The 56,056-nt window shown below is 71.6% G+C and carries 54 protein-coding genes and 3 pseudogenes (2 of these 57 running past the window's edge); 34 read left to right on the top strand and 23 right to left on the bottom strand.

Features of this window, described 5'->3' with window-relative positions:
- A protein-coding gene (locus ACFYZZ_RS36700) for an FdhF/YdeP family oxidoreductase (RefSeq protein ID WP_389185715.1) crosses the window boundary here: on the bottom strand, nt 1-32 show its start. It extends 2,311 nt beyond the left edge of the window; 32 of the gene's 2,343 nt are visible here — the first part of the coding sequence; it begins with the start codon at nt 30-32; the stop codon falls past the left edge of the window.
- 147 nt (nt 33-179) lie between these two features.
- Between ACFYZZ_RS36700 and polA the strand changes: the two genes are divergently transcribed.
- The gene (polA, locus tag ACFYZZ_RS36695; protein ID WP_389185713.1) at nt 180-2,906 is read left to right on the top strand and encodes a DNA polymerase I; all 2,727 of its coding nucleotides are present in this window, start codon (nt 180-182) and stop codon (nt 2,904-2,906) included.
- Between the two features lie 274 nt (nt 2,907-3,180).
- Entirely contained in the window at nt 3,181-3,588 is a 408-nt protein-coding gene (locus tag ACFYZZ_RS36690) for a hypothetical protein (protein ID WP_389185710.1), read from the top strand.
- On the opposite strand, the gene ACFYZZ_RS36685 is transcribed toward ACFYZZ_RS36690, so the two are convergent.
- Nucleotides 3,506-4,363, bottom strand: coding sequence for a DUF4184 family protein (locus ACFYZZ_RS36685; protein ID WP_389185707.1), 858 nt, complete (start codon nt 4,361-4,363; stop codon nt 3,506-3,508). The genes ACFYZZ_RS36690 and ACFYZZ_RS36685 overlap by 83 nt on opposite strands.
- Nucleotides 4,364-4,681: 318 nt before the next feature.
- Here ACFYZZ_RS36685 and ACFYZZ_RS36680 point away from each other — a divergent pair, with 318 nt between their 5' ends.
- The 3 genes from ACFYZZ_RS36680 (at nt 4,682) to ACFYZZ_RS36670 (ending at nt 7,683) form a co-directional block, all read left to right on the top strand.
- The gene (locus tag ACFYZZ_RS36680; protein WP_389185705.1) at nt 4,682-6,373 is read left to right on the top strand and encodes a lytic transglycosylase domain-containing protein; all 1,692 of its coding nucleotides are present in this window, start codon (nt 4,682-4,684) and stop codon (nt 6,371-6,373) included.
- A 155-nt stretch (nt 6,374-6,528) separates the two neighbouring features.
- Nucleotides 6,529-6,663, top strand: coding sequence for an SPW_0924 family protein (locus tag ACFYZZ_RS36675; RefSeq protein WP_389185702.1), 135 nt, complete (start codon nt 6,529-6,531; stop codon nt 6,661-6,663).
- A 27-nt stretch (nt 6,664-6,690) separates the two neighbouring features.
- Nucleotides 6,691-7,683 carry a DUF3068 domain-containing protein gene (locus ACFYZZ_RS36670; protein WP_389185699.1) on the top strand — a complete coding sequence of 331 codons (993 nt, stop codon included), beginning with the start codon at nt 6,691-6,693 and terminating at the stop codon, nt 7,681-7,683.
- Here the strand turns inward: ACFYZZ_RS36670 and hrpB are convergent.
- Both hrpB and ACFYZZ_RS36660 read right to left on the bottom strand, forming a co-directional pair.
- Nucleotides 7,673-10,198, bottom strand: a complete 2,526-nt coding sequence (gene hrpB, locus ACFYZZ_RS36665; protein WP_389185696.1) for an ATP-dependent helicase HrpB — start codon at nt 10,196-10,198, stop codon at nt 7,673-7,675. The genes ACFYZZ_RS36670 and hrpB overlap by 11 nt on opposite strands.
- Nucleotides 10,199-10,268: 70 nt before the next feature.
- Entirely contained in the window at nt 10,269-11,237 is a 969-nt protein-coding gene (locus ACFYZZ_RS36660) for a class I SAM-dependent methyltransferase (protein WP_389185694.1), read from the bottom strand.
- A gap of 227 nt (nt 11,238-11,464) precedes the next feature.
- Here ACFYZZ_RS36660 and rpsA point away from each other — a divergent pair, with 227 nt between their 5' ends.
- Nucleotides 11,465-12,958 (top strand): 30S ribosomal protein S1, encoded by a 1,494-nt coding sequence (gene rpsA / locus ACFYZZ_RS36655; protein WP_389185691.1) that lies wholly within the window; start codon nt 11,465-11,467, stop codon nt 12,956-12,958.
- Nucleotides 12,959-13,121: 163 nt separating this feature from the next.
- On the opposite strand, the gene ACFYZZ_RS36650 is transcribed toward rpsA, so the two are convergent.
- On the bottom strand, nt 13,122-14,081 hold the full coding sequence (locus ACFYZZ_RS36650) for a nitrous oxide reductase family maturation protein NosD (RefSeq protein ID WP_389185688.1): 960 nt from the start codon (nt 14,079-14,081) through the stop codon (nt 13,122-13,124).
- 220 nt (nt 14,082-14,301) lie between these two features.
- Between ACFYZZ_RS36650 and ACFYZZ_RS36645 the strand changes: the two genes are divergently transcribed.
- The 3 genes from ACFYZZ_RS36645 (at nt 14,302) to ACFYZZ_RS36635 (ending at nt 16,395) form a co-directional block, all read left to right on the top strand.
- Entirely contained in the window at nt 14,302-15,240 is a 939-nt protein-coding gene (locus tag ACFYZZ_RS36645) for a PAC2 family protein (protein ID WP_389185685.1), read from the top strand.
- Between the two features lie 77 nt (nt 15,241-15,317).
- Complete coding sequence (gene coaE, locus ACFYZZ_RS36640; RefSeq protein ID WP_389185682.1) at nt 15,318-15,965, top strand: dephospho-CoA kinase; 648 nt, start codon at nt 15,318-15,320, stop codon at nt 15,963-15,965.
- Nucleotides 15,966-16,014: 49 nt separating this feature from the next.
- Nucleotides 16,015-16,395 carry a tetratricopeptide repeat protein gene (locus ACFYZZ_RS36635; RefSeq protein WP_386574155.1) on the top strand — a complete coding sequence of 127 codons (381 nt, stop codon included), beginning with the start codon at nt 16,015-16,017 and terminating at the stop codon, nt 16,393-16,395.
- 208 nt (nt 16,396-16,603) lie between these two features.
- Here the strand turns inward: ACFYZZ_RS36635 and ACFYZZ_RS36630 are convergent, their stop codons facing one another.
- Nucleotides 16,604-16,918, bottom strand: coding sequence for a DUF6343 family protein (locus ACFYZZ_RS36630; protein ID WP_389185679.1), 315 nt, complete (start codon nt 16,916-16,918; stop codon nt 16,604-16,606).
- A gap of 76 nt (nt 16,919-16,994) precedes the next feature.
- Here ACFYZZ_RS36630 and ACFYZZ_RS36625 point away from each other — a divergent pair, with 76 nt between their 5' ends.
- The 3 genes from ACFYZZ_RS36625 to ACFYZZ_RS36615 all read left to right on the top strand — a co-directional run bounded on the left by ACFYZZ_RS36625 (nt 16,995) and on the right by ACFYZZ_RS36615 (nt 19,204).
- Nucleotides 16,995-17,921 (top strand): acyltransferase domain-containing protein, encoded by a 927-nt coding sequence (locus ACFYZZ_RS36625; protein WP_389185677.1) that lies wholly within the window; start codon nt 16,995-16,997, stop codon nt 17,919-17,921.
- A gap of 74 nt (nt 17,922-17,995) precedes the next feature.
- Nucleotides 17,996-18,676 (top strand): class I SAM-dependent methyltransferase, encoded by a 681-nt coding sequence (locus tag ACFYZZ_RS36620; protein ID WP_389185774.1) that lies wholly within the window; start codon nt 17,996-17,998, stop codon nt 18,674-18,676.
- 75 nt (nt 18,677-18,751) lie between these two features.
- Nucleotides 18,752-19,204 carry a DoxX family protein gene (locus ACFYZZ_RS36615; RefSeq protein ID WP_389185674.1) on the top strand — a complete coding sequence of 151 codons (453 nt, stop codon included), beginning with the start codon at nt 18,752-18,754 and terminating at the stop codon, nt 19,202-19,204.
- A gap of 145 nt (nt 19,205-19,349) precedes the next feature.
- Here the strand turns inward: ACFYZZ_RS36615 and ACFYZZ_RS36610 are convergent, their stop codons facing one another.
- Nucleotides 19,350-20,024 (bottom strand): RNA-binding S4 domain-containing protein, encoded by a 675-nt coding sequence (locus ACFYZZ_RS36610; RefSeq protein ID WP_389185671.1) that lies wholly within the window; start codon nt 20,022-20,024, stop codon nt 19,350-19,352.
- Nucleotides 20,025-20,315: 291 nt separating this feature from the next.
- Here ACFYZZ_RS36610 and ACFYZZ_RS36605 point away from each other — a divergent pair, with 291 nt between their 5' ends.
- Nucleotides 20,316-21,011, top strand: a complete 696-nt coding sequence (locus ACFYZZ_RS36605) for a uracil-DNA glycosylase (protein WP_389185668.1) — start codon at nt 20,316-20,318, stop codon at nt 21,009-21,011.
- Nucleotides 21,012-21,018: 7 nt separating this feature from the next.
- Here ACFYZZ_RS36605 and ACFYZZ_RS36600 read toward each other — a convergent pair whose 3' ends face one another.
- Nucleotides 21,019-21,693, bottom strand: coding sequence for a GntR family transcriptional regulator (locus tag ACFYZZ_RS36600; RefSeq protein WP_389185665.1), 675 nt, complete (start codon nt 21,691-21,693; stop codon nt 21,019-21,021).
- 201 nt (nt 21,694-21,894) lie between these two features.
- On the opposite strand from ACFYZZ_RS36600, the gene ACFYZZ_RS36595 reads away from it, so the two are divergent.
- Nucleotides 21,895-23,355 (top strand): NCS1 family nucleobase:cation symporter-1, encoded by a 1,461-nt coding sequence (locus ACFYZZ_RS36595; protein WP_389185662.1) that lies wholly within the window; start codon nt 21,895-21,897, stop codon nt 23,353-23,355.
- Between the two features lie 5 nt (nt 23,356-23,360).
- Nucleotides 23,361-24,086 carry an aspartate/glutamate racemase family protein gene (locus tag ACFYZZ_RS36590; protein ID WP_389185659.1) on the top strand — a complete coding sequence of 242 codons (726 nt, stop codon included), beginning with the start codon at nt 23,361-23,363 and terminating at the stop codon, nt 24,084-24,086.
- Nucleotides 24,087-24,126: 40 nt separating this feature from the next.
- Here ACFYZZ_RS36590 and ACFYZZ_RS36585 read toward each other — a convergent pair whose 3' ends face one another.
- Complete coding sequence (locus ACFYZZ_RS36585; RefSeq protein ID WP_389185771.1) at nt 24,127-24,552, bottom strand: GNAT family N-acetyltransferase; 426 nt, start codon at nt 24,550-24,552, stop codon at nt 24,127-24,129.
- 26 nt (nt 24,553-24,578) lie between these two features.
- Nucleotides 24,579-24,995: a RidA family protein gene (locus ACFYZZ_RS36580; protein ID WP_389185657.1), complete on the bottom strand. Its 417-nt coding sequence runs from the start codon at nt 24,993-24,995 to the stop codon at nt 24,579-24,581.
- Nucleotides 24,996-25,103: 108 nt separating this feature from the next.
- Here ACFYZZ_RS36580 and ACFYZZ_RS36575 point away from each other — a divergent pair, with 108 nt between their 5' ends.
- From ACFYZZ_RS36575 to ACFYZZ_RS36550, 6 genes and pseudogenes are all read left to right on the top strand, one after another.
- Nucleotides 25,104-25,268: a hypothetical protein gene (locus ACFYZZ_RS36575; protein WP_389185655.1), complete on the top strand. Its 165-nt coding sequence runs from the start codon at nt 25,104-25,106 to the stop codon at nt 25,266-25,268.
- A gap of 296 nt (nt 25,269-25,564) precedes the next feature.
- Nucleotides 25,565-26,077, top strand: a pseudogene (locus ACFYZZ_RS36570) (nucleotidyltransferase domain-containing protein); the annotation flags it as partial.
- A gap of 178 nt (nt 26,078-26,255) precedes the next feature.
- Nucleotides 26,256-28,118 (top strand): FUSC family protein, encoded by a 1,863-nt coding sequence (locus ACFYZZ_RS36565; protein WP_389185652.1) that lies wholly within the window; start codon nt 26,256-26,258, stop codon nt 28,116-28,118.
- A 56-nt stretch (nt 28,119-28,174) separates the two neighbouring features.
- Nucleotides 28,175-29,536, top strand: coding sequence for an amidohydrolase (locus tag ACFYZZ_RS36560; RefSeq protein WP_389185649.1), 1,362 nt, complete (start codon nt 28,175-28,177; stop codon nt 29,534-29,536).
- A 42-nt stretch (nt 29,537-29,578) separates the two neighbouring features.
- Nucleotides 29,579-29,864 (top strand): annotated as a pseudogene (locus ACFYZZ_RS36555) (DUF899 family protein); the annotation flags it as partial.
- Between the two features lie 174 nt (nt 29,865-30,038).
- Nucleotides 30,039-30,212: a hypothetical protein gene (locus tag ACFYZZ_RS36550; protein ID WP_386574138.1), complete on the top strand. Its 174-nt coding sequence runs from the start codon at nt 30,039-30,041 to the stop codon at nt 30,210-30,212.
- A 6-nt stretch (nt 30,213-30,218) separates the two neighbouring features.
- On the opposite strand, the gene ACFYZZ_RS36545 is transcribed toward ACFYZZ_RS36550, so the two are convergent.
- The 3 genes from ACFYZZ_RS36545 to ACFYZZ_RS36535 form a co-directional block, all read right to left on the bottom strand.
- A complete protein-coding gene (locus tag ACFYZZ_RS36545) occupies nt 30,219-32,081 on the bottom strand; it encodes an ABC transporter ATP-binding protein (protein WP_389185768.1) in 1,863 nt (620 codons plus the stop codon).
- A 511-nt stretch (nt 32,082-32,592) separates the two neighbouring features.
- Nucleotides 32,593-33,021 carry a hypothetical protein gene (locus tag ACFYZZ_RS36540; protein WP_389185646.1) on the bottom strand — a complete coding sequence of 143 codons (429 nt, stop codon included), beginning with the start codon at nt 33,019-33,021 and terminating at the stop codon, nt 32,593-32,595.
- Nucleotides 33,018-33,683 carry an ATP-binding protein gene (locus tag ACFYZZ_RS36535; protein ID WP_389185644.1) on the bottom strand — a complete coding sequence of 222 codons (666 nt, stop codon included), beginning with the start codon at nt 33,681-33,683 and terminating at the stop codon, nt 33,018-33,020. Before ACFYZZ_RS36535 ends, ACFYZZ_RS36540 begins: the two co-directional genes overlap by 4 nt.
- Before the next feature lie 194 nt (nt 33,684-33,877).
- Here ACFYZZ_RS36535 and ACFYZZ_RS36530 point away from each other — a divergent pair, with 194 nt between their 5' ends.
- Both ACFYZZ_RS36530 and ACFYZZ_RS36525 read left to right on the top strand, forming a co-directional pair.
- Nucleotides 33,878-34,738, top strand: coding sequence for a helix-turn-helix domain-containing protein (locus ACFYZZ_RS36530; RefSeq protein ID WP_389185641.1), 861 nt, complete (start codon nt 33,878-33,880; stop codon nt 34,736-34,738).
- A complete protein-coding gene (locus ACFYZZ_RS36525) occupies nt 34,739-34,993 on the top strand; it encodes a DUF397 domain-containing protein (protein ID WP_145875008.1) in 255 nt (84 codons plus the stop codon).
- A gap of 172 nt (nt 34,994-35,165) precedes the next feature.
- Here the strand turns inward: ACFYZZ_RS36525 and ACFYZZ_RS36520 are convergent, their stop codons facing one another.
- The 3 genes from ACFYZZ_RS36520 to ACFYZZ_RS36510 all read right to left on the bottom strand — a co-directional run bounded on the left by ACFYZZ_RS36520 (nt 35,166) and on the right by ACFYZZ_RS36510 (nt 38,168).
- Nucleotides 35,166-36,653 (bottom strand): glutamate synthase subunit beta, encoded by a 1,488-nt coding sequence (locus tag ACFYZZ_RS36520; RefSeq protein ID WP_389185638.1) that lies wholly within the window; start codon nt 36,651-36,653, stop codon nt 35,166-35,168.
- Nucleotides 36,654-36,838: 185 nt separating this feature from the next.
- Entirely contained in the window at nt 36,839-37,318 is a 480-nt protein-coding gene (locus ACFYZZ_RS36515) for a DUF1772 domain-containing protein (protein WP_389185765.1), read from the bottom strand.
- 157 nt (nt 37,319-37,475) lie between these two features.
- Nucleotides 37,476-38,168 (bottom strand): DUF2293 domain-containing protein, encoded by a 693-nt coding sequence (locus ACFYZZ_RS36510; protein ID WP_389185763.1) that lies wholly within the window; start codon nt 38,166-38,168, stop codon nt 37,476-37,478.
- A gap of 631 nt (nt 38,169-38,799) precedes the next feature.
- On the opposite strand from ACFYZZ_RS36510, the gene ACFYZZ_RS36505 reads away from it, so the two are divergent.
- A complete protein-coding gene (locus ACFYZZ_RS36505; RefSeq protein ID WP_389185635.1) occupies nt 38,800-39,432 on the top strand; it encodes a uridine kinase in 633 nt (210 codons plus the stop codon).
- A 57-nt stretch (nt 39,433-39,489) separates the two neighbouring features.
- Nucleotides 39,490-39,903, top strand: coding sequence for a PPOX class F420-dependent oxidoreductase (locus ACFYZZ_RS36500; protein WP_389185632.1), 414 nt, complete (start codon nt 39,490-39,492; stop codon nt 39,901-39,903).
- Nucleotides 39,904-39,907: 4 nt separating this feature from the next.
- Here the strand turns inward: ACFYZZ_RS36500 and corA are convergent, their stop codons facing one another.
- Nucleotides 39,908-41,035, bottom strand: a complete 1,128-nt coding sequence (corA, locus tag ACFYZZ_RS36495) for a magnesium/cobalt transporter CorA (RefSeq protein WP_389185629.1) — start codon at nt 41,033-41,035, stop codon at nt 39,908-39,910.
- A 203-nt stretch (nt 41,036-41,238) separates the two neighbouring features.
- Between corA and ACFYZZ_RS36490 the strand changes: the two genes are divergently transcribed.
- A complete protein-coding gene (locus ACFYZZ_RS36490; protein ID WP_389185626.1) occupies nt 41,239-42,033 on the top strand; it encodes a methyltransferase domain-containing protein in 795 nt (264 codons plus the stop codon).
- A 156-nt stretch (nt 42,034-42,189) separates the two neighbouring features.
- Here ACFYZZ_RS36490 and ACFYZZ_RS36485 read toward each other — a convergent pair whose 3' ends face one another.
- A complete protein-coding gene (locus tag ACFYZZ_RS36485; RefSeq protein ID WP_389185624.1) occupies nt 42,190-43,113 on the bottom strand; it encodes a carbohydrate kinase family protein in 924 nt (307 codons plus the stop codon).
- Entirely contained in the window at nt 43,113-44,018 is a 906-nt protein-coding gene (locus ACFYZZ_RS36480) for a pseudouridine-5'-phosphate glycosidase (RefSeq protein WP_389185621.1), read from the bottom strand. Before ACFYZZ_RS36480 ends, ACFYZZ_RS36485 begins: the two co-directional genes overlap by 1 nt.
- Before the next feature lie 99 nt (nt 44,019-44,117).
- On the opposite strand from ACFYZZ_RS36480, the gene ACFYZZ_RS36475 reads away from it, so the two are divergent.
- A complete protein-coding gene (locus ACFYZZ_RS36475; protein WP_389185619.1) occupies nt 44,118-44,546 on the top strand; it encodes a VOC family protein in 429 nt (142 codons plus the stop codon).
- Nucleotides 44,547-44,576: 30 nt separating this feature from the next.
- Here the strand turns inward: ACFYZZ_RS36475 and ACFYZZ_RS36470 are convergent, their stop codons facing one another.
- The gene (locus ACFYZZ_RS36470; protein WP_389185616.1) at nt 44,577-45,131 is read right to left on the bottom strand and encodes a methylated-DNA--[protein]-cysteine S-methyltransferase; all 555 of its coding nucleotides are present in this window, start codon (nt 45,129-45,131) and stop codon (nt 44,577-44,579) included.
- 53 nt (nt 45,132-45,184) lie between these two features.
- Nucleotides 45,185-46,054: a glycerophosphodiester phosphodiesterase gene (locus ACFYZZ_RS36465; protein ID WP_389185613.1), complete on the bottom strand. Its 870-nt coding sequence runs from the start codon at nt 46,052-46,054 to the stop codon at nt 45,185-45,187.
- 279 nt (nt 46,055-46,333) lie between these two features.
- On the opposite strand from ACFYZZ_RS36465, the gene ACFYZZ_RS36460 reads away from it, so the two are divergent.
- The 6 genes and pseudogenes from ACFYZZ_RS36460 to ACFYZZ_RS36435 form a co-directional block, all read left to right on the top strand.
- A complete protein-coding gene (locus tag ACFYZZ_RS36460; RefSeq protein WP_389185611.1) occupies nt 46,334-47,212 on the top strand; it encodes an MHYT domain-containing protein in 879 nt (292 codons plus the stop codon).
- Nucleotides 47,213-47,252: 40 nt separating this feature from the next.
- Nucleotides 47,253-49,400 carry an excinuclease ABC subunit UvrB gene (gene uvrB / locus ACFYZZ_RS36455; protein ID WP_389185609.1) on the top strand — a complete coding sequence of 716 codons (2,148 nt, stop codon included), beginning with the start codon at nt 47,253-47,255 and terminating at the stop codon, nt 49,398-49,400.
- A 157-nt stretch (nt 49,401-49,557) separates the two neighbouring features.
- Nucleotides 49,558-50,136, top strand: coding sequence for a TerD family protein (locus ACFYZZ_RS36450; RefSeq protein ID WP_389185606.1), 579 nt, complete (start codon nt 49,558-49,560; stop codon nt 50,134-50,136).
- Nucleotides 50,137-50,186: 50 nt separating this feature from the next.
- Entirely contained in the window at nt 50,187-52,088 is a 1,902-nt protein-coding gene (locus ACFYZZ_RS36445; RefSeq protein WP_389185603.1) for a TerD family protein, read from the top strand.
- A 224-nt stretch (nt 52,089-52,312) separates the two neighbouring features.
- Complete coding sequence (locus ACFYZZ_RS36440; protein ID WP_389185600.1) at nt 52,313-53,314, top strand: TerC/Alx family metal homeostasis membrane protein; 1,002 nt, start codon at nt 52,313-52,315, stop codon at nt 53,312-53,314.
- A 5-nt stretch (nt 53,315-53,319) separates the two neighbouring features.
- Nucleotides 53,320-53,532 (top strand): annotated as a pseudogene (locus tag ACFYZZ_RS36435) (ionic transporter y4hA); the annotation flags it as partial.
- A 17-nt stretch (nt 53,533-53,549) separates the two neighbouring features.
- On the opposite strand, the gene ACFYZZ_RS36430 reads toward ACFYZZ_RS36435, so the two are convergent.
- Nucleotides 53,550-54,821, bottom strand: a complete 1,272-nt coding sequence (locus ACFYZZ_RS36430) for an MFS transporter (RefSeq protein WP_389185597.1) — start codon at nt 54,819-54,821, stop codon at nt 53,550-53,552.
- Nucleotides 54,822-55,029: 208 nt separating this feature from the next.
- Between ACFYZZ_RS36430 and aroQ the strand changes: the two genes are divergently transcribed.
- A complete protein-coding gene (aroQ, locus tag ACFYZZ_RS36425; RefSeq protein WP_389185594.1) occupies nt 55,030-55,503 on the top strand; it encodes a type II 3-dehydroquinate dehydratase in 474 nt (157 codons plus the stop codon).
- Nucleotides 55,504-55,515: 12 nt separating this feature from the next.
- Here aroQ and ACFYZZ_RS36420 read toward each other — a convergent pair whose 3' ends face one another.
- Nucleotides 55,516-56,056 carry the 3' portion of an amino acid ABC transporter ATP-binding protein gene (locus ACFYZZ_RS36420; RefSeq protein WP_389185591.1) on the bottom strand. It continues 227 nt past the right edge of the window, so 541 of the gene's 768 nt are visible here — the last part of the coding sequence; the start codon falls outside the window, past its right edge — the gene reads right to left on this strand; its stop codon occupies nt 55,516-55,518.

Here is a 56,056-nt window from a genome sequence, read left to right as displayed (position 1 = left end):
ACCGGATCACCCTTGGGCGGCTTGGTCGCCATCGCACGGTCCCCTTCGACTGCGTGTGAGAAGTACGCCTCCGATCCTCCCACGGGGCACCGACAGCGGTGAGCCCCGGTCCTGCCGGGCGACGGGCGCCGTGCATGCGCCGGCCCGGAGTGTCAGTGGGGCGTGGCAGGATCGGGGGCGTGGCAGAGACAGCATCGAAGAAGACCGACAAGAACCCCGGCGGCACCCGTCCCCGGCTGATGCTCATGGACGGGCACTCGCTGGCCTACCGCGCGTTCTTCGCGCTGCCCGCGGAGAACTTCACGACCGCGACGGGCCAGCCGACGAACGCGATCTACGGCTTCGCGTCGATGCTGGCCAACACCCTGCGTGACGAGGCCCCCACGCACTTCGCGGTGGCCTTCGACGTCTCCCGCAAGACCTGGCGCTCCGAGCAGTTCACCGAGTACAAGGCGAACCGTTCCAAGACCCCGGACGAGTTCAAGGGCCAGGTCGAGCTGATCGGCGAGCTGCTCGACGCCATGCACGCGCCGCGCTTCGCCGTCGAGGGCTTCGAGGCCGACGACGTCATCGCCACCCTCGCCACCCAGGCCGAGGCCGAGGGCTTCGAGGTGCTGATCGTCACCGGCGACCGCGACTCCTTCCAGCTGGTCACCGAGAACACGACCGTGCTGTACCCGACGAAGGGTGTCTCGGAGCTGACCCGCTTCACCCCGGAGAAGGTCTTCGAGAAGTACGGGTTGACGCCCGCCCAGTACCCCGACTTCGCGGCCCTGCGCGGCGACCCGTCGGACAACCTCCCCGGCATCCCCGGGGTCGGCGAGAAGACCGCCGCGAAGTGGATCAACCAGTTCGGCTCGTTCGCGGAGCTGGTCGAGCGCGTCGAAGAGGTCAAGGGCAAGGCCGGGCAGAACCTCCGCGACCACCTGGAGGCGGTCAAGCTCAACCGCCGCCTCACCGAGCTGGAGCGCCAGGTTGAGCTGCCCAAGACGGTCACCGACCTGGAGCGGAGCCCGTACGACCGCAAGACCGTCGCGATGGTCCTGGACACCCTGGAGATCCGCAACCCCTCCCTGCGCGAGCGTCTCTTCGCCGTCGACCCGGGTGCCGAGGAGGCCGAGACCACCCCGGTCGCGGTGGACGGCGTGGAACTGGACGGCAAGATCCTCGGCGTCGGCGAGCTGGCCCCCTGGCTGGCCGAGCACGGCACCGGGACCCTCGGCGTCGCCACGGTCGGCACCTGGGCCCTGGGCACCGGCTCGGTCGCCGAGATCGCCCTGGCAGCGGCCGGGGGAGCGGCCGCCTGGTTCGACCCCGCCGAGCTGGACGAGACCGACGAGAACGCGTTCGCGGCCTGGCTGGCCGACGCCGGCCGCGCCAAGGTGTTCCACAACGCCAAGGGCGCGATGCGCGTCTTCGCCGAGCACGGCTGGAGCGTTGAGGGCGTCGCCATGGACACCGCCCTCGCCGCCTACCTGGTCAAGCCGGGCCGCCGCTCCTTCGACCTGGACGCGCTGTCCCTGGAGTACCTGCACCGCGAGCTGGCCCCCGCCGCCGCGGCCGACGGCCAGCTGGCCTTCGGTGCGGACGACGGCGCCGAGGCCGAGGCGCTGATGATCCAGGCCCGCGCCGTCCTTGACCTGGGTGAGGCCTTCGAGGCCCGCCTCCAGGAGGTCGGTGCCGCCGACCTCCTGAGGGACATGGAGCTGCCCACCTCCGCCCTGCTCGCCCGCATGGAGCGCCACGGCATCGCCGCCGACCGCGCGCACCTGGAGGCGATGGAGCAGATGTTCGCGGGTGCCGTGCAGCAGGCCGTGAAGGAGGCGCACGCGGCCGCCGGCCACGAGTTCAACCTGGGCTCCCCCAAGCAGCTCCAGGAAGTCCTCTTCGGCGAGCTGGCCCTGCCCAGGACGAAGAAGACCAAGACCGGCTACACCACCGACGCCGACGCCCTCGCCTGGCTCGCCGGCCAGACCGACAACGAACTGCCGGTGATCATGCTCCGGCACCGCGAGCAGGCGAAGCTGCGCGTCACGGTCGAGGGCCTGATCAAGACCGTCGCCGGCGACGGCCGTATCCACACCACCTTCAACCAGACGGTGGCCGCGACCGGCCGGCTGTCCTCCACGGACCCGAACCTGCAGAACATCCCGGTCCGCACCGACGAGGGCCGGGCGATCCGCCGCGGCTTCGTGGTCGGCGAGGGCTTCGAGTCCCTGATGACCGCCGACTACAGCCAGATCGAGCTGCGCGTGATGGCCCACCTCTCCGAGGACGAGGGCCTGATCGAGGCGTTCACCTCCGGCGAGGACCTGCACACCACGGTCGCCTCCCAGGTCTTCTCGGTCGAGCGGGACGCGGTGGACGCGGAGATGCGGCGCAAGATCAAGGCGATGTCGTACGGCCTGGCGTACGGCCTCTCCGCCTTCGGCCTCTCCCAGCAGCTGAACATCGAGGCGGGCGAGGCGCGCGCCCTGATGGACACCTACTTCGAGCGCTTCGGCGGCGTCCGGGACTATCTGCGCCGGGCGGTCGACGAGGCGCGGGCGACGGGCTACACGGCGACGCTGTTCGGGCGCCGCCGCTACCTCCCCGACCTCAACAGCGACAACCGCCAGCGCCGCGAGGCGGCCGAGCGCATGGCCCTGAACGCGCCGATCCAGGGCACGGCGGCCGACATCGTCAAGATCGCCATGCTCAACGTCGACCGGGCCCTGCGCGAGGCGGACCTCAAGTCCCGCATGCTCCTCCAGGTCCACGACGAAATCGTCCTGGAGATCGCCCCCGGCGAGCGCAGGGCCACCGAGGAGATCGTCCGCCACGAGATGGCGAACGCGGTCCACCTGAGGGCTCCGCTCGACGTCTCGGTGGGCGTGGGCCCGGACTGGGAGTCGGCGGCCCACTAGCCTTCGGCGATTCGGCGGAGGGGCGTTTTCAGCCAAGGGCTGGACCACGCCCCTCCGTCGCCCGACGGTCGCTTCTTCCACGCCGGACGCCAAAATCTTCTCCGCCGCAACGGCGATCAGCCCCCCGGCGCACCCCAGCGGTGCCGAACCCACCGCACCCCCCACGGCCATCCCACCCACCCGCACCAGTCCCGGCCGAGCCCCCGGAGGGCGTTTCACTCACGTGGCCCCCGCCAAAACGCCCCCCGAGCCCCGCAGCCGCAACACTGCGAGCATGGGTATACGCATGCTCCACCGCCGGACGCCCGAGGCGCAGGGCGCCACCCCGGCCCCGGCGGACACCGCCTCGGACCGGGCCACGCCCGCCTCGCCGGTCCCGGCCCTCGCGGCCGACGCAAGCACCGCCCGCATCCCCGCCGACCTGGCCACGACCGTACGCAGGGCCGCGGCGGACCTCCGGCGCCGACTGGCCGCCCGCACCCGCCACGCCCCCGACTGGCGCGCCTGGCCCGATCTCGCCCGCGGCTACCTCGCGCTGCTGCTCACCCTGATCCCGGCAGCACGGCCCCGGCGCACCCTCACCGTGTTCGTGGCCCCCGTCATCGAGCGGCCGACCGGTCCCGGCGGGCACCGACCGCCGCTGCGGGACCGCCCGGAACCGGGGCCGGGCGCCACACCCTGACCCCGGCCGCGTACACCAGCACCCCGAGGACCAGCCCGGAGCCCACACCGAAGCACAGGGTGGGCACCAGGTCCCAGGGCTGCGCGTTCGCACCCCAGTACTCCCACCACCGCGTCGCCCGCTGCACGGCTCCTGCCAGGGCACAGCCGCCGAGCACGGCGGCCGCCCACCAGCGGTCACGTACGGACAGAGCGGGCACCCCCACCGGCTCGCCGGCCGGCGCCCGCCGAAGCGCGCGTACCAGGAACACGGCGATCACCACGGCGGCCACCGCGGACGTGCCGTACTGCAGCCACGAGTAGAGCGGCATGCCCGCCAGGCCCCGCCCGAGGGCCGGAACCAGCCGGGACCCCCACCGATCGTGATGCGTGAACGCGTCCCACACGACATGCGTCAGCGCGCCGAGCACCGCGGAGACGTACCACCACAGCACCGAAACGGCCCGCACGCGCGCGCGTGGCGCACCGCAGCGCAGCAGAGCGGCCGGCCGCCCCTGCCGGGCCCGGGGCAGCAGGGCCACCAGCGGTTCCCGGACGAGCAGCCACAGCCCCACCAGCGCCCAGGAGATGGGCACGTCAACGCCGGCCACACCGGCGAAGGAGTGCGTGACCGCCCCGAACTCCATGCCGCCCGGCAGGACGCTCGCGGCGTAGTAGGTCATGTCGGGCGCGAAGGAGCCCGCGACGAGCACCGACGGCACCAGCCGGCCCCGGCCGCCGCCGTCCCGGCGGATGGCGGGCAGCACGGCCGCCGCATGGCTGAGCGTGAACGGCAACAGAGCCCCCTGGAGCGGTCGTCGGCCGTGGTACCGGAACCGGTGATCATGCCCGTCCAGTATGCGTGAGTACCGTCCGACACCCGCCACACCAACGGAAGTTGGCCAACCGGTGAAAAACGGGCGCGAACCCGTGCCCGCTTCAAGGAAGCTGTCGTAGGGTCACCTGGGTCGCAGTGCCGGGCGCACGTTCGAACGTACGTCACGCGGATGGAAAGACGGAACAGGGGCAACCAGAGCACCGGGTCAACCGTCAGACCAGAGCGAGGCACACGGACGGAGACGGACGCAGGGGCGTCCATAGGAGGGGTTCACTCTATGGCGGCGCACATCGGCAGGCGGCTGCGCAAGGGAGCGGCGACCACCGCCGTGGCCGCGGCAGCGGTCGCGGCTCTGTCCGCGTCCCAGGCTCCGGGAGCCCCCGGCGAGGACCACGGCAGACAGGCCGCGGCCGGCGCCAGCGCCCCGGTACCGGACGTGGCCGCCGACGGCAACGCCACCGGCAACTCGCCGTACTACACGGACCTGCCGCCGCTCAACAGCCCCAACCCCAGCCCGTCGTCCACCATCGGCACGCCCGTCTCCCGGGGCCCGGCCGAGGCCGGTATCCCCGCGACGGTCCTCGACGCCTACAAGAAGGCCGAGGCCGAGCTGCGCAGCTCCAAGCCGGGCTGCAACCTGCCCTGGCAACTCCTGGCCGCCATCGGCAAGGTCGAGTCGGGCCACGCCCGCGGCGGCCGCGTCGACGCCGACGGCACCACGCTGAGCCCGATCCTCGGCCCGCAGCTCGACGGCAACGGCTTCGCGCTCATCAAGGACACCGACCACGGCGAGTACGACGGCAACAGCGCCTACGACCAGGCCGTCGGCCCGATGCAGTTCATCCCGTCCACCTGGGCCTGGGCCGGCCGCGACGGCAACGGCGACGGCAAGGCGGACCCCAACAACGTCTACGACGCCGCACTCGCCGCTGGCCACTACCTGTGCCGCAACGACTGGGACCTGTCCGGCGACGCCGGCCTGCACAGCGCGATCCTCAGCTACAACAACTCGCAGGACTACCTGAACCTGGTCCTGAGCTGGCTGGAGTACTACCGCAAGGGCAGCCACTCCGTGCCCGACGGCTCCGGCGGCGTGCCCTCCCACCGCAGTGACGACGGCTCGAAGCACACCACGAAGCCCTCCGACCCGCCGAAGACCAAGCCGGGCAAGCCCGGCGGCGACAAGGGGAACCACGACCCGAAGCCGCCGACGCCGCCGAAGCCGCCCACCCCCTCCGACACCGTGGACCACCTGGAGGACGCGAGCACCGGCACCGCGAAGCTCACCGCGATGGCCGGCGACGCGTTCGCCCAGCGGATCAGCACCCGCGCCGAGACCAAGGCCGGGTCGGCCGTCGGCAAGGTCCGGATCCGGTTCACCATCACCGGCGACACCGACGCCACCTTCGCCGGCGGCGAGACCGTGGCCACGATCGCCACCGATGCCAAGGGCGTGGCCCTGGCACCGGTGCTGGAGGCGGGCGAGAAGACGGGCACCTTCAAGATCACCACCGCTGTCGTCGGCCACAAGGCCAAGGGCGTCGACTACCCGGCCACCGTCACCGCACGCGCCGCCGACACCCTCGCCCGCACCAGCGACACCCCGCTGACCTGCACCCCGGGCGGCGAGTTCGCCGACCAGGTCCAGGTGAAGGCGACGTACAAGGGCACCGCCGCCGACAAGGTCGCGGCCACCGCCACCCTGATCAAGTCGGCCGACGACACCACCGAGAACGACAAGGGCCCCTACTTCAAGGACGCCGACGGCAAGGCCGTACGCACCCTCACCGGCCTCCAGACGGACGACAAGGGCCTGCTCACACTGCCGAAGCTGTACGCGGACGACGTCACCGGCACCTTCCTGCTCCGCATCACCACCACCGGCGGCGCGACCCTCACCGTCGAGCTGAACGTCGCCGCGGCCGACGCCTCGGCGAGCCCCTCGCCGAGCCCGTCCGCGACCTCCTGACGGCACCGGATCAACTCAGGGCAACAGGGCGCCTCTTCCGCCACGGCGGAGGGGGCGCCCTTGTCTGTGTGCGCGACGTGTTCTCATCTCGCGCGCGCGTTGCTACGGTGCCGCACCTGACGATCCATCAGGAACCGTCCGTCGGGAGGCCCCGCATGCGCGCCCTGATCGCCACCGCGACCGGTCTCGCCCTCGCGCTCGCCCTGGTCCTCGCGATCACCGCCATGGGCGCGCCGACGGGCCGGACGTCCCCCAAACCGCTGCTGACGACGGTGCCTTCGCACCCTTAGCAGCGCCCGTCCGGGAGGGAGGCCGGAATGCGCCGCAAGGCAAGCCTGGTCCTGCTCGCCTGTGCCGTGTTCTTCGCGGCGCTGTCCCCGCTGCTGCGCTGGTACGCCTTCCCGCGCCTGGCCAGGATCCCCGCGAACCAGTACCAGGACATGGTCCTGGAGGCCAAGGACGCGACCCTCCTCGACTACGGCTCCATGCGCGCGAAGAAGGTCTCCAAGGTGACCATCGTGCAGACCCTCAAGGGCAACGTGGAGGCCGCCGAGCGGATCGAGAAGACAGCCGGGCGGCCCGTCGTCGTCTGGGACGGGCTGTCCTACGTCCAGGGCCCCGACGGCAAGATGGTCTCCCGCATCCCGGAGCGCTACATCTTCGACGCCCACAGCCAGGACCCCGTCCACGCCACCGGCGAGTCGGTCGACGGGGACCCGGTCAAGCGGGACGGCATCGAGTTCAAGTGGCCCTTCCTGACCCAGAAGCGCGACTACGAGTACTTCGACGCGCAGACCCGCACCACCAGCCCCATCCACTACAAGGGCACCCTGACCTTCCGTGGCCTGAAGGTCTACTACTTCGAACAGACCATCCCCTGGACCAAGGTCGCCATGCCCAAGACCATGCCGGTCCAGGGCATCACCCCCGAGTCGGTGGCCAAGACCGGCACCACCCGCTGGTACAGCACGGTCCGGAAGTTCTGGGTCGAGCCCGTCACCGGAGCGCCCGTCTACGGCGAGGAGCTCCACAAGGAGGAGCTGCGCGGCGGCACTCTGCTCGGCGGTCGCGCCAAGGTGACGGCGTTCGCCGGGGACGTGAAGATGCGCGAGGACTACATCGAGCACACCGTCGCCCTGGTCGAGCACAACCGCACCCTGGTCCTGCTGATGACCTCCTACCTGCCCTGGGGCTTCCTGAGCCTCGGCCTGCTGCTCCTCGCGCTCTCCCTCTACCTGGAGGCACGCGGCCGCCGCCCCGAGGACCCGGCACCCACGCGGGCGACGGAACCCGAACCGGTCAGCGCCTGAGCCGCGCGTTGGTGTGCCGGGTGGGCTCGGCGGTCGCCGGGTCCTCGGGCCACGGATGCTTCGGATAGCGCCCGCGCAGCTCCGCGCGCACGCCCTTGTAGCCGTCCTTCCAGAAGGAGGCGAGGTCGGCCGTGACGGCGGCGGGCCGTCCGGCTGGGGAGAGGAGATGGACGAGCACCGGCACCCCGGCCACCGTCGGGGTCTCCTGCAGCCCGAACATCTCCTGCAGCTTCACCGCGAGGACGGGTCGCTCCGGGTCCCCGTAGTCGATCCGGATTCTGGACCCACTGGGTACGGCGATCCGTTCGGGCGCCAGCTCGTCCAGCCGGGCAGCCTCCCCGCTCGCCCAGGGCAGCAGCCGCGCGAGCGCCTGTCCGGCGTCGATCCGCCCGAGATCGGCCCGCCTTCGGGCCCGGCCCAGCTCCGGCTCCAACCACTCGTCCACGCGCGCGTGCAGCGCTTCGTCCGACACGTCCGGCCACGGCTCCCCCAGGTGCGCACGCAGAAACGTCAGCCGCTGCCTCAGCACCTCCGCCTCCGGGGACCACCGCAACAGCCCGAACCCCTCCTGCCGGAGCCCTTCGAGCAGAGCACCGCGCACCAGCCCGGGATCGACGTCCTTCAGCGGCCGTACGGCCAACTCGATGGCCCCGAGCCGTTCGACACGCCGGGCCACGACATCCCCGTCGGCCCAGTGCACCTCGTCCCGCTCCTCCAGCAGTGCCCCGGCCGCCTTCCGCGCCACGTCCTCGTGCACGCCGGCTCCGAGCCGCACGCGCGCGTGCCCCTTTCCGCCGGGCCGGTCGGCGACGGCGACGACGATCCAGGGGGCGTCGCGCAGCGCCGACCCTTCGGACAGCTCGGCCCGGGTCCCGGAAGCCATCAGATACGAACCGCCGTCGAGCTTGGCGACCCGCTCGGGGAAGGCCAGGGCGGCGACGAGGCCGGCGATCCTGTCGTCACCGGTGCCGGGTCCGGCCTGGACGTCCACGTGTGACGGACGGTCATGGGCGACCGGGTGGGAAAACTCCTCCGACAGGGCCCGCAACCGCCGTACTTCACGAGTCCACCGCCCCCCATAGGCGTCATCCCCACGCCGAGCACGCCGCAACGCACCGGCAAGGTCATCCCCGTAATCCCGCGGGACCTCTTCAGAGAGCAGAGCGACAACGGAGGCACCCCCACCGGACGTGTCCAGCAAAGCCCGCCCCAGCCGAGGGTGAACCCCCAGCCGCCCCAACCGCACACCGACCTCAGTGGCCCGACCGACCGAGTCCACCGCCCCCACTGCCGTCAGCGTGGAGCGCGCCGCAGCCATGGCCCCACCCGGCGGCGGATCCAGCAACGCCAGTCCGGAGGCGTCCGGATCGCCCCAGCAGGCCGCCTGAAGGGCGAACGCGGTCAGGTCGGCCACCTTGATCTCCGGCGCCGGAAAAGCCGGCAGACGGACGTCCTCCGCCTCCGTCCAGCACCGGTACACCACACCCGCCGCCTCACGTCCGGCCCGCCCCGCCCGCTGCCGCCCGGCCGCCCGCGACGCCCGTACCGTCGCCAGCCCGCTCAACCCGCGCGCGTGGTCCACGCGCGGCTCCCGCGCCAGCCCCGAGTCGACCACCACCCGCACCCCGGGCACCGTCAGCGACGACTCCGCCACGGACGTGGCCAGCACCACCCGGCGCCGCTCCCCGGGGGCCAGCACCGCGTCCTGCACGGCCGCCGGCGCCCGCCCGTGCACCTGCAGCACCTCGACCTCACCCGGATGGCCCAGCTGCCCGGCCACACGCGCGATCTCGCCCACGCCCGGCAGGAAACACAGCACGTCCCCCTCCCGCTCGGCCAGCGCCCGCCGCACCACCGACGCCACATGCCCCAGCAGCGCCGGATCGACCCACATGCCGTGCGGCGGCCGTACCGCACGCGCGGGCGGCGCCCAGACGACGTCCACGGGATGCGAGACCCCCTCGGCCTCCACCACCGGAGCATCGCCGAGCAGCCGCGCCCAGCCCTGTGCGTCCGTGGTCGCCGACGCGGCCACCAGCCGCAGCTCCGGCCGCAGCGTCTGCCGTACGTCCCACAGGAAGGCGGCCACCGTGTCGGCGTCCAGATGCCGCTCGTGGCACTCGTCGAGCACCACCACGTCGACGCCGGCCAGCTCCGGATCGCGTTGCAGCCGCTGCAACAGCACACCGGTCGTCACGACCTCCACACGCGCGCGGCGCCCCACGACCCGCTCGCCGCGCACCGTGAAGCCGACGCTCTCGCCGGGCTTCTCGCCCAGCAGCCACGCCATCCGCCGGGCCGCCGCCCGCGCCGCGATCCGCCGCGGCTCGGCCACCACGACCCGCCGCGTCGGACCGCCGCCGACCAGCCCCGCCAGGACGAGCGGCACCAGCGTCGTCTTGCCGGTGCCGGGCGGCGCCACGAGCACGGCGGTGCCGTGCCCCTCCAGGGCGTCGCTCAGGGCGGGCAGGGCGGCACGGACGGGCAGCGCGTCCAGGGCGTCGTAACGGATCACGCCCCTAGTGTCGTACGGCGCCGAAAACGCCCCGCACGCGTGCGTGCGGGGCGTCGGTGAGCGAGGTTGCTCAGTCCCGTTCGCAGACGAAGATCGCCGTACCCGGGATCAGGTTCCCGCGCAGGGGAGACCAGCCGCCCCACTCCGCGGTGTTCCAGGCCGGCCACTCCGGCTCCACCAGGTCCACGAGCCGGAAGCCCGAGGCCGCGATGTCCCGGACCCGGTCGCCGAGCGTCCTGTGGTGCTCGACGTACACCGCGCGGCCCTCCTCGTCCTGCTCCACGTAGGGCGTGCGGTCGAAGTAGGACGCGGACACCGACAGGCCCTCGGGACCGGGCTCGTCCGGGAAGGCCCAGCGGATCGGGTGCGTCACCGAGAAGACGAACCGGCCACCCGGGCGCAGTACCCGCCGCACCTCGCGCAGCACCAGCCGCGGGTCGGCCACGAACGGCAGCGCCCCGTACGCGGAGCACGCCAGGTCGAAGGAGCCGTCCGCGAAGGGCAGCGCGCCGGCGTCGGCGCAGATCAGGGGAAACGATCCGCCGATGCGCAGGGCGTGCTGGAGCTGACGGTGCGAGAGGTCCAGGGCCACCGGGTGGGCGCCCTGGGCGGCCAGCCAGCGCGCGCACTGCGCCGCGCCCGCGCCTATCTCCAGGACCTTCTTGCCCTTCAGGTCCTCCGGGGCGCCGAGCAGCTCGGCCTCCACCTCGTCCAGGCCCTCCGGACCCCAGACGAAACGGTCGTCGCCGAGGAACGTGCCGTGCTCGACCTGGTACTCGTCGGCGTTGCGGTCCCACCAGCCGCGGTTGGCCCGGGTGCTCTCCGCGACCCCCGCGTCACGTCGGGTGGCTTCCGGCTCGAACCCCTCAGGGTCGAGCGCTTCGGACTCTTGGATGATCGGCTCCCTCGTCGTACTCTTCCGTGCAACCCGCCCGGGCGAGTGCGTCACAGAAGGGGTCCCACGGCCCTGCGTGGCTTCCTGGGACGTTTCTTGTGCCGGGTATGCGGTGAACCGCCCCGGGTGTGCGCCTTCGCGCATTGACCATGTCCGGCTGCCCCCGTATGCTACAAGTTGCGCTGCGGGCCTGCGCACCTCAGACGTAGCAGGCTGCGCTCGCATCTGTTGTATGTCCCCTCGGTTGTCGAGGCGCCATCACCAGTTTCTGGTGAGGCGCTTCCTTGGCTGTCCGGCTTCTTCAGAGCGATACGGGCTCCCGGCGTAGCAGTACCTACGACTTCAATGTCCGTACCGGAGCCCTTTCCCACATGACGAGCAGCACCGAGACCACCGCCACCACCCCGCAGGTTGCGGTCAACGACATCGGTAACGAGGAAGCCTTCCTCGCCGCGATCGACGAGACGATCAAGTACTTCAACGACGGCGACATCGTCGACGGCGTCATCGTGAAGGTCGACCGGGACGAGGTCCTGCTCGACATCGGTTACAAGACCGAAGGTGTCATCCCGAGCCGCGAGCTCTCGATCAAGCACGACGTCGACCCGAACGAGGTCGTCGCCGTCGGTGACGAGATCGAGGCCCTGGTCCTCCAGAAGGAGGACAAGGAAGGCCGCCTGATCCTCTCGAAGAAGCGCGCCCAGTACGAGCGTGCCTGGGGCACCATCGAGAAGATCAAGGAAGAGGACGGCATCGTCACCGGTACCGTCATCGAGGTCGTCAAGGGTGGTCTCATCCTCGACATCGGCCTCCGTGGCTTCCTCCCGGCCTCCCTGGTCGAGATGCGCCGCGTTCGCGACCTCCAGCCGTACGTCGGCAAGGAGCTCGAGGCCAAGATCATCGAGCTGGACAAGAACCGCAACAACGTGGTCCTGTCCCGCCGTGCCTGGCTCGAGCAGACCCAGTCCGAGGTCCGCCAGACGTTCCTCACGACCCTCCAGAAGGGTCAGGTCCGCTCCGGCGTCGTCTCCTCGATCGTCAACTTCGGTGCCTTCGTGGACCTGGGTGGCGTCGACGGTCTGGTCCACGTCTCCGAGCTGTCCTGGAAGCACATCGACCACCCGTCCGAGGTTGTCGAGGTCGGCCAGGAGGTCACCGTCGAGGTTCTCGACGTCGACATGGACCGCGAGCGCGTCTCCCTGTCGCTGAAGGCGACCCAGGAAGACCCGTGGCAGCAGTTCGCCCGGACCCACCAGATCGGTCAGGTCGTCCCGGGTAAGGTCACCAAGCTGGTTCCGTTCGGTGCGTTCGTCCGCGTGGACGAGGGCATCGAGGGTCTGGTCCACATCTCCGAGCTGGCCGAGCGCCACGTGGAGATCCCGGAGCAGGTCGTCCAGGTCAACGACGAGATCTTCGTCAAGGTCATCGACATCGACCTCGAGCGTCGCCGCATCAGCCTCTCGCTGAAGCAGGCCAACGAGTCCTTCGGTGCCCACCCGGAGGAGGTCGAGTTCGACCCGACCCTCTACGGCATGGCCGCGTCCTACGACGACCAGGGCAACTACATCTACCCCGAGGGCTTCGACCCCGAGACCAACGACTGGCTCGAGGGCTACGAGAAGCAGCGCGAGGAGTGGGAGCGCCAGTACGCCGAGGCGCAGCAGCGCTTCGAGCAGCACCAGCAGCAGGTCATCAAGTCCCGCGAGGCGGACGCTGCCGCTGCCGCCGAGGGTGGCGGCGAGGCTGCCGCTCCGGCCGCGACCGGCGGTTCGTACTCCTCCGAGGGCGCGGACACCTCTGGTGCCCTGGCCTCGGACGAGGCGCTGGCCGCGCTTCGCGAGAAGCTGGCCGGTGGCCAGAGCTGAACGCTGCCGCTGAGGCTTAGCCGATAGCTGGCTGAGGGGCCGCACCTTTCGAGGTGCGGCCCCTCAGTCGTCTCTTGGGGGCCTTCGATTGCTCGACGTGTGCGGGCAGGCCGTGGCTGGGCGCGCAGTTGCCCGCGCCCCTAGGGAATCGCCGCGCCCCCGCTCAAGAAGTCACCGGGACATTGGTCAGGCCCTTGCCGCCCGTCGCCGTGTTGCTGCTGTACACCGTCGTCCTGCAGGCCGTGCTGTAGTTCGTCACGTTGATCGCCAGCTGGGTCGAGCCGGTGGTGCCGGTCAGTGTCGACTTGTTGTTCTTGAAGACCGTGCCGCAGCCCCAGCCGGACTGCTGGGTGTGGGTCTGGTAGCCGTCGTTGCTGGTGTTCCGGCCGGTGTTGTCCTGGACGAGGACGTTGTCGCCCTTCACGTCGACCCAGGAGTCGTCGTAGTTGGCGCCGGTCAGCCCGCTGCCGTCGAACGTGTTGCCGACGATCTGCGCGCCCGTCGTGCCCTCCTTGATGTCGACGTTCTCGCCGCCGACGTGGGGGCCGATCGTGTTGTTGAGGATCTGGATGCGGTCGCTCTTGTCGGAGAGCGTGTTCGCGGTCCCCACGTAGACGCCCTCGCCCATGCCCCGGCCGTCGTTCCCGGTGTCGTAGATTCTCGAATTCCTGATCACGCCGTCCGTGCTGGAGTTGCGGAAGTGCACGCCCTCCATGTCGAGCCCATGCACGGTGACGCCGTCCACCACCACACCCTTGGCCGAGTCGATCATGATGCCCTTCTGGCCGCCGGTCACGGTCAGCCCGCTGACCGTCCAGTAGGACGCGCCGTTCAGGTGCAGCCCGTAGCCGCCGCTCGCGGTGAGTACGGCCCTGGGGGAGCCGGTGAGGGTGATGCGGGCCGTGGCGCCGGCCGGTGAGGCCGCCTTGAAGTTGCCGGTGTACGTGCCGTCCGCGAGATGGATCGTGTCGCCCGGCTTCGCGCTGCTGAGCGCGGTCTTGAGCTGGGCCGCGGTGCCGACCTCGATGGTCGGGGCGGCCGGGGCCGGACTCGCGGAGAGGAGCAGGCCGCCGGTGGCGGTGGTCGCGGCGAGCAGGGAGGTGAGCAGCGTGCGCGTGCGCATGGGGGTGCCTTCCTGTCGTACGGACACAGATCTCATACAGGTCACAGATCTCATACATGAATTCTGTGCGTGAATGTGAACTCCGGTCTTCGTGAAGGTACGGACCAGTTGACGGGGCGTCAAGGTGTGCGGAGCGGGGCGCCTGATCAGCGGCCCGACGCGGGAATGCCCACGCCCCAGGGGACGTTGTCGAAGAGGAACACGAGGAGGAGCGGTCACAGTGCTTGATCCGCAGGGTTTGTACGCATGGGAGCCGAAGGGCCTGGCCGTCGTCGACATGGCGCTCGCCCAGGAGTCGGCCGGACTTGTCATGCTCTACCACTTCGACGGATACATCGACGCGGGTGAGACCGGCGACCAGATCGTCGACCGGCTGCTCGACTCGCTGCCTCACCAGGTCGTGGCCCGCTTCGACCACGACCGGCTCGTGGACTACCGGGCCCGCCGCCCGCTGCTGACCTTCAAGCGGGACAGCTGGACCGACTACGAGGTGCCCGCCATCGAGGTCCACCTCGTCCAGGACGCCACCGGCGCCCCCTTCCTGCTGCTGTCCGGGCCCGAACCGGACGTGGAGTGGGAGCGGTTCGCGGCCGCCGTACGGCAGATCGTGGAGCGGCTCGGCGTCCGCCTGTCCGTGAACTTCCACGGCATCCCCATGGGCGTCCCGCACACCCGCCCCGTGGGCCTCACCCCGCACGGCAACCGCACCGACCTGGTCCCGGGCCACCGCAGCCCCTTCGAGGAGGCCCAGGTGCCCGGCAGCGCCGAGTCGCTGCTGGAGTACCGCCTCATGGAGGCCGGACACGACGTCCTCGGTGTCGCCGCGCACGTCCCGCACTACATCGCCCGCTCGCCGTACCCGGACGCCGCGCTGAGCGTCCTGGAGGCCGTCACCGCAGCTACAGGGCTGGTGCTGCCGGGTATCGCGCACTCCCTGCGCACGGAGGCGCACCGCACGCAGACCGAGATCGACCGGCAGATCCAGGAGGGCGACGAGGAGCTGACCTCGCTCGTCCAGGGCCTGGAGCACCAGTACGACGCGGCCGCGGGCGCCGAGACCCGGGGCAACATGCTCGCCGAGCCGGTCGAGATTCCGTCCGCCGACGAGATCGGGCGGGAGTTCGAGCGGTTCCTGGCGGAGCGCGAGGGCGAGAGCTAGGCACGGTCGGGCCCGGCCCGGCCGCGGGGTCGACGCCGGGGGTCGCCCTGTCAGCGGCAGGGCCTAAGCTTCCGCTCATGCTGAAAGTGGGCCTGACCGGCGGCATCGGTGCCGGCAAGAGCGAGGTGTCGCGGCTGCTCGTGGAGCACGGGGCCGTGCTGATCGACGCCGACCGCATCGCGCGTGAGGTCGTGGCGCCCGGGACGCCCGGGCTCGCGGCCGTGGTGGAGGTCTTCGGCGAGGGGATCCTCGCCTCGGACGGCAGCCTGGACCGGCCCGCACTCGGCTCCATCGTCTTCGCCGATCCCGAGAAGCTGGCCGTCCTCAACTCGATCGTGCATCCCCTGGTGGGCGCCCGCTCCCTCGAACTGGAGAGCGCCGCGGCCGAGGACGCCGTCGTGATCCACGACGTGCCGCTCCTCACCGAGAACGGCCTGGCGCCGCTGTACGACCTGGTGGTCGTCGTCGACGCGAGCCCCGAGACCCAGCTCGACAGGCTCGTCCGGCTGCGCGGGATGGCCGAGGACGACGCACGCGCGCGTATGGCCGCGCAGGCCACTCGTGAGCAGCGCCGGGAGATCGCGGACATCGTGATCGACAACGACGTACCCCTGGACGCGCTGCGCAAGCGCGTGGCGGAGGTCTGGGACGACCTCGTGTGCCGGGCGCGCGAGCCGCGTGCGGCATCCGGGGGCGGGGGGCCGCGCGGCGGTGGCGCGGAATAGCCGTTCGCGTCAGGGCGTTGAACCGCCGCAGTGAGGGAAGGACTTTGCCGTGCCCGAGACCAGCGGTTCGACCGGACGCACTCCGGAGACGCATGTCATAGACTTCCGTGCCGCCGAGCAGCTGCTCAATGCGCGGGATCCGCGGGGTGCGGTGAAGCTGCTGGACGGAGTCATCGCCGCACATCCCGAGAACACCGCGGCCCGGCTGCTGCGTGCGCGTGCCTTCTTCGCGGCCGCGCAACTGCGGCCCGCCGAACTCGAGTTCACCATCGTGCTGGAGCGGGAGCCGGACAACGCGTTCGCGCACTTCGCGCTCGCCCGCACCTACGAACGCCAGGGCCGCGCCGACCAGGCCAAGCGTCACTTCCGGCTGGCCGCGGCGCTCGACCCCAACCCGGAGTACGTGAAGGCGGCCGGCTTCGAGTCCTGACCACCGGCGGGGCCGCGGCGGGGATTCCGTGCTGACGGGTCCGTGCCGGGGGGCGTCGGGGGCTCCGTGCTGACGGGTTCGTGCTGGGTCCGCGCCGGGCGCGCGCTGAGGAGTCCGCGCTGACGGATCAGCGCCGAGAAGGCCGTGCCCGACGGGTCCGTGCTGGGGCGCGCCGAGGAGTCCGCGCCGAGGTGTCCTCAGGCCGCCGTCACGGGTGCCGGGGCCGATGCGGGCGCGTGTAGGGCCGGCTGCTCGGCCGCGGGTAGGTCGGGTCCACCGGCTGGTACGGCGGTACGTCCCTGCCCGGCTGGTAGTGCGGGCCCTGCCGGATGTGCCTGAGGATCATGGTCATGTCGACGGTGGCCACCAGCCACAGCACCCCGCAGGCGGCCGCCCAGCCGGGGCGCCCGACGAGCGCGAACACCGCGGTTCCGAAGATCGCCCAGACCAGCCCCCACACGCTCAGCCAGAAGCGCGCTCGCAGCGCACTGCGCGCGGTCGCCGGCTCACTGCCCGTACGCATCGGATCACCACTCCTCCTTGCAACGTACTCTTCGGCGGGGACGTTCATCAACGACATTCGTCGAAGGGGATGCGCCGTGCTGCCGGACGCCGACGACCTGCCCGAAGTCCTCCTCGACCTGGCCGTGCCGCACGAGGAGATCAACGAACTGGTCGCGCTGCGCCGCACGGTGACGGGCGACCCGGGCACGCGGCGCCTCCTCGAACAGGGCGTCGAAGAGCTGCTCCGGGACCCCGGCGAGACGGGCCGCACACCCGACCTCGCCGAGCTGCTCGCATCCGCTCCGCCCGCGCTGCACGGCACCTTCGCCGTGTACGTCTTCGTCGCCGCGCTCCCGTACACCCTCGCCCACCACCGGGAACGCGGCATCCCGGCCGAGATCTCCCGGCGGACCCTGGCCGACCTGGGCCGTCACCTGGCCGTGCACCGCAGACGGCACGGCAGGGCCGGGGTGCAGTCGCCGCGCTGGCTCGCCCGTCACTTCCGCGGGGAGCTGTACCAGCTGGGGCGGCTGCAGTTCGAGCGGGCGCGACTCGGGCAGCACACCGCGCCGGTGATCGCGGCGGCCGGTCTGGACGCGGCCCCCGGCGCACCCTGCCTGAACCTGCACATACCCGACTTCCACGGCCCGCTGACGCCGTCCGCCTGCGACCGTTCCCTGGCGCAGGCCCGGGAGTTCTTCGCCCTGCACTTCCCCGAGGAGCGCCCCGAGGCCGTACTGTGCCATTCCTGGCTGCTCGACCCCCAGCTGAAGCGGTACCTGCCCGCACAGTCCAACATCGTCCGCTTCCAGGAACGCTTCCGCATCGCCCGTGGGGACACGGAACCGGCCGACACCGAGCCCGTCCAGTTCGTCTTCGGGGACCCGGACCTGCCGGTCGCCCAGCTGCCGCGGCGCACGTCCGTGGAGCGGGCGGTCGGCGACCATCTGCGGGCCGGAGGGCACTGGTACATCGGGCACGGCTGGTTTCCGCTTCAGGAGTTCCCGCTGCGCGGTGAATGACTCGAAGGAGTGAACCGGGGCTGGGCGGGAACGGGCGTGCGGAGGCTGCCCGTTGTTCGGGCATGACAGTCGAAATGCGTGAGGGATACGAGGGAACCGGACCCGGTGCGATCACTCCGGACGGCTGCGCGGTCGAGTTGTACACGCGGCTGCCGGTGGGCGACGAGCCGGACGTCATCGCCGCGGCGGTGCCCGCAGGGGCGCACATCCTGGAATTGGGCAGCGGAGCGGGTCGGATGACCCACCCCCTGCTGGAGCGCGGCTTCACGGTCACGGCGGTGGACGAGTCCGCCGAGATGCTCGCCCACGTCCGAGGGGCACGCACGATATGCGCCCCGATCGAGAAGCTGGACCTGGACGAGAGATTCGACGTGGTGATGCTCGCGTCGTTCCTCGTGCACAGCGGTGACGTCGAGGTGAGGCGGGGCATACTGCGCGCCTGCGCCCGGCATGTGGCGGAGGGCGGCTGCGTGCTCATCCAGCGGGAGGGCGCGGACTACCACACGAACGTGCCGAGGGAGCGGGACGACCCGAGCGGTTTCACCGTGCGGATCGCGTCCTCGGAACCGGTCGGCGACGGGGTGAACTCGGTGCGCGCCGAGTACGTGTTCCCGGACGCGGTCTGGACCCAGACCTTCCTGGCCCGGCCCCTGACGAAGGAGCAGTTCGAGGAGGCGCTGGCCGAGGCGGGGCTGGAGGTGGACGCCTATCTGACTCCCGACGGGATGTGGGTCAGGGCGGTACCGGCCGCGTAGGAGCGATGAGTTTTCGGACTGCGGGCGGTCTACCTCGGTGACAGCAATCGGAACCGCCTCACCCGGGAGACCCTCATGTCCGAGACCACCGCCTCCGCCCCTTCCGCTCCTTCCGCCGCTTCCGTGACCACGCGCGGTCGCCGCGCCCGGATCGCCTTGCGCGCGGTGCAGGTGCTGCTGGCGCTCTTCTTCGGCATCGCGAGCGCCCTGCCCAAGCTGATCGCGCACCCGTCGGCCGTCGAGTCCTTCGACAAGATGGGCTGGGGCAGTGTGGGCATGTACACCATCGGCGCGCTCGAACTGGCCGGCGCGGTCGCGCTGTTGGTGCCGGTGCTGCAGTCGGTGGCGGCGATCGCGCTGAGCGCGCTGATGGTGGGTGCGTTCGTCGTCCAGCTCACCGTCTTCGACGGTCAGTACGCGGCGACCCCGCTGATCCTGATCGTGCCGCTCGTCCTGATCGCCTGGTCCCGGCGCGGGCACAACGCGGACCTGCTGCGGCTGCTGCAGCGGACAGGCCGACGGGCGTGACCGTGCCGGACAGCGCAGGTGACGTCGGCCGGGGCACGGGGGCCTGGCCGGCGTCACCGTGTGCGGACACAGTCACTGGTGTGCCGGGAAGATGTGCCGGGACGGTGCGCTGGGACATGGGGAAGATGCACACGCGGGCGGTGACTCACCGACCTCGGGGCCGCCCGCCCCTCCCGCCCCGCCCGCCGGGCCCTTGCGCCCTGTCCGACCCGCCTGACCCGCCCGGGCCAGCCATCCCGCTCGGTCCGCTCTGTCCGCCTGGCCCACTCGGCCCGCCGAGTCCAGCCATGCCGCCCAACCCGCGCAGTCGTTCCATCTCGCGGCGGTCCCGCTTGGTGGGGCGGCCGGCACCGCGGTCGCGGAGGCCGACGGGGGCCACGACCTCGCGGGGCGGGGGAGGAGGGGAGTTGTCGATGTAGCACTGGGCGGCCACCGGGGCGCCGACGCGCTTGCGGATCAGCCGCTTGACGATCACGACCCGCTCCCGGCCCTCGTTCCGCAGGCGCACCTCGTCGCCGACGCGCACCGAGTAGGCGGGCTTCACCCGCTCGCCGTTGACGTGGACGTGCCCGCCACGGCAGGCGGTGGCGCCCAGCGAGCGGGTCTTGATCAGGCGGACGGCCCAGATCCAGCTGTCGATCCGTACGGTCTCGCCGCTCGCCGGCCCGGCGGCCTCGGCGGCAGCCACCGCGGCGGCGATCTTCGGGTCGACCGGCTGGGCACCGGCGGCTCCAGAACCCTCGGCGCCCTGGGCGGGGGCCGCGTCGCCCGTTCCGCCGGAGTCACGCTGCACGTTCTCGTCCGCATCCTCGGAAGCCATGTCCTGACCTTAACGCGGTGGGCTGGGCGACCCGGAGGCGTTTTCCGGGGAGCGCCCGTCTCCAGGGGAGTGCCGAAGCGCGCCACCTGAACCCGGCGGGCCGGGTGAGTCGGGGTGCTCTGCGAGCCGGGCCCAGCGGGTGCCGAAGGACGCCGGCCCCCGAGACCTCGTGGGCCGGGAAGCTCCCGTCCCCTGATGGCCTGCCCCCGGCAGGCGGCCCCACCCGGGATGCTCGGCCTCACGTTCCGGGCGAGCTGCAGGCGCTGTCCGCGCCAGGCATACGGTGGCCGTATGGACGACAGCTGTGCCCTTGCTCGGCTCGACCGGCGCGTCGCGGAGTGCCGGGCCTGTCCACGGCTGGTCGAGTGGCGTGAGGAGGTGGCTCGGACCAAGCGGGCCGCGTTCGCCGACTGGACCTACTGGGGGCGGCCGGTGCCCGGCTTCGGGCCGGCCGACGCCCGCCTCGTGATCATCGGGCTGGCCCCCGCCGCGCACGGGGGCAACCGCACGGGGCGCATGTTCACCGGGGACCGCTCGGGAGACGTGCTGTACCAGGCACTGTATGACGTGGGGCTCGCCACGCAGCCCACCTCCGTGCGTGCCGACGACGGCCTGGAGCTGTACGGCGTGCGCGTCACCGCGCCCGTGCACTGCGCCCCGCCCGCCAACAAGCCCACCCCCGAGGAACGCGACACCTGCCGCCCCTGGCTCGTTCAGGAGCTGAAGCTGCTGCGCCCGACGCTCAGGGCCGCCGTGGTGCTCGGCGCCTTCGGCTGGCAGGCGGCGCTGCCCGCGTTCGACGAGGCGGGCTGGCCCGTGCCCCGGCCCCGCCCGGTCTTCGCCCACGGCACCCGGGTCGCCCTCGGCGGACTGGACGTCTTCGGCTGCTTCCATGTCAGCCAGCGCAACACCTTCACCGGCCGGCTCACCCCCGAGATGCTGCGCGAGGTGCTGCGCACGGCGGCCGACGCGGCCGGGCTGCCGTAGTGAAGCCTCAGCCGGCTTCGTCGGGCTCGGTTCCGAATAGGTGCCGTACCGTCGAGCGGTAGTTGGCGCGGACGTGGCCGAGTGCGTGGGCGCGGGCCCGGTCCGGGTCACCGGAGGCGATGGCCTCGTACAACTCGCGGTGTTCGTCGAGCAGTTGGGGCCACTCCTCGTTCTGCCGGGTGAGCCAGCGCAGTCGGCCGTCGACCGGCTCCATGACAGAGATCAGCAGGCTGTTGCCGGCCATGGCCAGGATGCGGTCGTGGAAGCGGGTGTTGATGTCCGTGATCGCCTCGCCGTCCCCGTCCTTCGTCGCCGTCGCGGCCTCGGTCAGCAGCCCCCGCAGCTCCGCCAGCGCCTCGGGCGTCACCCGTGCCGCGGCCAGTCCCGCCGCGTACACCTCCAACGCCTCGCGCAGCTCGAAGAGTTCCTTCACATCGGTCGGGGTCAGCCGGCGTACGACCGTACGGCGTGCCGACTCGAACAGGACGAAGCCCTCGGCGACCAGGGCGCGGATCGCCTCCCGCACCGGCACCCGCGAGACGCCGAACCGTTCGGCCAGCTCCCGCTCGACGAGCCGTTCGCCGGGTCCGAGACGCCCCGCGATGATGTCCTGCCGCAGGGTCGCGAGGACCCGTTCGCGCACCGCGCCCAGGGGTTCGGTCTTCGTCGTGGTGGGGCTCATGGGGCCATCTTCGCCGACCCGGCGGTGCTTTTACGGAGAAGTAACAGCGACGACATCGGTCCGAACGCTTGACGGCGGGACCATGAGGCAGTTTGGTATACCAAACGAATCGCTCGGCACCCCCCACAGTCCGGCCCCCCCGCAGTCCGGTACTCCGCATGAACAGCCGTCCTCCTCCGTCCCCTCGCCCATGGAGGCCCCGTGTCCCTCGCCGACCGCGCCGAAGCCACCGGCGCCCCAGCGTTCGTCCCCGATCCCCGCCTCATCAACGAGGACCTCGCCCCCGCCGAGCAGCGGAACTGGAAGGTCTTCGATCTGTTCGCCATGTGGATGTCCGACGTCCACAACCTCGGCAACTACACCTTCGCCGCCGGCCTGCTGGTCCTCGGCATGAACGTCTGGCAGGTCTTCACCTCCCTGCTCGTCGGCTTCGTGCTCATCTACGTCGGCATGAACTGGATGGGGAGGGTCGGCCAGCGCCACGGCGTCCCCTTCCCCGTCGTCAGCCGCATCAGCTTCGGCGTCTGGGGTGCGAACATCCCGGCTCTGATCCGGGCCGTGATCGCCATCATGTGGTACGGCATCCAGACGTATCTGGCCTCCGTCGCCGTCAACGTGATGCTGCTGGCGGCCTGGCCGGGCCTGGAGTCCCTCACCCACAGCTCCTTCCTCGGCCTGGACGCCCTCGGCTGGATCTCCTTCGTCTCCCTCTGGCTGATCCAGGCGCTGATCATCAGTCAGGGCATGGAATCGGTGCGAAAGTTCCAGGACTTCTGCGGTCCGGCGATCTGGCTGGTGATGATCGCGCTGGCGGTCTGGGTCCTGGCCAAGGCCCACTGGAGCATCTCGCTCACCTCCACCCCGCACCCGGTCTCCGCCGGCGAGCAGTGGCGGCAGTGGTTCGGCGCGATCGGCTTGATCCTCGCCACCTACGGCACGCTGATGCTCAACTTCTGCGACTTCTCCCGCTTCGCACCCGACTACAGGACGGTCCGGCGCGGCAACTTCTGGGGCCTGCCCATCAACTCCACCGCCTTCGTCGTCGTCTCCGTCATCGTCACCGCGGGCTCGCTGGAGGTCTGGGGCGAGGCCATCACGGACCCGGCGGAGCTGGTCGCCAAGGTCGGCAACACATGGGTGCTGGTGCTGGCCGCGCTGACGTTCGCCATCGCCACCATGGGCGTCAACATCGTCGCCAACTTCGTCTCACCGGCGTACGACCTGGCCAACGTCTGGCCGCAGAAGATCACCTTCAAGGTCGGCGGCATGATCAGCACGGTGGCCGCCCTGGTCGTCACCCCCTGGAACCTCTTCTCCAACCCGACCGTGGTCAACTACTTCCTCGGCGGCCTCGGTGCCTTCCTGGGACCGCTGTTCGGCGTGATCATGGTCGACTACTACGCGGTCAAGCGCGGCCGGGTCGATGTGAACCAGCTCTTCGACGCCACACCCGGATCCCGCTACTACTACCGCAAGGGCGTCAACCCGAAGGCCCTGTGGGCGTTCCTGCCCTCGGCCGCGGTCGCCGCGGTGCTGGCGCTGGTCAAGGCCTTCAGCGACGTGGCGCCGTACTCCTGGTTCATCGGCACGGCGCTGGCCGCCGGGCTGTACGCGGTGCTGTGCCGCGGCGAGCGGGCCCGGACGGCCGGGGCGGAGGTCTGACGGACGTGCGGATCGTCGTCACCAACTGCAACACCACGCAGGAGATGACCGAGGAGATCGTCCGAGGTGCCCGGGCCGCCGCAGGCCCGGGCACCATCGTGACCGGGCTGACCCCCGCGTGGGGTCCGGCATCGGCCGAGGGCTGGCTCGACAGCTACCTCTCGGCCGCGGCCGTCCTCGACGCACTGCGCACCTATGACGGCCCGTCGTACGACGCCGTCGTGCTGGCCGGGTTCGGGGAGCACGGCCGGGAGGGCGTACGGGAGCTGGCGGACGGGCCCGTCGTGGACATCACCGAGGCCGCGGCCCACCTGGCCTGCCTCCTCGGGCGGCGGTACGGCGTCGTCACCACCCTCGAGCGGTCCCGCGGCCAGATCGAGGACAGCCTGGAGACCGCCGGCGTGGCCCGCAACTGCGCCGCCGTGATCGGCACGGGCCTCGGCGTCCTCGACCTCGCCGACGACCCGGCCCGCACCGAGGCCGCCTTCCTCGCCGCGGCCGAACGGGTCCGCGAGGCCGGCGCCGAGGTCCTGGTCCTGGGCTGCGCCGGGATGACGGGACTGCAGCGGGCGGTGGGGGAGAAGCTCGGGCTCCCGGTGGTCGACGGGGTCGGAGCGGCCGTGAAGCTGGCGGAGTCGCTGGTGTCGCTGGGGCTGACGACCAGCCGGGCGGGCACCTATGCGAAGCCACTGCCGAAGGGGAGGACATGGGGAGCACGCCCGAGGAGGTGAGGGCCGCCCACTACGGGGAAGTCCTTCACGTGGACGTCCTTCACGGCCGCCACACGTACCGCACGTCCGGCTCCCGCTCCTCGTTGCCGCTGCCGTCCGTGTACTCGACGGCGACGAATCCGTGCCGCTCGTAGAAGCGGTGGGCGGGCTTGTTGACCTGGAAGGTCCACAGGCCGAGCCCGCCCGGACTGCGCTCCTTGGCCAGCGCGACGAACCGGTCGCCGATGCCCCGGCCGCGCCAGTCGGGGTCGAGGTACAGCTGGGACAGCTCGTCCCCGGCGAGCACCATCATGCCCACGATCTCGCCGCCCCCCGTCGCGGCGACCCAGGTCTCCCGCGACGGCACCACGACCTCCCGGATGTAGTCGCGCACCTCGTCGTCGGAGCGCGGCCGCACGACTGAGGGCAACGCGGCGGTGTAGGACCGCAGCCACACGTCGGCGACGGCACGGGCGTCCGGCGCCATCGCCCGGCGAAGGACGATCTCGGCCGTCACCGGCACTCCTCCCGCTCCGGCACCACGGCCGTCGCCGTGATCTCCACCAGCTGCCCGGTGTACCCGAGGCAGGCGACACCGAGCAGCGTGGACGAGTGCGGCCCCCGGCTCAGCCCCGAGGCCTCGACGACCTCCCACACCGCGGACAGCACCGACGGCTCGCCGCTCACGACGTACACGTCGGTCGAGACGACATGCTCCAAGTCGCTGCCCACCGCACGCAGTTGCTCCCGAAGATTGGCGACCACCTGCTCCGCCTGCCGTACGGGATCCCCGGCTCCCACCACCTCCCCCTTCGCGTCGAGCGGCACGGCTCCCGCGAGGAACGCCAGCTTCGTCCCGGCCTCGACGACGGAGGCGTGCGCATAGGTGGGCGGCGGGAAGAGCCCCGGTACGGTCACTCGGCGAATCATGGCGGCCCCTGGGGTGGTGGGTGGACAACCTCCTGATCATCCGGCGCTCGCCCGGGCCTCCGCACCCGAATTTCCGGCTCGGCAACGGCCCCGGACGGCCGGTCCGACGTGCCGTCGCCCGCCTCCCGTCGTGCCACCGCGACCCTCGCCGACACCTCCCGCCGCCTGCGCCGTACGGCGGCCCTCGCCGCGATGGACCGCCGTACCGCGGCCGTCGCCACGGCCCTGAACTCGGCGCTCTGCTCCGCCGCTTCGACCCGTTCGACGTGGTAGAGCCGGGTCCGCGGGGCCGACGCCGAGTACGGATTGACGCGCAGCAGATCGGGCTCGCCCAGCAACCGGTGCACCAGCTCGGCCGTCCACCCGCGAGCCCGCAGCCCGGCGACCGACACATGACCGCGCCGCACCCTCGCACCGCTCTCCCCAGCCGTCACCATGACCTCCCCCGCCGTGACAATGAGTGACGACTTCCTTGATAACGCGCCCCACTGACAATCGGGTCGCCGCGCACCCGGCCCCCGCCCTACGCTCCCCGCACCGAACCCTCACACCAGCTGGAGCCCCCACCCATCGACGGGCGCCGGGTCGACGTGCACTACCGGGACCTGGACATGGTCGAGCACGAGCTGGCGGAGGCGGAGGCGGGACGGTTCCGGGTGGAGCCGCTGCTGTTCCATCTGGCGGGGATCCCCAGCTACTTGATCGTGGCCGAACTGGCCGTCAACCGGGTACTGCGCGGCGAACTGCCGCACCCGGCCGGCTACCCGGAGAAACTGCGCCGGACCGCGGCGGAGCGCTGGTCCGGCACCGCCCGCGCGACCCTGGACTACGCCAGGGCCAATCACGCCCCGCACGCCCGCCTCACCGAGGTCGCCGGCGCGCTGGCCACCGCCGCCGTACAGGCCGGCCACGCGGTGCTGGCGGCACGCGGGGAGTGGGTGACGAACGAGAAGCGGCTGCTGGAGCGGGCCGGGCTGCGGCGGATCGAGGAGGTGGTGGGCGCGTTGCGGGCGGAGCCGGAGGTGCTGACGCGTGCGATCGGACAGGCCGAGGTGATCCTCGGACTCGGCCCCGAGAGATGAGGGGCAGCCGTGGCGCCAGGTCCCCGGGCGCATTGCGTTCATAAAGAAACCCCCCACCCCGCCACCTTTCACCTCCCCGAAACGTGATCGTCCCGTTTGCTCGGCGAACGCGATCTACCGTGGGAAACACCCCCAGCAGCCCGGCCGCCGTCGTCCGAAGGCCCACCCCCGCCCTCGAATGAACAGGAGCCCCGTGCCGCGCCCCGCCGTACTGTCCCTGCCCCCTTGGCTCGCCCATGCGTTCCGCACCCAGCGCGGGCCCGTCCCCTGGAGCGCGGTGACCCGGGGTGCGCTCGCCGCCGGGCCGCTGTTGCTCGCCGGTGTCGTCGCGGGGCGTGTCTCCGACGGGGTCGTCGCCGCCATCGCCGCGATGCTCGCCGGCATCAACGACCGGCCCGGCAGCAGGCGGGCCTCCGTCCGGCGGCTCGGGGTGCCCGCGCTGGCCGGCGCCCTCGGGCTGCTCGTGGGGACGTACACCGGGCAGCTGCTGTCCGCCGTACCGCTGACCCTCTTCCTCACCCTCCTCGGGCTGGCCGCCGGAGGCATGAGTGCCGTCGGGCCCGTCGCCTCCGCCGCCGGTACCCAGCTGCTCGTCGCCGCCGCCATCGGCGCGGGGATGCCGGCGGCCGAGAGTGGCTGGCAGCGGGCCCTCGCCTTTCTCGTCGGCGCGGGCTGGCTGCTCCTGCTGCGGCTGGCGCTGCCCACGCCCGGTTCGCTCGCCGGGGACTTCCGGTTCGACGGCGAACGGGAGGCGGTCGCCGATGTGTACGACGCCGTCGCCGCGCTGCTCGACGCCGTGGGCGGCGACACCGCCACCACCCGCCGGGCCGCGCTCACCGCCGCCCTCGACCACGCCCAGGACGCCCTCGCCGGACCCCGGCTGCGCCGGTACGCCGGCTCCGCCGCCGAGCGCAGGCTGCACGCCCAGTACGCCGCAGCGCTGCCCTTGGCCGAGGCTGCCACGGCCCTCGCCTGGGCGGGCGAGCCCCTCTCCGCGCGCGCAGCGGAAGGGCCCCGGCGGCTCGCCGCAGCCGTCCGCGGCAACACCGGCACCGGCCCGCTGCCCGCCCCCAGCAGGTCCGCGCCCGCCCTGCGCGCCCTCGACGACGCCCTGCTGCACGCCGCGGAGACCTTCGACCGGACCGCGGGCCGCGCACACCGGCCGCTCGCCCGGCGACGCGGTGCCCAGAACGCCGTCCGGGCCGCGCTCGGCACCGGCGGGCGGGAGTACGGGCTGCGCGTCGCCCTCTGCTTCGGGGCCAGCGCCGCCGTCGCCCAGGCCCTGCACCACACCCGCTGGTACGGGCAGCACCAGCACTGGTACTGGCTGCCCGCCACCGCCGTCTTCCTCGTCAAGCCCGACCTCGGGCCGCTCGCCTCCCGGGTGCTGAGCCGGGCCGCCGGGACCGTGCTCGGTGCCCTGGTGTTCGCCGGGCTGGCCGCGCTGCTGCCGCGCCCGGAGGGGCTGATCGTGCTGGTGGCGGTGTGCGGGGCGCTCGTCCCCGTCGCCACCCGGAACTTCGGCGCCCTCACCGCTGTCGTCACCGTCCTCGTCCTGGCCCTGGTGATGGTCGGCGGCGAGCCGCAGGCCTCCGTCAGCCGGATCGGCGAGACCCTGCTGGCCTGCGTGATCGTGCTGATCGTCGGGCATCTGCCGATGCCGGGGGAGCGGGGCGGCGGGGTACGGGCCCGGCTCGCCGCCGCCGCGAGCGCCGCGCACGCCTATCTCGTGCACGTCCTGAGCGAGTCCGGCGACCGCACCGAACGGTGGGCGCTGCGCCGCGAGGCCTACCGCACCCTCGCCGAGGCCCGTACCGCGATCGCGCTCGCCGCCGCCGAACTGCCCGCCCTCGCCCGGCACACCGAGGGCACGGACGCCGTCGCCGCCGTCCTGGAACGCCTCGTCGACACCACCACGGCCTGCGCCGTGCACCTCGACGACACCGGCCGCCTCACCCCACGGCACACCAGTCAACTACAGGAACTGCTCGACGAGTTGGAGCACGGCCAGGAGTGGGTCCGGCCGCCCGTCGCCGCATAGCGCCGGATGGGCGGTTCGGCCCACCTTGCGGTACGGGACCGTCGTACGTTGGGCCCATGAGCGCCTCTCCCGCCGACCTGGTCGTCACCGGCTGCACCGTCCTCGTGCACGACGAGGAGGAGCGGATCGCCTTCCGCGAGGACGCCGCGATCGTCGTACGCGATGGCGTGATCGAGGCGGTGACCACCGCGGGCGCCGCGGCCGCCACGGCGGACCTGGCGGCCGCAGAGCGGATCGAGGCGCGCGGGCAGGTCGCGATGCCCGGACTCGTCAACTGCCACACGCACGCGCCGATGGTCGCCCTGCGCGGGCTCGCCGAGGACCTGCCGACCGGGGAGTGGTTCAACGACGTCGTCTGGCCGGTCGAGTCGAACCTCACCGAGAAGGATGTAGAGCTGGGCGCCCGGCTCGCCTGCGCCGAGATGATCCGCGGCGGCGTCACCTGCTTCGCCGACCACTACTTCCACATGGACGTGGTCGCCGACGTCGTCACCGAGTGCGGGATGCGGGCCCACCTCGGCGAGGCCTACTTCTCCTCGCAGGGCCCGCAAGGACGGGAGCGGTCACTGGAGTTCGCGCTGGGCCACCGGGGCGCCGCCGACGGGCGCATCACCACCGCCCTCGCACCGCACGCCCCCTACACCGTCACGGACGCCGACCTCACCGCCACCGCCGAACTCGCCCGCGCCCACGGCCTGCCCGTCCACCTCCACGCCGCCGAGAACCGCGACCAGACCGACACCAGCCTCGCCCGGCACGGCGTCACCCCCATCGAGGTCCTCGACCGCACCGGACTCCTCGACACCGACCTGCTCGTCGCCCACGGCACCGGCATCATCGAGCGCGACCTGCCGCTCCTCGCCCGCACGGGCGGCCGTACGGCGGTGGCGACCGCACCCCGCGGCTACCTCAAGTTCGCCTGGCCCGACACCACCCCGGTACGGGCCCTGCGCGCGATCGGCGTCCCCGTCGGTCTCGCCACGGACGGCGCCGCCTCCAACAACTCCCTCGACGTGTGGGAGTCGATGGCGCTGACCTCCCTGATCCAGAAGTCCACCGAGGGCGACCCGCGCTGGCTGACCTCCCGTCAGGCCCTGCACCACGCCACCCTGCAGAGCGCCCGCGCGGTCGGCCTCGGCGGCAGCATCGGGACGCTCGCCCCCGGCCGGCGCGCCGACATCATCCTGGTCGACCTCACCGGCCCGCACACCCAGCCGGTCCACGACCTCGCCGCCACCCTCGTGCACAGCGCCCGCGCCGCCGACGTCCGCACCACCATCGTGGACGGCCGCGTCCTGATGCGGGACCGCGAGCTGCTCACCCTCGACGTGCCCGCCGTCGTACGGGAGTTGGGCCGGCGACTGCCCGCCCTGATCGACCGGAGCCACGGACGGCGCGTCCAGGAGTACGACACCTGAGTCCGCCCCGGGACGCGCGAGTCGGCCCTGGGACGCGTGAGTCCAATGGTCGAGGTCGACCCGGAGTACGTCTTCGAGGGCGACCAGGTCGGCCACCTCGCCCATCTGTGCGCCCGGAACACCTCGTTCGTGGCCGTCTCCCGGGCGCCCTTCACCCGGCCTCAGCTGCTTCCTGCGGGAGCGCGACCAGGTCTTCCACACCTACTCGGTGCACGACGAGGGGATGGACGGCCTCGGCGCCACCACCGGTCTGCTCGACCTCACCGCGCTCGGCCGCAACCCCGCGGGCAGCGACCGGCTCCGGTACCACGACGAGTACGAGGAGTGACACAGAACGTGGGGAGACCGTCGCCGCATGCGCCGTTCCTGTCGGAAAGTGAACGGATCCTCACGGTCCGCTCTGACCAGGTGTCAACAATGTCTCAGTCCCGTCACCGAGCGAGCCGTCAACCTTCTCCAGGGCGTTAACTCCAAGAAGTACGACGCTTTCTGGAGGTGCGAGATGGTGAACGGGCGAACCGTGCTCGAGTGCTTTCCCGCAGGCGGCCCGCGCGGATCGTGGCCGGCGGAGGAGTTCGCGCACGCCCGGCGGCTCGAAGGCCTGCCCGCCGAGGTCGTCATGGACCTCGCGACGGACACCTTCCTGGTCATCGTGCGCGGCGACACCACGGAGTGAGACGGCTCAGGCCGGCTTCGGCGCCGGCACCTTCGCCGTGAACTGCTCCGCCTGCAGCGCGTACAGCTCCGCGTAGACCCCACCCCTGTCCAGGAGTTCCTCCGGAGTGCCGGACTCCACCAGCCGCCCGTGCTCCAGTACGTGCACCAGATCGGCGTGGCGGACCGAGGCCAGCCGGTGGGTGATCAGAACGACCGTCTGACCACTGCCCGCCAACGCCCGGATCTTGTCGAACACCTCCAGCTCGGCCCGCGCGTCCAGCGCCGCCGTCGGCTCGTCCACGATCAGGATGCGCCCACGCCGGTAGGCCGCCCGGGCGATGCCGAGGCGCTGCCACTGGCCGCCCGACAGCTCGTGGCCGCCGCTGAAGTTCCGCGCCAGCAGCGTGTCCAGGCCGCGCGGCAGATCCGCCACCACCTCCTCGGCCCCCGCCTCGGCGATCGACGTGGCCAGGCGTTCCTCGGTCAGGGGCGCGGAGGAGCGGCCGACCGCCACGTTCACCCGCGCGGTGAACGGCCAGCGCTTGAAGTCCTGGGCCACCATCGCGACGCGCTCGGCGAGCAGCCGCCGGTCGGCGCTCGCGGCGTCGACACCGTCCCACAGGATCCGGCCCCGGTCCGGCGTGTACAGCCCCGCGAGCAGCTTGACCAGAGTGGTCTTGCCCGAGCCGTTCTCACCGACGAGCGCGATGATCCGGCCGAGCGGGAGCGTGAGGCTCACGTCGTCGAGAGCGGGGTGGGCCGCCTCACCCGGATAGCTGAACGTGACGTTCTCGAACCGGATCTCCCGTGGCTCCTCGGGCAGCGGCAGGCCCCCGACCGGGATCGCCCGCTCGGCCGCCTCGCTGTACAGCCGCTGCAGATCGCCCACGAACAGGGCCTCCTCGTGCAGCTCGTTGATCTCCAGCACCAGCGTGTCCAGGCTCGCCGACCCGGTACGGATCGCGATCACCGCCGTACCGGCCACGGACAGGGCCATCGCGCCGCCCAGCAGCAGCGCACCCAGCGTGGCGTACGTCGCGACGGTCGCGAGCCCTGTCCAGGCCGCCGCGATCAGGCCGGTGCGGGCGGCCAGCCGGGACAGCCGGGCCTGCTCCGCCTCGGCGGTCTCCGACATGGAGCGGAAGTGCCGCAGCAGGAACGGGCCGACGCCGTGCACCCGGATCTCCGGGGCCGCCGCGGGCTCGGTGAGCAGGTTGCCGATCAGATGGCCGGCACGGGCGTGCTGCACCCAGGTGTGGAAGGACTCGTAGCGGCGGCGGGCGTTGATCAGTGCGCCCCAGGCGCTGGGCAGGGTCATGGTGACCAGCAGCGGCAGCAGCGCCGGATGCAGCACGGTGAGCACACCGGCCGCAGCGATCAGGGAGATCACCGCGGTGACGACCCGGGCGCCGATGGAGATCATGCCGCGTGCGGACCGGGCGCCGTACTGGGCGGTGTCCAGCAGTTTGTGGAAGGCGTGGTCCTCGATCGCGGCCAGCTCCACGTTGGCCGCCCGCTCCAGATACAGCTCGGTCGCCACCCGTTCCACCTTGGGCTCCAGCCGTCCGGTGGCATAGGTCGACGCGGCCCGCAGCAGCGCCGCGACCAGCATCACGGCGGCTACGACGGCCAGGGCGGGGGCGGCCGCGCGCAGCCGCTGCGCGATGTCGGGCCCGGCGAGCAGCTTCCCGAGCGCGCTGTTCACGGCCAGCAGGCTCACCGCCTGGGCCACGCCCCGGCCCACCTCGGTGGCCAGCACGATCCGGGCCGCCCGTGGGTCCGCCTGCCGGGCCAGCCGCAGGCTGGACGCCAGCATGCCGGGCAACCGGACCACCATCGCCCGGAAGCTCAGCTCCAGAAAGGCGTCCGCATGCTCGTTCCACCCCATGTCGTACCGCAGCGGCCCTCCGAACAGCAGCTGCTCCGACCCCGAGACCTCGGAGCCACCTGCCTCGTGCTTCTTTCCCACCGCGCCCCTCCACCCCGGCCCATGACCGAACGGCCACTATCTCGGGCGGACCGGCGGTGGGGCAGGGCGCGAGAGGTGGTACCGGGGGCGCGAAGGGGGTGCGGCGGTGGGGGCGTGGCGGAGGTACCAGGGGCGCGAAGGGGGTACGGCGGTGGGGGCGTGGCGGGCGTGGGCCGTCGGGCTGTGGCGTCGGCTGAGCGAGGAGCCTGGGCGCGTGGTGGCCGTCGGGCCGGGGCCGGGAGGCGGGGCTGTTGCCATGGGTGACTGACGGGGACTCGCGGCTGCGGCGTCCGCCGGGCGAGGAGGGCCCACGGCTGCGGCGTGCGACGAGTGAGGGGGTACCCGGTACGAGGAGGCGCCGGTCACGAGGAAGTGCCGGTCAAGAGTCCCGTAGCTCACCCCACCCCCATCGGCCGAAGCCGGCGCAGCCTCACGCCGAGACGGCTCGGGACCAGTCCGGGGCGGTCCCCGTGACCCGGCACAGGGCCAGGTACAGGGGGATCGGCGGGGTGTAGGGGACCGTGCCCTCGGGGCGGTGGATCAGGCGGGCGGTGGCGGGGACCAGGGCGCCGGGGGCGTAGTGGGCGGGGGCCGGCCAGGGGAGGGCGTAGTCGGAGTCCGACGGGACGATCCACCACCAGTGCGTGCCGTCGGCGTACACGCAGCCCACCCGCGGCAGCCGCGGGACGATCAGTGGTCCGAGGCGGTCGGGTACGGCCACGGCGTCACAGCCCAGCGGTGACGTCATGCCCTCCGGTACCTGCAGGCGACGGACCGTGGCCGGTGTGTGCTGCCGGCGTCCGAGGCGGACCAGGGTGTCCAGGCCGAGCGGACGGCCTGACTCGTCGGCGCCGCTCACGGCCGCTCCCACGCGCGCCGCTGCTCCGGGGCCCGGTGCCGGGCCTGTGCCTCTTCCTCCTCGCCCGGACCGGGCGGCGGGTCGTCCGGCTTGGGGCGGGCACCCCAGCCCAGGTCGTTGCGCGGCTCCAGGGTGCCGCGGGCCACGTCGGTCTGGCGGGCCAGCTCGGCCCAGACCAGCAGCCCAGGCCCGTGTTCCTGCGCACCCCAGGCCTGGCACAGTGCGTCGACGAGGAGCAACCCCCTCCCGTGCTCCTCATCGGGGCGCCGCGGGGACGGATGGGGCTCGCCGGGCGCACAACCCTCGTCACGCACGGCTATGCGCACCATGTCGTCGTGGTCGTGCAGCTCGCACACCACGCGACTGCTCGCGGTGTGCACGATGGCGTTGGTGACCAGCTCGGATATGACGAGGGCCGCGTTGTCACAGGTGTCCGCGCACACCGACCAGCCGGTCAGCCGGGCACGCGTCAGGTGTCTCGCCTGAGCGGGGGAACCCGGATGTGCGGCCAGCTCGAAGCGGAACCGGCGCTCGGCAGCGCCCCCACCAGGGGCTGCTCCCGTTGCCGCACCTGGACCAAGGCGGTCTGCGGCGGCGTCTGTTCCTAAGGGCGCGGACGGAATCACGCTTGCCACTATCTCCCCGGTGTGGACACTTGGCAAGTGTCACTCTGAAAATTGCAGAGTGCTGTGTGACTCGGTCAACGACCGTGGCACACTGCTCGCAACAGCACCTCGAGCGGCGCCAATTGGGACCGTCGAAGATCCGGCCGGATCTTCGAATGAGTCTTCGAACGGCGCCGCAGGGCTGTCGGGATTCTTTTGCCGGAGCGGACTCTTGTGTCGGAGGTGGGAGCGTGAGCGAGCCGCGGTCCGCGCCGACCGTGGGCCAGGTGGTCCTCGGCCGACGCCTGCTGGACCTGCGGGAGCGCGCCGGGTTGAAGCGCGAGGAGGCCGCCCAGGTGCTCCGCGTCGCCCCCGCCACCATCCGCCGCATGGAGATGGCCGAGGTCTCCCTCAAGATCCCGTATCTGCAACTGCTCCTGAAGGCCTACGGAGTTCCCGAAGCCGAGGCCGACGTCTTCGTCCAACTGGCCGAGGAGGCCAACAAGCCCGGCTGGTGGCAGCGGTTCCACGACATCCTGCCGGGCTGGTTCTCCATGTACGTCAGCCTGGAGGGAGCGGCCGGCCTCATCCGCTCCTACGAGCCGCACTTCGTCCCCGGCCTGCTGCAGACCGAGGACTACGCGCGCGGCGTGCTGAAGTCGGGTGCCATCGGCCAGACCAGCCCGGATGACATCGAGCGCCATGTCGCGCTGCGCATGCGGCGCCAGGAACTGCTCACTCGTACCGACGCCCCCCGTTTCTGGGCGGTGATGGACGAGACGGCCCTGCGCCGCCCGGTCGGCGGCCCGGAGGTGATGCGTACGCAGATCGAGAAGTTGCTCGAGGCCACGACGCTGCCGAATGTGACGCTCCAGGTCGCCCCGTTCGTCAACGGGCCGCACCCGGGGACGTACGGACCCTTCGTCCTGTTCCGATTCGCCATGCCGGAACTCCCGGACATGGTCTACAGCGAGTACCTGACCGGCGCGGTCTACCTGGACGCGCGCTCCGAGGTGGCGACCCACCTGGAGGTCATGGACCGCATGGCGGCGCAGGCCGCCACGGCACAACGCACGAAGGAGATCCTCCAGGATCTCCGCAAGGAGCTGTGAATGGATCACATAGAGCCGCGCACTCGCGTCTACAACGGCATGCCCGCACGGGAGTTGGGCAGCGAGGGGTGGCACAAGCCCTGGAGCGGCGGCAACGGCGGAAACTGCCTGGAGGCGATGAAGCTCGCCGACGGCCGGATCGCCGTACGGCAGTCGACCGACCCGGACGGACCGGCGCTGATCTACACCACGGACGAGATGACCGCGTTCATCGAGGGCGCCAAGGCGGGGGAGGCCGACTTCCTGCTCTCCTGAACTACCTGATGGTTATTGCTCCTTGCTCGACTTGCCCATGGCTCGACTTGCCCGTGACTCTCACCCCGGTGGCGGCACCCCGCACAACGCCTCCGGCGCGCCGCGCCGTAGGCGGCGCGGCACCGCGACGGCGGGAGCCAGCGGTGCCGGATGATCCGCAACTCCCGCTGCCTCACACGGCCATCGGCCGGTCATGCGCGGATATCGGCGCCGGCAGCCGTGAACTCCCCGTCAGGTAACGGTCCACGGCTGCCGCCACCGCCCGCCCCTCCGCGATCGCCCACACGATGAGCGACTGCCCGCGCGCAGCGTCCCCGGCGGCGAACACGCCGGCGACGTTGGTCGCGAAGCCGCCGTCGCGGGCGATCGTGCCTCGCGGCTCCATCAACAGCCCCAGCTGGTCGACCAGCCCGTCCTTCCGGTCGGGCCCGGAGAAACCGAGGGCGAGCAGCACCAGGTCGGCGGGCAGCGTCCGCCCGGTGCCCTGCACCGGCTGCCGCCGCTCGTCCACCTCGACCAGGTGCAGCGACCGGACGTGCCCGCTGTCGTCCCCGACGAAGCGGAGCGTGGACGCCGCGAACAGCCGCGCGTCCGCGTCCGCCGCCGGAGCCGTCCGCAGGTCCCGCGCCTCCTCGTGCGCGGCGGACAGCCGGTAGAGCTTCGGGTACGTCGGCCAGGGCTCGGCCTCCTCGTCGCGCTCGGTACCCGGCTGCGCGTAGATGTCCAGCTGGGTCACCGACGCGGCCCCCTCGCGCACCGCGGTCCCCAGACAGTCCGCCCCGGTGTCGCCGCCGCCCACGATCACCACATGCTTTCCGGCCGCGGACAGCGGCGAGGCCTCCAGATCCCCCTCGCACACCTGGTTGGCCAGCGGCAGGTACTCCATCGCCTGGTGTATCCCGGTCAACTCCCGGCCCGGCACCGGAAGTTCCCGCCACGCCGTCGCACCCGTGGCCACCACCACCGCGTCGTAGCGGGTCCGCAGATCGTCCGCCGGGACATCCCGCCCGACCACCGTCGACGTACGGAACCTCGTCCCCTCGGCCCGCATCTGCGCGAGCCGCCGGTCCAGATGCCGCTTCTCCATCTTGAACTCGGGGATGCCGTACCGCATGAGCCCCCCGATCCGGTCGTCCCGCTCGTACACGGCGACGGTGTGCCCGGCCCGGGTCAGCTGCTGCGCCGCGGCGAGCCCGGTCGGCCCGGAGCCGATCACCGCGACGGTCTTCCCCGACAGCCGGTCCGGAGGCCGCGGCGGGGTGAAGCCCTCCTGCCACGCCCGGTCGGCGATCGCGCACTCGACGTTCTTGATCGTGACGGCCGGCTGGTTGATCGCCAGCACACATCCGGCCTCGCAGGGCGCCGGACACAGCCTCCCGGTGAACTCGGGGAAGTTGTTCGTCGCGTGCAGCCGGTCGCTCGCCGCGCGCCAGTCCTCGCGGGAGACCAGGTCGTTCCACTCGGGGATCAGATTGCCCAGCGGGCAGGCGTCGTGGCAGAACGGGATGCCGCAGTCCATACAGCGGTCCGCCTGCTTGCTGACGATCGGCAGCAGCGCTCCCGGGACGTAGACCTCGTCCCAGTCCCGGACCCGTTCCTCGACGGGCCGCCGCGGCCACTCCTGGCGCGGCGTGGTCATGAACCCCTTGGGATCGGCCATGGTCGACTTCCTCGCGTACGTGTACCGGAGGTACTCGATGGACGACGGGCCGTGCGTCATCGGGCGGCACTCTTTCGGCCACGATACGTCCACCCCGACACTCACGCAGAGTGGCCGACAGCGCTTTCTGAAGGAATTCCCTCAGCGCCCGGCCCACCGGCTCCCCGATCCCGCACAGAGGAGGCTCAGGCGAGGGCCAGCACGTACACGACGGCGGCCGCGGCGGAGGCAACCGTGCGGACGTGGTTCCAGAACGTCCACTCGCGCACGTAGTGCGGCCAGTACGCCGTGGCCTCGGGGCTGCCCGGGGCCATCCGGGCCAGCCTGTCGTTGCGGGGCACGTTCGCGACCATGGTCAGCCCGAAGGAGCCGAACAGGTACAGCGCGCTGCCCAGCAGCAGATCCGCCTTCCCCTCGTCCGGCCACACCACGAACGTCACCACCGCGGTTATCGCGCACAGCACCGCCGAGCCGATGAACACCAGCATGAAGGCGGGCCGCACGGCGGCCACGTTGATCGCCTTCATCGCGGCGACCCCCTGCGCCGGGGGCAGCGCGGCAAGCCCGGGCATCACGAAGGTCGAGAACCCACAGAACACCCCGGCCACCAGCCCGCTCCCCAGCACACCCAGCACGGCCAGCACGACGAACGGCCCGTCGATCACGGTCACACCCCACTTCCAGCTCGTCCCGGGCCGAGACCCGGCTTCAGCGCTCCCTTCCAGTCAAGGCGCGGGACGCCGAGGCGACCATGGCCGAGGGACGCGGGCGCATACGTGAGCGTCCAGCCCCCTGCCCTGCCGCCGGCGCCCTCAGTCGCCCTCAGCCGACGTCGGCCTCCTCTGCCCACCCCCGCAGCAGGCTCTCCACGGCCGCCGCGATCCGCCGCCGCGCCTCGAACCTCGACATCCCGCTCATCAGCAGCTGGTCGTACGGCGTATCCACGTGCCGTACGGCCGCCACGACCGCCGAGATCACCGCCCCCTCCGACAGCGCCCGCCCGGCCGCACTGCGCCCGACGCGCCCGCTGCCCCGCACCGACGCGTGCGCCGCGATCGCCCGGGCCCGCTCGGCCGGGCACCCCGGAAACAGCCGCAGGATCTCCGCCGCGAACGCCGCCACGAACCGCTCGTCCTCCGCCGCCCTGCGCCGGGCGTCCCGGGCCCGCCGCCGACGCCGCGCCTCCGCGTCCGCCAGGCACCGCGCCTCGGCCCGGGCCAGCGCCGCCTCCTCCACCAGAACGCCCTGCCGTTCGTACCGGCTCCGGCGCCGGTTGAACCGCACGACCACCACCGACAGCGCGCTCTCCTCCCGCGCCCGGCGGGTCAACGCGGTGTCGCCCCGTGGCAGGAACACCAGGTGCCCCAGGTCGGCGCAGTGGAGGCAGCGCGGCGCCCCGTCCTCCAGCACGAGCAGCGAGAGCGGCCCACGCCGGCACCCGGCGCAGCGCTTGCTCCGCAGCGGCTGGACGGCGACAAGTCCACTGGGGACCCGGGCAGTTGAAGAAGGTGCCATACGCGCTTCTTTCCCCGTCTCCGCCCACCGCTCCCACACCCACACCTCCTCCCGGAAGCTGAACACCGACCCCCGCGCACGGTGCCGCACCGGCATGGCGACCTCTTCCGCCCCGGCCACCGCGAGGTCCGCGTACGACGGCCGGCACTCACCGTCCGGGACCCGCTCTCCACCCACACGCGCTACCGGCCGGTCCGCGCCCCGCCGTGCTCCACGTGCCCGGCGGGCGTGAGCATCGCCCGGCGGACGGTCCCGCCAGCGCGTTCCGGCAACCGGCCGAGATCGGTGGTGTGCGCCGGTGGCCTTGGGTGTGGGGCTGGCCGACTGTCCCGGTCATGGTCGCCGGTTGGTGCCTGGTCGATCTCGGTCGGCCGCGGGCCGTCGCCCGCTTTGCCGGTCTCGCCTCCGCGTTCCGCCCCCGGCGACCGGTGGTGTGCGCCAGCGACCTGGGGCGGGGTGGGACGGCTGTCCCGGTGGCCGTCGCTGACCCTGCCGGCATCGCCTCCGCGTTCCGCCGCCGGCGACCGGTGGTGTGCGCCGGCGGCCTGGGGCTGGGGTGGAGCGGCAGTCCCGGTGGCCCCGCCCACCCTGCCGACCTCGTCCGCCGCCCCCTCCCGGCATCATGGGGGCTGTGCGACTCGAAGCGATCACCTGGGACCGGCTCGCCGAGCAGCTCGCCGACCGGCTGCTCAAGCTGGAGCCGGCCGACGGGGGTGCCTGGCCGTGCGTCGGCTTCGACGGGGCGCCGGCCGCCCGTCCGGTGGACCTTGCCGAGCGCGTCGCCGAGGCGCTGCGCGTACGCGGCCGGCCGTCACTCGTCATCGGCGCCGAGGGCTTTCTGCGCCCTGCGTCTCTCCGTCTGGAACACGGGCGACGGGACGCGGAGTCGTACTACGGCGGCTGGTTCGACACGGGCGCGCTGTGGCGCGAGGTCTTCGGCCCACTCGACCCCGGTGGCACCGGCCGTGTCCTGCCCGACCTGTGGGACCCGGTCACCGACCGTGCCACTCGCAGTCCGTACGTCCAACTCCCGCCCGGCGGGATCCTGTTGCTCCATGGCCCCCTTCTCCTGCGGCACTGGTTCCCCTTCGACCTGACCGTCCACGTCCTCCTTTCCCAGGGCGCCCTGCGCCGTCGTACCCCGGAGGCCGACCACTGGACGCTGCCCGCCTTCGAGCGCTACGAGGGCGAGGCCGATCCGGCCGGCACCGCCGACGTCCTCGTGCGCGCCGACGATCCTCGCCACCCCGCCTGGAGCGGCTGAGGAAGCGGTTTGGCCAACCCCCTTTTCTATGCACGTGCATGTAACTAGAGTGGCGCCATGACGATCTCCTCCGGCGCTCCCGTCGCCTTCGATGACTCCGTCCGCGCCCTCCTCGACGGCAAGAACTTCGCCAGCGTCGCCAGCCTCGGCCCCGACGGCGCCCCGCAGAACTCGGTGGTCTGGATCAAGCGCGAGGGCGACACCGTGCTCTTCTCGTCCACCGACGGCCGTCAGAAGGTGCGCAACCTCCGCCGTGACCCGCGCATCAGCCTGACCATCTTCGACCTGGCCAACCCCTACCACTCCGCCGAGATCCGAGGTGTCGCCGAGATCCTGCCGGACGAGGGCAAGCGGCTCCCGCACGAGCTGTCGCACAAGTACCTCGGCGTCGACCCGCCGGCCGAGAAGGACGACGAGGTCCGCGTGATCATCAGGGTCGTCCCGCGGAAGGTCGTGGCGTTCTCGGCGTGAGGCGTCACAGCCAGCCGTTGCGCCTGAAGCCTCGGTACAGAACGAGACAGGCCGCCGCCATCACGCCCATCACGAGCGGATAGCCGAACCGCCAGTGCAGCTCCGGCATGTGGTCGAAGTTCATGCCGTAGACCCCGCACACCATCGTCGGTACGGCGATCACCGCCGCCCAAGCGGTGATCTTCCGCATGTCCTCGTTCTGCGCGACCGTCACCTGCGCGAGATGCGCCTGCAGGATGGAGTTGAGCAGTTCGTCGAACGCGGCTATCTGCTCCTTGACCCGCATCAGGTGGTCGAACACGTCCCTGAAGTACGCCTGTATCTCCGGGTCGATCACCCGGATCGGCCGGGTCGCCAGATCCTCCACCGGGCGGCCCAGCGGCACCACCGCCCGCTTCAGCTCCAGGAGTTCACGCTTCAGCTGGTAGATGCGCCCCGGGTCGGCCCGCGCGCCGTTCTCCGAGAACACGTCCGTCTCGACCTGGTCGATGTCGGCCTGTACTGCGTCCGTGACGGTCAGATAGTCGTCCACGACGTGGTCGGCGATCGCGTGCAGCACCGCCGCCGGCCCCTTGGCGAGCTGCTGCGGATCCGCCTCCAGCTCCTCGCGCAGCGGGCCGAGTGAGCCGTGCCGCCCGTGCCGCACCGTGACGACGAAGTCCTCGCCGACGAACACCATGATCTCGCCGGTGTCGACCACCTCGCTCGTCGCCGTCAGCTGCTCGTGCTCCACGTAGCAGACGGTCTTGAACACGGCGAAGAGCGTTTCCCCGTACCGCTCCAGCTTCGGGCGCTGATGGGCCTCCACCGCGTCCTCCACCGCCAGCGGGTGCAGGTCGAACAGCTCGGCGATACCGGCGAACTCGCTGTCCGTCGGCTCGTGCAGCCCCAGCCAGACGAACCCCTCACCGCTCTTGCGCACCATCTCCACGGCATTCACCAGGTCGGTGCACCCCGGCACCCGGGCGCCGTCCTGGTACGTCACACAGTTCACCACGGAGGAGCCCAGCGGCGACCGGGCGGGGTGACTGAGGTCCACGCGCGGCCGCCGCCGGGCCAGCCGCGCCACCTTGCGCAGGCTGCCGACCCGGCCCAGCCCCGTGACCTTCCGCAGATTCCCTGCCATGGACATCTGGATCTCCTCGCGTGGATCTCCTCGCACAACGCTCTCGCGCCTTGCTCGGCAAGTGTGCCAGCCCGGCGCAAAGTGCGGGTAAGCCTGTGGGAACGGTCCGTTCCGCTTTGTTCCCGCCTGTGGACGGAGCGTCGGCCGGTTCAACCGGCCCGGGCGATCCGGGCGATCCGGGTGATCCGGGCGACTGGGATGATCGCGGTATGACGCCATCCGACGGGTATCTCCTGAACAACCGGCAGAACGAGGCGGGCGAGCGCTTCGACGCCTTCGCCTCCCTCTTCGATCCGGTGACGTTCCGGCACCTCGAAGGACTCGGGCTCGGGCCCGGCCGCCGCTGCTGGGAAGTAGGGGCCGGCGGCACCACTCTGGTGTCCTGGCTCGCCCGGCAGGTCGGACCCACCGGCCAGGTCGTGGCGACCGACATCGACACCTCGCGGCTCGCCGCCGTGGCCCGCCCTCCGGTCGAGGTGCGCGTCCATGACGTGGGCACGGAGGAACCACCGGGGGACGGCTTCGACCTGGTGCACGCCCGGCTGGTCCTCGTCCATGTCCCGGACCGGGAAAGGGCGTTGCACTCCATGATCAGCGCACTGCGGCCCGGCGGAATGCTGCTGATCGAGGACGCCGACCCGGCCCTTCAGCCCCTCATCTGCCCCGACGAGCACGGCCCCGAGCAGCGGCTCGCCAACCGCCTGCGGCAGGGCTTCCGCAAGCTGCTCGCCGACCGCGGCGCCGACCTGTCGTACGGCCGCAAGCTCCCGCGTCTGCTCCGCGAGGCCGGGCTGCACGACGTGGCTGCCGACGCCTATTTCCCCGTCACCTCGCCCGCCTGCACAGCCCTGGAGTCCGCAACGGTCCGTCAGATCCGCGGCCGGCTCGTCGCCGCGGGCCTCGCCACCGACGAGGACATCGACCGCCACCTGGCCAACGTGGAGGCGGGCGGCATGGACCTGGCCACCGCGCCGATGATCTCCGCGTGGGGACGTAAGGGCTGAGCACTGGCGTCTGGCTCAGAAGCTGACGTCCGGGCCAGGAACTGACGTATGGCTCTGGAAGTGATATCCGGTTCAGAAACTGATTTCTGGGTCAGAAACCGATATCTGGGCCAGAAGGTGTCTTCTGGACCAGGTCGGCCAGAAGACAGCTTCCCCCTAGCCGTCGGTGCCCCGGTGCGGTGGTCTGCCGCCCACGCGTTCCACCGCTCGTGCTCCCGCCCGGCAGCCCTGTGCCGCCGCCTCCTCCGGATCCGCGCCCGTGAGCAGGGCGGCCAGGAACGCGCCGGTGAAGGCGTCGCCGGCGCCCGTGGTGTCCAGAGGGTTCGCCGGCACAGCCGGAATCCGGGCCACCACGGCCCCGGAACGGGCCACCAGCGCCCCGGCCACACCCGACTTGGCCACCACCAGCGGGACGAGCCGGCTCAACTTGGCCGCCGCGTCCGCCGGTTCGGGCAGCCCGGTCAGCAGGCACGCCTCGTCCCGGCTGGGCAGCAGCACGTCCAGCCCCTGCACGAGCGCCAGGAAACGGTCCACGCCGAACTCCAGCAGGAAGCCGGCCGACGCCGGGTCCAGACTGACCGGCACCCCACGCCCGCGTGCCGCGGCGAGGGCCACCTCGGCGAGTGCCCGGCTCGGCTCGGAGAACAACAGATAGCCGGACAGGTGCAGCCGGGCGACTCCGTCGAGCAACGCGTCGGACCAGTCAGCGGGTTCGAGCCGCAGGGACGCCCCGCTGTCCGTGAGAAACGTGCGTTCGGCCGAGGCGCCGGTGTCGACGAGGCAGATCACCGTCCCGGTCGTCGCCTCCCGGTCGACCACCAGCCGGGGCCGCACTCCGGCGGCGAGCAACTCCCGCTCGTGCCACTCCGCCGCGTCCGCGCCCACCCGCCCCAGCAGCCGCACGTCCGTACCGCCCGCATGGGCCGCCCAGCAGGCCACGTTGGCGCCCGCGCCGCCCGGCAAGGTCCGGATCGCTGCGGCCGTGTCGGTGCCGGTCGCGAGCGGCCCCCGGTGCCGGGCGACGACATCGGTGACGACGTCCCCGACGACCAGCAGCGCCCCGCCCCGGGGTGCGGGCACTACCTGCTCCACGCCGTTGCGATCCGCGCCGCCAGCCGTACATTGCCGCGCACCGCCGCCAGGTTGGCGTCCAGCGAGGCCCCGTCCGTGTGCCGGACCAGGAAGTCGAGCAGGAACGGCGTGACCGCCTGGCCAGTGACTCCCTCCTCGGCACAGGCGCGCAGCGCATCGGCGAGCACGCGCGCGTGCAGCCCCGGATCGAGCTGCTGCTCCTCCGGGACAGGGTTGGCGACGATCAGTGCCGACTCCGGCGCGTCCAGCGCGTCCTGCGCCCGCATGACCTCGGCGACCTCTTCCGGACTCTGCAGCGTCCAGTCGACCGGATGGCCGGAGTCGGACAGATAGAACCCGGGGAACCGGTCGGTGTGGTACCCGGCGACGGCCACACCCAGTGTCTCCAGTCGCTGCAGGGTCGCCGGCACGTCCAGAATCGACTTCACGCCGGCGCACACCACCGTGATCCGGGTCCGCGCCAGCAGGCCCAGGTCGGCCGACTCGTCCTGGGTCACCGTCCACTCCCGGTGCACACCGCCGAGCCCGCCCGTGGCGAACACCCGGACGCCCGCCAGCGCCGCCAGTTGCGCCGTCGCCGACACGGTCGTCGCCCCGCTCGCCCCCGCCGCCACGGCCAGCGGCAGGTCACGGTGGCCCAGCTTGCGGATGCCGTCCTCGTTCGCGACCCGCTCCAGCTGCTGCTTGTCCAAGCCCACGTGCGGGCGCCCGTCCAGGACGGCGATGGTCGCGGGGACGGCGCCCTCCTGTCGCACCACATGCTCCAGCTCCAGCGCCACCTGGAGATTGCGCGGACGCGGGAGCCCGTGCGCAATGATCGTGGACTCCAGGGCCACCACCGGCCGCCCCGCGTCGATCGCATCCCGGACTTCTTCCGACACCACCAGCACCACGTGCCCGCCTCCTGTCCGTCGGTCCTTCCTCATCTCTGGCGGGCGCCACCTCCTGCTAAACGCTTGCCGTCTGTGGGGGACACCACCAGCCTGGACCACATGACTGACCACACCACGCGCCTCGACCACGTCGTCCTGTGGGTGGCCGACCCGGTCGCAGCCGCAGGTTTCTACGAGAACGCCGTCGGCCTGGAGCCGCTGAAGGTCGCCGAGTACACCGAGGGGAAGGTGTCGTTCGTCTCCGTACGCGTCAACGAGGAGACGATCCTGGACCTCGCACCGCACAGCCTCGTGGAGCGCATGAACATGCTTCCCGGCTCCGTCGAGAGCGCGGGCCATCCCGTCAACCACGTCTGTCTGGCTCTGCCGTCCGCCGGCTTCGACGCCCTGCGCGCCCGTCTGGCCGAACACGACGTCCCCATGTCCGACATCGGTCACGACTCCTCCGGTGCCCGCGGGAACGCCACGCGGAACTTCTACTTCCGGGACCCGGACGGCAACGTCTTCGAGGCCCGGCACTACGCGTGACCGCAGTCGGGGCGTGCGGACCCGCCGCCGTCAGAACAGCGGCTCGGGCAGCACGCCCTCCAGGGCGAGCAGCTTCCGCTTGGTCTCCAGACCGCCACCGAAGCCGCCGATGCCGCCGTCGCTCTCCACCACCCGGTGGCACGGCACGACGACCGGCAGTGGATTGGCGCCCATCGCCGCACCGACCGCCTGCGCCCCGCCCGGCTGCCCGACCCGTCCGGCCAGATCGCCGTACCCCACCACCGTGCCGTACGGGACCCCGGAGGCCAGCTCGCGCAGCACCTGCCGGTTGAAGCCCGAGATGAGCGACCAGTCCAGGGGCAGGTCGAAGTCGTGACGCTCGCCCGCGAAGTACGCCTGGAGCTGCCGTATCGCCTCGGCCAGCAGCGGCGAGTCCGGGCTCTCCACAGGTGCGGTGCCCAGCCGGGCCGCCAGCCGCTCCAGGGACCGCTCGCGCACCACGTCCGTGGCGTGGAAGACGACGTTGACCAGTCCCTCACGGGTCGCCGCCAGCATCAGCGGGCCGATGCCGGTGCCCACGACGGCCCACACGACCCGCTGCTCGTCCTGCCCATGGCTGTCCATGCGCCCACCGTACGACCCGCCACTGACAACACTCACCGCACCGCGGTCCCGGCTCAGCCCGTGCTCAGCGCCGTCCGGACCACGTCGGGCCTGTTGGTGATGAGCCCGTCGACGCCGTAGCCAGCGGCCTTCCAGGCGGTGGCCGCGTCGTCCACCGTCCAGGCGAACACCCCGAGCCGCCTGCCGTGCGATCCGGTGACGGCATGCACTGCGGAGACGTAACGGGCGGAGATCGAGCCGTACGAGGGATTGATCAGGTCGCTGAAACGCGCGTACTGGCGCAGCTGCGCCACGGACGGCGTGCCGAGGTAGGCGGTGATGAGAGCCGGCTTCAGCTTGTGCACGGTACGCACGCTGTCCGCGTCGAAACTCTGCACGATCAGCCGCCCGAGGTGCCGCCGGTCCAGCCAGCCCTCGTTGCCGAGCAGCCGCACGGTCTGCTGCTCGATGCCGGGGTACAGCTGCGGGTTCTTGACCTCCAGGAGCAGCTTCTCGTGGTTGTGCTCGACCCGGCGCATGTACTGCTTCAGGGTGGGCACGCGTGTGCCCGCGTACGCGGGGGAGAACCAGCTGCCCGCGTCGAGCCGGGCGATCTCGGCGGCGGTGAAGTCCTTCACCTTCCAGGGCGCCCGGCCCGGGAAGACGTCCTCGACGTTCGTGGTGCGCCGCAGGCTGTCGTCGTGGATGACGACCAGTTGGCCGTCCCTGGTGCGCTGGACGTCGTTCTCGACCCAGGAGAAGCCCAGCTGCGCGGCCTTGTCGATGGAGGCCAGGGTGTTCTCGGGAGCGTAGGCGGAGGCACCGCGGTGGGCGACCACCGTGGGCTCGCCGACCTCGCCCGCAAGGGCGTCGGAGGTGGGGCTCAGCAGGGCTGCCGTCCCCAGGATCGCGGTTGCCGTGGCGGCGACTGCGCGCGCGTACATGCGGACTCCTCGCGTAGAGCGATTACCGACAGCATCAGCTTGACAGCAGAGAGTCAACGACATGCGGGCGCAGGACGACCACACGATGAATGGTGTCGCCCAAGTCCGCTCACGGGTGCCGCACAAGTGGGGCAAGGGCGTGTTTCTTTGCCGGAAAATCGTTCGACCATTCCGGTGCGGGTCATACTCTCTGCGTCAACCCTGACCGCCGGCGCGGTCCTGGGACGGGGGCGCATTCCAGAAATTCCGGGACGTAACAGGGCGGAAGGGCAGCCGCGCATGCAGGGCACGGTCGACGGATTCAGCTACGGGGTCGTCACCCCGTTGGTGGCCTTTGTGATGGCCTGCCTCGGTGGCGCCCTCGGCCTGCGCTGCACCACCCGGTCCCTGCTGGTCACGCACTCCTGGCGGCCCGCCTGGCTGGGCCTCGGCTCGGCCGCGATCGGCTCCGGCATATGGACCATGCACTTCGTCGCCATGATGGGCTTCACCATCAAAGAGACGCCGATCCACTACGACAAGTCGATCACCTACGCGAGCCTCGGCCTCGCCATCGTCATGGTGGGCGTCGGGATCTTCATCGTCGGCTACCGGGGCGCCACCGGCGCCGCTCTGTTCACCGGCGGCACGATCACCGGTCTGGGTGTCGCCTCGATGCACTACCTCGGCATGGCGGGCATGCACTTCGACGGGCGTCTCTCGTACAACACGCTCACCGTCGCCGCCTCCGTCGCCATAGCGGTCGTGGCCGCCACGGCCGCCCTGTGGGCGGCGGGACGCGTGCGGGGCTTCCTGTGGAGCGTCGGGGCCAGCATGGTGATGGGCCTCGCCGTCACCGGCATGCACTACACCGGTATGGCCGCCCTCGACGTCCACGTCCACAGCACCTCCGACTCCGCCACCAGTGGCTCACCGGCCGCGGTGCTCGCACCGATGCTGATCGGCCCGCTCGCTTTCCTGCTCCTCGCCGGCGTCGTCGTGATGTTCGACCCGCTGATGGTCATGGGCAGGCCCACCCGGCGGGACGTCGAGGACAAGCCGGGTGTCCCGGCCGCCGCCGTGCCCTCCCACCAGCACCGCCCCCCGGCGCTCCACGCCGGCCACCGGCCGGTCCACGACTCCCGGCACCACGGCTCCCGCACCCCGCAGAACCGCTGACCGGGACCCGTTGTCAGTGCGGGGTCGTACGGTGGATCCCATGCGGCCCGTTTCCCACATCGAACGCACGGTGGCGCCCTTCGAGGTCGTCAGCTCCTACCAGCCCAGCGGAGACCAGCCGGCGGCCATCGCCGAGCTGGCCAAGCGCATCGAGGCCGGTGAGAAGGACGTCGTCCTGCTCGGCGCGACCGGCACCGGCAAGTCCGCCACCACCGCGTGGATGATCGAGAAGCTCCAGCGCCCCACCCTCGTGATGGCGCCGAACAAGACTCTGGCCGCCCAGCTGGCCAACGAGTTCCGCGAGCTCCTCCCGAACAACGCGGTCGAGTACTTCGTCTCGTACTACGACTACTACCAGCCCGAGGCCTACGTCCCGCAGTCGGACACCTACATCGAGAAGGACTCCTCGATCAACGAGGAGGTCGAGCGCCTGCGCCACTCGGCGACGAACTCGCTGCTCACCCGCCGCGACGTCGTCGTGGTCGCCTCGGTGTCCTGCATCTACGGCCTCGGTACTCCGCAGGAGTACGTGGACCGGATGGTCCCCCTCCGGGTCGGCGACGAGATGGACCGCGACGAACTGCTGCGCCGCTTCGTCGACATCCAGTACACGCGCAACGACATGGCCTTCACCCGCGGCACCTTCCGGGTCCGCGGCGACACCATCGAGATCTTCCCGGTCTACGAGGAGCTGGCCGTCCGCATCGAGATGTTCGGCGACGAGATCGAGGCGCTGTCCACGCTCCACCCGCTCACCGGCGAGATCATCAGCGACGACCAGCAGCTGTACGTCTTCCCCGCCTCCCACTACGTCGCCGGCCCCGAGCGCATGGAGCGGGCCGTCAACGACATCGAGAAGGAGCTGGGGGAGCGCCTGTCCGAGCTGGAGAAGCAGGGCAAGCTGCTGGAGGCCCAGCGTCTGCGGATGCGCACCACGTACGACATCGAGATGCTCCGCCAGATCGGCAGCTGCTCCGGCGTGGAGAACTACTCGATGCACTTCGACGGCCGCTTGCCCGGCTCCCCGCCCAATACCCTGCTCGACTACTTCCCGGACGACTTCCTGCTCGTCATCGACGAGTCGCACGTCACCGTCCCGCAGATCGGCGCCATGTACGAGGGCGATGCCTCCCGCAAGCGGACCCTGGTCGAGCACGGCTTCCGGCTGCCCTCCGCCCTGGACAACCGCCCCCTGAAGTGGGAGGAGTTCCAGGAGCGCATCGGCCAGACGGTCTACCTGTCGGCGACCCCGGGCACCTACGAACTGTCCCGCGGCGACGGCGTCGTCGAGCAGATCATCCGCCCCACCGGCCTCGTCGACCCGGAGGTCGTGGTCAAGCCCACCGAGGGCCAGATCGACGACCTGGTGCACGAGATCCGCAAGCGTACCGAGAAGGACGAGCGCGTCCTGGTCACCACGCTCACCAAGAAGATGGCCGAGGACCTCACGGACTACTTCCTGGAACTCGGTATCCAGGTGCGCTATCTGCACAGCGACGTCGACACCCTGCGCCGCGTCGAGCTGCTGCGCGAGCTGCGCTCCGGCGAGTTCGACGTCCTGGTCGGCATCAACCTGCTCCGTGAGGGTCTCGACCTGCCCGAGGTATCCCTGGTGGCGATCCTCGACGCCGACAAGGAGGGCTTCCTGCGCTCCGGCACCTCGCTGATCCAGACCATCGGCCGCGCGGCGCGCAACGTCTCCGGCCAGGTCCACATGTACGCCGACAAGATCACCCCGGCGATGGAGAAGGCCATCGAGGAGACCAACCGCCGCCGGGAGAAGCAGGTCGCCTACAACAAGGCCAACGGCATCGACCCGCAGCCGCTGCGCAAGAAGATCAACGACATCGTCGCGCAGATCGCCCGCGAGGAGGTCGACACCGAACAGCTGCTCGGCTCCGGCTACCGCAAGCAGAAGGACGGCAAGGGCGCCAAGGCCCCCGTCCCGTCGCTCGGCGACAAGGCGGCCAAGGGTGCGAAGGGCGGCAAGGCCGCCAAGAGCAAGGCGGGGACCGCGGTGCCCACGGACCGCCCGGCGGCCGAACTCGCCGAGCAGATCGAGGAGATGACGGAGCGTATGCGCGCCGCCGCCGCCGAGCTGCAGTTCGAGATCGCCGCCCGGCTGCGCGACGAGGTCTCCGAGATGAAGAAGGAACTGCGCCAGATGCGGGAGGCGGGCCTCGCCTGACCCCTCGTGACCCTGCCGGACCTCGGCATACACGCCTCGTGTTGCAACACCGACACAAAGCGCGAGCCGGGGTTCGGCACTGTCAGTGCCTCTGCGTAGGGTTCTGGACAACCGCCCACTGTGCGGCAACAGGGGACCATCGAGAGGGGAATCAGCCGTGACCGTCAACATGACCAAGGGTCAGGCCATCAGCCTGGAGAAGAAGGACGGGGCCACCCTGACCGCGGTCCGCATGGGTCTCGGCTGGCAGGCGGCGAAGCGGCGCGGCCTGTTCGGCTCGCGCACCCGCGAGATCGACCTGGACGCCTCGGCGGTTCTCTTCGCCGAGAAGGAGCCGGTCGACGTCGTCTTCTTCCGCCACCTGGTGAGCGACGACGGCTCCGTGCGCCACACCGGCGACAACCTCGTTGGCGGCGTCGGCCAGGGCGGTGACGACGAGGCCATCCTCGTGGACCTGCAGCGCGTCCCGGTCCACGTCGACCAGATCGTCTTCACCGTGAACTCCTTCACGGGCCAGACCTTCCAGGAGGTGGAGAACGCCTTCTGCCGCCTCGTGGACGAGACCAACGGCCAAGAGCTGGCCCGTTACACGCTGGCGGGCGGCGGCGAGTACACCGCCCAGATCATGGCCAAGGTGCACCGAGTGGGCTCGGGCTGGACGATGACCGCCCTGGGCGAGCCGGCCAGGGGCCGCACCTTCCAGGACCTGATGCCGGCGATCCGGTCGTACCTGTAGGACAGTCCGACGCGGCGCGCACGACAACACGACACAGGGGGGCGTCGGCGATGACGGCCGAGCTGGTGCGGGGACAGAACCACCCGCTGTCGCAGGTCCGGCTGGAGATCCGGATCTCTGCCGGGGTGCCGGTCCTGGCGGGAGCCACGCTCGGCGACGAGCACGGCACAGTGCACGGCGCCGAGTGGGTGGCCCACCCCGGCGCCCCCACGCTGCCCGGGATCGAGGTCTCCGGGCAGGCCGCCGCCGACCACCGGCTCGCCGTCGACCTGGCCGCCCTGCCCGAGGCGGTCCACCGCGTCACCGTGCTGCTGGCCCTGCCCACGCAGGCGGGAGGCGCGTTGCGGTTCGGTGCGGTCGCCGCCCCGCGCACGGCGGTCACCGGCCTCGACGGCACCGAGGTCGTCCGCTTCACCCTCACCGGCCTGGACGCCGAGTCGGCCGTCGTCGCCCTGGAGCTGTACCGGCGACAGGGCGCCTGGAAGGTCCGCGCGGTCGGCCAGGGCTATGCCGGCGGTCTCGCCGCACTCTTCACCGACCAGGGCCTGCCCCAGCCCGAAGCACTCGCGGCGGGCATCCAGGAAGCGGTGTCGCGAAGCCTCGCCCGCGCGATACCGGTGCAACAGCCCCAGGACACCGCCGGTTCTTCGGCACCACGGCCGACACAGCCGCACGACGCGCAGCGTGCGCATGACGCTCGGACATCGGGCGGCCTGGTCGACGCTCCGACGGAAGGCGGCCCGATCGACTACACCCACCCCGGCCGCCGTATCCCCACGGCCCCGCCGCCCCCGCCGCCCCCGGTCCCGGACGGGCAGCCTGCCCAGCCCGTAGCCGGTGACGCGGTGGGCTGGTCGATGGAGGAGCGGCTGTACAACCAGGTCTGGGGCATGTTCGAGGATCTGGCCCGCACCACGGCCGCGTACCGCAGCGCTGTCGACTTCGCCGGTGCCCGCCTGGAGAAGGAACTCGACCAGGCCCTCGCCGATCCGTCCAGCCGGCTCGGCACGGCCGGCCAGTCCACGCGCGAGGCGGCCCACGCCCGGCACTCCCAGCTGGTCGACCAGGCGCGGGCCGTCTTCGACCGGGACCTCGCCCAACTCACCGCCGAGTCCGAGGTCGTCGAGCCCGCGCTGCCGCCGGCGTACGCCCGCTGGGACAACCCCGTCTGGCACGGCTACCGCGTGCCGGACGAGCCGCCGATGGCTGTGCGGCTCGGTGATCTCCATCTGCCCGAGAGCATGCCGCTGCGCATTCCCATGCTGGTCAGGCTGCCGCTGCAGCGGGGGCTCTGGATCGACAGCGGCCCGGTGGAAGGTCTCGACGGCACCTTCCTGGACTCCGCCGAGGCGCGTCGGCTCGCCATGGACGCCGCGGTGGCGCTCGCGGTCCGGCTGCTCGCCGTCCACCCGGTCGGGGAGTTCGCCGTGCAGGTCGTCGACCCGGCCGGTGCCGGGGCCAAGGCGCTCCTGCCGTTGACGCGGACCGGGGCTGCGGCGGTGCCTACCGCGAGCGGCGCGGCGGGCGTGGCGGACATGCTGGGACGGCTCACCCACCGTGTCGACCTGACACAGATGGCGGTGCGCGGCGGCGCGGCCGAAGCGCTGCCACCTGACGTCGACACCGCCCAGCAGCTGCTGATCGTCAACGACTTCCCGCACGGCTTCGACGACCGGGCGGTGACCCAGCTGCGCTATCTCGCCGACGAGGGCCCGGCCGTCGGCGTGCATCTGCTGATGGTCGCGGACCGTGCGGACGCCGAGGCCTACGGCCCGTTGCTCGACCCGCTGTGGCGTTCGCTCATGCGGCTCACCCCCGTACCCGACGATCACCTCGCGGACCCCTGGGTCGGCCACACCTGGACGTACGAGCCCTTGCTCGTGCCGCCCGGCAGCGGGGTCCTCCAGCAGGTGCTCACCGAGGTGACGGCAGCGCGCACCAAGCATCGGTAAAGCACCTCTGAAGAGCGAGTTTTGTCTTTCTTTTACTAATGACTTTACCTTTCCTTGGTGATTGGGGTACTGTCCTCCCAGCGGAGGGGAGTACTCCCTGACTGCGACGCACCCGTCAGTACGGATCGATGCGGATCCCGGGGCGTCGGCCCATCGCGGGTGGAAGAGACCTCCGGCAGCGACAGCGCTGACAGTGTTTGCCGTGACGTAATGCCGGAGGTGCAGTGGAAATCTCTGTGGCCCTGTGGGCCCTGACCATCGTGGGTCTCGCCGCCCTGATCGCGGTCGATTTCTTCATCGGGCGCAAGCCTCATGACGTGTCGATCAAGGAGGCCGGTGTCTGGACCGTCGTCTGGATCGCCCTGGCCGGGCTCTTCGGCCTCGGTCTGCTCGTCTTCGGCGGTGGCCGGCCGGCCGGCGAGTTCTTCGCGGGATTCATCACCGAGAAGTCACTGAGCGTCGACAACCTCTTCGTCTTCGTCCTGATCATGGCGAAGTTCGCCGTGCCCTCGCAGTATCAGCAGCGGGTCCTGCTCGTCGGTGTCCTCATAGCCCTGGTCCTGCGGGCCGTCTTCATCGCGGCCGGAGCCGCGATCATCGCCAGCTTCTCCTGGGTCTTCTACCTCTTCGGCGCCTTCCTGATCTGGACCGCCTGGAAGCTCATCCAGGAGGCCCGCGCCGAGGAGGAAGACGAGGCGTACGAGGAGAACGGGCTGCTGAAGGCCGCGGAGCGCCGGTTCGGCGTGGCCGACCGGTACCACAGCACCAAGCTCTGGATCCAGGAGAACGGCAAGCGGGTCATGACCCCGATGCTGGTCGTGGTGCTCGCCATCGGCACCACCGACGTGCTGTTCGCGATGGACTCCATCCCCGCGATCTTCGGCCTGACCCAGGACCCGTACATCGTCTTCACCGCCAACGCCTTCGCCCTGATGGGTCTGCGCCAGCTGTACTTCCTCATTGGTGGCCTGCTCAAGAAGCTGGTCCACCTGTCGTACGGCCTGTCGGTCATCCTCGGCTTCATCGGCGTCAAGCTGGTGCTGCACGCGCTGCACGAGTCCGGGGTCCACGTCCCCGAGATCAGCATCCCGGTCTCGCTCGGCGTGATCTGTGCGGTCCTCGTCGTCACCACCATCACCAGCCTCATGGCCACCAGGAAGCAGGCGGCCGCCGAGGCGGTGCACGGCGAGAGCGAGGCAGCTGCGAAGGCCGGCGTCGACGCCTGACGACAGCCGGCATCGGCCTGACCGTCCCCGCCGTCGCGCTCGCCTCCATCTGGCTGTCCGGACCGCTCGTCCTCGGTCTCGGACCGACGCACATGCTACTGCTCGCACTGACCGTGATCGTCAGTTCCCTGACGGTGGTGCCGGGCCGGGCCACACCCCTGCAGGGTGGCGTGCACCTGGTGGTGTTCGCTGCCTACCTGGAGCTGGCGATCAACCCTTGGCGCCGCCGTCCCGGTCAGCCCGTGACCGGCTCCACCGCCGGCAAAGGCACAGGCCGCGTTTCTGGCAGCAGCGCGAAGCAGGCCAGGCTCAGCAGGGCGATGCCCGTCAGATACACGCCCACACCCCACGGCACGCGCCCGCTGTGCTCCGCCAGGGCCGTGGCGACGATCGGGGTGAGCGCGCCGCCCAGGACCCCGCCGAGGTTGTAGCCGACCGCGGCCCCTGTGCAGCGCACCCGCGCCTCGTACAGCTCCGGCAGATACGCGGCGATCACCGAGAACATGATGACGAAGGCGATCAGCGCGCCCAGGATGCCGAGGAACATCAGCAGCGGCTCGCCCGTCGCCAGCAGGGCGACCATCGGCAGCATCCACAGGGCGCATGCCGTGCACCCCACCAGGCACATCGGCCGCCGCCCGTAGCGGTCGCCCAGCAGTGCCATGAGGGGCGTGAGCGCGCCCTTCACCACCACGGCGGCCATGACGCACGTCAGCATGACGGTGCGGCTCACCCCGAGCCGCTCGGTCGCGTACGCCAATGACCACGTCGTCACCGCGTAGAACACGGCGTACCCGACGGCCAGCGCCCCGGCCGTTAGCAGCACCAGCCGCCCGTGGTGCCGTACGACCTCGACGAGCGGCACGCGCGCGTGGTCGTCGATCTCCAGGAACCCGGGAGTCTCGGCGAGCGACGAGCGCAGCCACAGCCCGGCCAGAGCCAGCACACCGGCCGCCCAGAACGGAATCCGCCAGCCCCACTGCGCGAACTGCGCGTCGGACAGCACTGCCGACAGCGCGAGCATCACCCCGTTGGCGAGCACGAAGCCGAACGCGGGCCCCACCTGAGGGAAGCTCGACCACAGGGCGCGCCGCCCGGCGGGCGCGTGCTCGGCGGTCAGCAGCACCGCCCCGCCCCACTCGCCGCCGAGCCCGAGCCCCTGGAGGAAGCGCAGGACGAGCAGCAGCACGGGGGCGGCCACGCCGAGGGTTCCGTATGTCGGCACGCACCCGACCGCGACCGTCGAAGCGCCGGTCAGCAGCAGGGAGATGACGAGCACCGGCCGCCGTCCGCGCCGGTCGCCGAGGTGCCCGAACAGCGCCGAGCCCAGCGGCCGGGCCACGAACCCCACCCCGAACGTCACGAACGCCGCCAGCGTCCCCGCCACTGGCGAGAACGTCGGGAAGAACAGAGGCCCAAGGACCAGGGCCGCCGCTGTCCCGTAGACGAAGAAGTCGTAGAACTCGATCGCGGTCCCGGCGAGCGAGGCGGCCGCGAGCCGCGCCATGGAAGGGGCCCTTACGGCCCGTACATCGTGCACACTGCGTCAACTACCCACCGTGATCAAGGGTTACGGGGGCGCGCGGAGGTGATCAACAAGCCGCGGCGCGCGCCGCGGCGGCCGGAGCAGGCGCCCCTCGCCTGCGCCGCGCGCCGTGATAGACCGGTTTCGAGCGAGCGGCCGCAGAAGCCGCTCCGAACGGACCGGAGGAACCGTGCCCCGCACCCTGGCCAACGCCCCGATCATGATCCTCAACGGGCCCAACCTGAACCTCCTCGGCCAGCGCCAGCCCGAGATCTACGGCAAGGACACGCTCGCCGACGTCGAGGCGATGTGCGCCAAGGCAGCGGCGGCACACGGCGGCACGGTGGACTTCCGGCAGTCCAACCACGAGGGCGAGCTGGTCGACTGGATCCACGAGGCGCGGCTCGCCCACTGCGGGATCGTCATCAACCCCGCCGCCTACTCCCACACCTCGGTCGCGATCCTGGACGCGCTCAACACCTGCGACGGCATGCCCGTGCTGGAGGTGCACATCTCCAACATCCACCAGCGCGAGTCGTTCCGGCACCACTCGTACGTCTCGCTGCGCGCCGACGGCGTGATCGCGGGCTGCGGCGTGCAGGGCTACGTGTTCGGCGTGGAGCGGGTCGCAGCCCTGGTGGGGGCGGCCCAGGCCGACGCGTAGCCTCCGCCGACCCTACAGTCGGCCGGACTCCACGATCCGCCGCAGGAAGCGCCGCGTGCGCTCCTGCTGCGGATCGCCGAAGATCTGCTCGGCGGTGCCGCGCTCCAGCACGACTCCTCCGTCCAGGAAACAAACCTGGTCGGCGACGTCCCGGGCGAAGCCCATCTCGTGCGTCGCCAGCACCATGGTCATGCCCTCGTCCTTCAGGCCGCGGACCACTTCCAGGACCTCGCCGACGAGTTCGGGGTCCAGCGCGGCGGTGATCTCGTCGAGCAGCAGCAGCCGGGGTCGTGCGGCGAGGGCCCGTACGATCGCCGCACGCTGCTGCTGGCCACCGCTCAGCCGGTCCGGGTAGGCGGCCGCCTTGTCGCCCAGTCCGAGGCGCTCCAGCAGCTCCCTGGCCCGCTCCTCGGCCTCCGCGCGAGAGACGCCGTGCACCCGGCGTGGGGCGAGCGTGATGTTGTCCAGCACGGTCATGTGCGGGAAGAGGTTGTACGCCTGGAAGACGACGCCGATACGGCGGCGTACCGCGTCCTGGTCGACGCGCGGGTCG

The organism is Streptomyces sp. NPDC001816 (assembly GCF_042892235.1).
Classification (GTDB): Bacteria; Actinomycetota; Actinomycetes; order Streptomycetales; family Streptomycetaceae; genus Streptomyces.
Note: the sequence above shows the minus strand (reverse complement) of the source record. Positions and strands in the feature narration are given on the sequence as shown.

Coding starts and splice junctions, on each gene's coding strand:
- ACFYZZ_RS36690 (WP_389185710.1), top strand. CDS start 3,181: ATGGGTATACGCATGCTCCACCGCCGGACGCCCGAGGCGCAGGGCGCC.
- ACFYZZ_RS36680 (WP_389185705.1), top strand. CDS start 4,682: ATGGCGGCGCACATCGGCAGGCGGCTGCGCAAGGGAGCGGCGACCACC.
- ACFYZZ_RS36675 (WP_389185702.1), top strand. CDS start 6,529: ATGCGCGCCCTGATCGCCACCGCGACCGGTCTCGCCCTCGCGCTCGCC.
- ACFYZZ_RS36670 (WP_389185699.1), top strand. CDS start 6,691: ATGCGCCGCAAGGCAAGCCTGGTCCTGCTCGCCTGTGCCGTGTTCTTC.
- ACFYZZ_RS36660 (WP_389185694.1), bottom strand. CDS start 11,237: ATGCGCGAAGGCGCACACCCGGGGCGGTTCACCGCATACCCGGCACAA.
- rpsA (WP_389185691.1), top strand. CDS start 11,465: ATGACGAGCAGCACCGAGACCACCGCCACCACCCCGCAGGTTGCGGTC.
- ACFYZZ_RS36650 (WP_389185688.1), bottom strand. CDS start 14,081: ATGCGCACGCGCACGCTGCTCACCTCCCTGCTCGCCGCGACCACCGCC.
- coaE (WP_389185682.1), top strand. CDS start 15,318: ATGCTGAAAGTGGGCCTGACCGGCGGCATCGGTGCCGGCAAGAGCGAG.
- ACFYZZ_RS36630 (WP_389185679.1), bottom strand. CDS start 16,918: ATGCGTACGGGCAGTGAGCCGGCGACCGCGCGCAGTGCGCTGCGAGCG.
- ACFYZZ_RS36620 (WP_389185774.1), top strand. CDS start 17,996: ATGCGTGAGGGATACGAGGGAACCGGACCCGGTGCGATCACTCCGGAC.
- ACFYZZ_RS36615 (WP_389185674.1), top strand. CDS start 18,752: ATGTCCGAGACCACCGCCTCCGCCCCTTCCGCTCCTTCCGCCGCTTCC.
- ACFYZZ_RS36610 (WP_389185671.1), bottom strand. CDS start 20,024: ATGGCTTCCGAGGATGCGGACGAGAACGTGCAGCGTGACTCCGGCGGA.
- ACFYZZ_RS36605 (WP_389185668.1), top strand. CDS start 20,316: ATGGACGACAGCTGTGCCCTTGCTCGGCTCGACCGGCGCGTCGCGGAG.
- ACFYZZ_RS36600 (WP_389185665.1), bottom strand. CDS start 21,693: ATGAGCCCCACCACGACGAAGACCGAACCCCTGGGCGCGGTGCGCGAA.
- ACFYZZ_RS36585 (WP_389185771.1), bottom strand. CDS start 24,552: ATGGCGCCGGACGCCCGTGCCGTCGCCGACGTGTGGCTGCGGTCCTAC.
- ACFYZZ_RS36580 (WP_389185657.1), bottom strand. CDS start 24,995: ATGATTCGCCGAGTGACCGTACCGGGGCTCTTCCCGCCGCCCACCTAT.
- ACFYZZ_RS36565 (WP_389185652.1), top strand. CDS start 26,256: ATGAACAGGAGCCCCGTGCCGCGCCCCGCCGTACTGTCCCTGCCCCCT.
- ACFYZZ_RS36560 (WP_389185649.1), top strand. CDS start 28,175: ATGAGCGCCTCTCCCGCCGACCTGGTCGTCACCGGCTGCACCGTCCTC.
- ACFYZZ_RS36550 (WP_386574138.1), top strand. CDS start 30,039: ATGGTGAACGGGCGAACCGTGCTCGAGTGCTTTCCCGCAGGCGGCCCG.
- ACFYZZ_RS36545 (WP_389185768.1), bottom strand. CDS start 32,081: ATGGGGTGGAACGAGCATGCGGACGCCTTTCTGGAGCTGAGCTTCCGG.
- ACFYZZ_RS36525 (WP_145875008.1), top strand. CDS start 34,739: ATGGATCACATAGAGCCGCGCACTCGCGTCTACAACGGCATGCCCGCA.
- ACFYZZ_RS36520 (WP_389185638.1), bottom strand. CDS start 36,653: ATGGCCGATCCCAAGGGGTTCATGACCACGCCGCGCCAGGAGTGGCCG.
- ACFYZZ_RS36510 (WP_389185763.1), bottom strand. CDS start 38,168: ATGGCACCTTCTTCAACTGCCCGGGTCCCCAGTGGACTTGTCGCCGTC.
- ACFYZZ_RS36500 (WP_389185632.1), top strand. CDS start 39,490: ATGACGATCTCCTCCGGCGCTCCCGTCGCCTTCGATGACTCCGTCCGC.
- corA (WP_389185629.1), bottom strand. CDS start 41,035: ATGTCCATGGCAGGGAATCTGCGGAAGGTCACGGGGCTGGGCCGGGTC.
- ACFYZZ_RS36490 (WP_389185626.1), top strand. CDS start 41,239: ATGACGCCATCCGACGGGTATCTCCTGAACAACCGGCAGAACGAGGCG.
- ACFYZZ_RS36475 (WP_389185619.1), top strand. CDS start 44,118: ATGACTGACCACACCACGCGCCTCGACCACGTCGTCCTGTGGGTGGCC.
- ACFYZZ_RS36470 (WP_389185616.1), bottom strand. CDS start 45,131: ATGGACAGCCATGGGCAGGACGAGCAGCGGGTCGTGTGGGCCGTCGTG.
- ACFYZZ_RS36465 (WP_389185613.1), bottom strand. CDS start 46,054: ATGTACGCGCGCGCAGTCGCCGCCACGGCAACCGCGATCCTGGGGACG.
- ACFYZZ_RS36460 (WP_389185611.1), top strand. CDS start 46,334: ATGCAGGGCACGGTCGACGGATTCAGCTACGGGGTCGTCACCCCGTTG.
- uvrB (WP_389185609.1), top strand. CDS start 47,253: ATGCGGCCCGTTTCCCACATCGAACGCACGGTGGCGCCCTTCGAGGTC.
- ACFYZZ_RS36445 (WP_389185603.1), top strand. CDS start 50,187: ATGACGGCCGAGCTGGTGCGGGGACAGAACCACCCGCTGTCGCAGGTC.
- ACFYZZ_RS36430 (WP_389185597.1), bottom strand. CDS start 54,821: ATGGCGCGGCTCGCGGCCGCCTCGCTCGCCGGGACCGCGATCGAGTTC.